The organism is Pectinatus sottacetonis, assembly GCF_015732155.1.
Classification (GTDB): domain Bacteria; phylum Bacillota; class Negativicutes; order Selenomonadales; family Selenomonadaceae; genus Pectinatus; species Pectinatus sottacetonis.
Genome location: NZ_WIQK01000001.1, coordinates 2,496,737 through 2,554,407, shown reverse-complemented (window position 1 = coordinate 2,554,407; position 57,671 = coordinate 2,496,737). Strand labels below are relative to the sequence as shown.

Sequence of the window (57,671 nt, the reverse complement as noted above, 5' to 3'; positions counted from 1 at the left end):
CACATATCTTAATAAAACCAAATTGACAGTAATTCGTCCCTTGATTTACTTTCGTGAAAAAGAAACCCGTGATGCGGTAAAGTATCATGGCGTAACACCCCTTGCTTCTCCCTGTCCTATAGACGGCAAAACAATGCGCCAGAACACAAAGGACCTTATCATCAACATGAATAAAAAATATCCTTTTTTTTATGAACATTTATCAGCTGCACTCAGAGAAAACGCCATTGGCAGTTTGTGGCCTGCTGTTTTAAATCGTAAAGAAATGAAGAAAAAATATGATAATTTTATCCAATGAAATGGTCATATTACAGTATATGACATTCTAAATACCTATGATATTTGAAATGAAAATTTTTCTTATAACACACTGATGCAATAAGCATGTGAAAAATCCTTATGTGCTTTATAAGTAATATACAATTTATTTTCGTTTTTTATTTTCGTTAAATTTTATTTCTCAAAAAAGAATTTATTTTCTCTTTGTCAGGTGTTACATATATTGTTTTATTATTAGTAAAAATAACAAATCCCGGTTTAGCTCCAGACGGTTTTTTTACAAATCGGCAGTATGTATAATCTACCGGCACCTTAGAAGAGATTCTTCCCTTAGAAAAATAAGCTGCCAACAGCGCTGCTTCTTTTATTGTTGCAATATCCGGGACGGTACCTTCGGTTTTTACGATAACATGCGAACCGGGTATATCTTTGGTGTGAAACCACATATCATCCGGTTGGGCTGTTTTTAAAGTTAGTTTATCGTTTTGAAAATTATTTTTGCCAATTAATATTGTTATACCGCTGTTTAATAAAAATTCAAAGGGCTTGGAAGGCTGCACTGACATTTTTTTACGTTTTTCTGCTCTCATATAGCCGCCCTTAATCAATTCATTTTTTATGTCAGTCAATTCTGCAATACCATCTGAAGAAACAAGCGCAGCTTCTATTGTAGCAAGATATTCCATATTCTTTTTACATTCGTCAAGCTGTTTAGCTAATATTTTTTGGGCCCGTCGTAATTTGTCATATTTATGATAGTACTTTTGCATATTTTGTAATACGGTCAATTTTCGATCCATTGGTATCTTTATCAGCCCACTGTCTGTATCATATATGTCAGGAACAATAATTTCATTATCAGCATGATCTTTAAACTCATACTGATAAGTCATAATATTGTCCGCTTTTATTTTTTCATCAGCTGCATTTTGCGAATGATGCCATTCCTTCAGCAGTTTTTTTTCTTTACCACTTTGCTTATTAAGCTCATTGGCTGCTATTTTTTTTAATTGCTCTTTCATTGGGGAAACATAATCATCAACTAATTTATGCGCATTTTCCAGCATTTGACTCATTGTTACAAATTTCTGGCTGATATATGGAGAAAAACCATCTAAAGGGAATGCTGCCATGGCAATGATTTTATTATTGTCATTTGTTATTAGTGTCGGGACAAAATCCTTGTCATAATAAATCTTAACAATTTCCTCTATAGCCTTGGATAATGATAAATAATCATTATCATCAAGTTTTTCTACTGTGATATCAAGGGGAAGTCCTGCCAAAAATAATAATTCTTTTACTGTCACTGGACCAAAACCGTCTCCTGCATTTAAAACAGCTTTATATAATTTTTCCGCAGTATTTTCTTTTATCAGGGTAATAAACTGATTTATATCAGTGAGGACATTAATGCTATTTTGCTTCGGCGGAGTAAAATATTCCTGCTGCGGTAAAACAGTACGGACACGGCTACTATTTGTTCCCACACGACGTAATGAATCTATTATAATATTATTTTGAGTAAGTATAATGTTACTATACTTTCCCATTAATTCCACATAAATTTTCTTTGTTACTAACAATCCGCCAGTTCCTAAACTGTCCACTTCTATAACTGCAATTCGATCCAATCCCACCTGATAAATTTTGGCAATCCGCCCACCTTCAAGCTGTTTTCGTAAAAGCATACAAAAAGCAGGTGGTTCAGGTGGATTTTCCGGTGATTTATTTACAATAGTCATAGAAGCAATACGTGGATCTATAGAAATATGTAAAATATGTGTTACACCCGGTAGTCGCACAGATATATATACATCTGATCTGCGTGGCTGACTAATTTTATCGATACGTCCTCCGCTCAATAAATTATTAAGTTCGTATATAACTGCATAAAGAGAAAAACCATCAATTCCCATAAAATTATGCCTCATTTCTTAAAAAATATAAAATAATATCAGTAAACTATAGATGAATAATAGTAGATTGAGTATAGCATTTTAGTAAAATATGGTCAAATAATGCTGATGTAGTCTTGCATTAATCTACAATAAACGATAAAATAGCAATAATAATTTCTTAATTTACCTAATTAAAATAAAAAAGGATGAGAAAAATTGAAAATTATAAAACAAGCTGAACAAAAAACATATGGACGCAGTGCAGAGTTAACCACCAGTGTTGCCAGCATAATAAAAAACGTACGACAAAATGGTGATTCTGTTTTAAAAGAATTAAGTAAAAAATTTGATAAAATAGACCTTCCGTCTTTAAAAATTACAAAAGAACAGATAAAAAGAGCCTATGACCAAGTAACACCTGAAACCATAAAACAATTAAAATTTGCTGCCGAGCAAATTTCATTTTATGCGCAAAAACAAATGGACTGTCTGCAAGAACTAAAAACTCCCAGCAAAATTGCTGGTGTTACTTTAGGGCACAAACTCATTCCAGTAAAATCATGTGGAGCCTACGTCCCTGGAGGCAGATATCCCCTTCCTAGTACAGCACTAATGTTATCAATTCCTGCTAAAATTGCCGGAGTAAAAAGAATAGTTGCTGTAAGTCCAGCAACAGGAAAATACGGAACAATTCATCCTGCTGTATTAGTGTCCATGGACATAGGCGGTGTGGATGAAATTTATTGTGTTGGCGGAGCGCAGGCTGTTGCCGCATTGACTTATGGCACAAAAACTATACGCCCGGTAGATATGATCGTAGGACCTGGCAATAAATTTGTAACCGAAGCCAAACGACAAGTATTGGGAGAAGTAGGTATAGATAGTCTTGCTGGTCCAAGTGAGGTGCTTATTATTGCCGATGGAACCACTAACCCTGAATACACAGCAATAGATTTACTGGCCCAAAGTGAACATGATCCCAGTGCCAGAGCTACATTAATAACCACGGATTCAAATTATGCTCAGAAAGTACAAGAAAAACTAGAAAGTTTTGTAAAAGACTTGTCTACAGGAAAAACTGCTTATAAATCATGGCAGGACAATGGCATAATAATTCTTGCTGATGATAAAAACGAAATGGTGAACATTGCCAATGAAATGGCTCCTGAACATTTGGAAGTACAGACAGCAGATAGTATTGAGCTAAGTAAAAAATTAGTTAACTATGGATCACTGTTTATCGGAGAATATACACCTGTAGCTTTTGGTGATTATTGCTCCGGGACAAATCATACATTGCCCACGATGCGTACTGCCAGATATTCTAATGGTGTATATGTAGGTACATTTATAAGAACATTATTTTATCAGCATATAACTAAAACAGGCTGTAGAAATCTTTCTAATGCCTGTATGCATTTAGCAGAAGTAGAAGGTCTTATGGCACATAAAAAATCTGTGTCAGTAAGACTTAATGATAAATAAGTTTTTTGTATTTCACAATATGTAATAATAAAATAACTTGTTAAAAACATATATGTTGCATTAAATTAAAATAGATATTACAATTATTGTGTATGACTATAAGGTCAGGAGGGTCTAATATGCAATTTAACTTTACTAAATGGCAGGGATGCGGTAATGATTTTGTTCTTGTTAATGGATTGACAAAAGATATAATATCTATTCAGCAACAAGTTTCAGCAATCTGTAACCGGAGTTTTGGTGTTGGTGCTGATGGTGTGATTTTTATTCTGCCATCGCAAAAATGTGATTTTCGTATGCAGATATTTAACTCTGATAGCTCTGAAGCTGAAATGTGTGGTAATGGAATACGCTGTTTTGCCCGTCATGTATATGAATGTGGGTTGACAGATAAATCATCAATAACAGTGGAAACTAAAGCCGGGATTATAAAACCCCAGTTAATTTCCTGTGATTCAAAAGAAAACTTAGTAAAAGTAAACATGGGTAAACCTATTTTAAAGGCCAATGAAATTCCTGTGTCAGGTTTTTCCGATAACCATATTATTTCTGAATCAATAACTGTTGATAATAAACAATTTAAAATCACATGTGTATCTATGGGAAATCCTCATTGTGTTGTTTTCGTTGATAATATCGCTGATGTAGATATAAAAAAATGGGGTCCTGTTATAGAAAAATATAAAATTTTCCCTAATAAGACTAATGTTGAATTTGTCGAAGTCATAAATCGTTCAACACTCCGTATGCGTGTATGGGAACGTGGTGCAGGTATCACCCTTGCATGCGGTACAGGTGCCTGTGCAACTTTGACTGCCGCTGTATTAAATAATCTCTGCGAAAAAACAGCAGCGGTTAATTTAGACGGGGGAACTTTATCTATCGAATGGAATGAAACTGATGGCAGCATTTATATGACAGGTCCAGCAAAAAAAGTATTTGAAGGTATATATTATAGTGAATAATTTAAAAACAGAAAACTTGGATATACGCAGTATGACGGGCTTTGGAACAGCTGTCTGCGAAAAAGAAAATTATAAAATAAGTATTGAGATAAAATCAGTCAACAACCGCTATAAGGATGTTTCTTCTCATTTACCACTGGGGCTTCGTTCTCTAGAAACTATAATCAATGATCATTTAAATAAATATTCTTTACGTGGTAAAATTGATATTTATATCAATTTTACTGATAATACCGGTGACAGTAATTCTTTATTGATTGATAAAGATCTTGCACTTGCTTATTATAATGCATTAAAGGAATTATCCACTGCAATAAATAAACCGGACAAAAATATCATTCCTGACAGCCTGTCTTTTTCCGAACTGATAAAGTTTTCGGCTTATCCTGGTATATTAGTAAAAGAAGATAAATTTCCTAACATAAAAGATCTTCAAAGTGACTTTACAAAAACATTTGATACTGCGCTAGAACTATTTATTAAAATGAAATTAAATGAAGGCAAAAACCTTTGTAAAGATATACTATACCGCGTTGAAATAATTTACAAAAAAACTGATCAGCTATGTGAATTAGCACCAGCAATAGTTGAAAAATACAGGCAGAATTTGGTAGCTGCACTAGGTGAATATCTTACTGCTAACTCCATAGATCAGACACGCATTATTCAAGAAACAGCTATTTATGCTGAAAAAACAAATTACACAGAAGAAACTACCCGATTAAAAAGCCATCTAACCCAGTTTAAAGAGACTATTCAAAATGGCGGCAATATTGGCCGAAAATTAGATTTTATTGTCCAGGAAATGAATCGGGAAATTAATACTATTGCCTCAAAAGCAAATTCTGCTAAGGCCGGACAGCTTGTTGTCGATGTAAAAGGTGAAATTGAAAAAATCCGTGAACAAATACAAAATATTGAATAATATATGATTATAAAACACCTGCAAATTCGTAAAAGACCGCTATAGAAGTGAACACTACGGATATTTTAGTGAATTCACCTGCAGGAAAATTAAATCATAGGAAAGGCTGGCTTTTATGAGTATTAAATTAATTAATATTGGCTTTGGCAATATCGTTTCTGCAAACAGAGTAATTGCTATTGTCAGTCCGGAATCTGCACCTATCAAACGGATTATTCAAGAGGCACGTGAAAAAGGGATGCTGATTGATGCTACCTATGGAAGACGTACACGCGCCGTAATAATTGTTGATAGTGATCATGTAATTTTATCTGCTATTCAACCTGAAACAGTAGCTAATCGTATAATTGATGATAATGTTGAAATAGTAAAGGATAAAGATAAATAATATGTCCAAAAAAGGAAATTTAATCATTATTTCAGGTCCTTCCGGTACGGGTAAAGGTACTGTCTGCAAAAAATTATTAATGAAAAATAAAAATGTTTTTTATTCAATTTCAGCTACTACGCGAAACCCCAGACCCAATGAAAAAAATGGCCGTGAATATTGGTTTACAAGCAAAAGTGATTTTGAGAAAATGATCAAAGAAAACAAGCTTTTAGAATGGGCTAATGTTTATGGAAACTATTATGGCACGCCACTTGATAAAATAAATGACCTGCGCATAAAAGGCATAGATGTCTTGCTGGAAATAGATACTCAAGGTGCATTGTCTGTCATGCGAAAAATATCACATGGCGTGTTTATATTTCTTCTGCCTCCTTCCTTAAAGGAATTGAAACGAAGAATTTGCGGACGAGGTACAGAAACAAAAGCAGTTATCGAAAGACGCTTTGGGGCAGCTGTTGGTGAAATAGAGTTGGGAAAACGTTATGATTATATTGTTATAAATAGAAATATTAATCATGCGGTAGAACAAATAAATGCTATAATAACTGCTGAACATTGTAAAACAAATAACAATTTAAAAATTCTTGACAGAGTAAAAAATGAGGAGATATGAATATGGATATAGTAAATCCGTCAATGGATGAATTGATGCCAAAAGTTGATAGTAAATATACTCTTGTTGTTCTAGCATCTAAACGTGCTCGTCAACTTTTGGATGGGGCAAAAGTAAAAGCGGAAAAAACATCAACTAAAAATGTCACAAATGCTTTAGAAGAAGTAGCTGAAAACAAAATAACATATCAACGCGTAAAAAATGGGATAAAATAATGTTAAAAGGGAAAAATATATTATTAGGAGTCTGCGGTGGTATTGCAGCTTATAAAGCAGTTGAAGTGGCAAGCAGTCTGAGAAAAAAAGGCGCACATGTCGATGTTATTATGACTGATGCAGCAACTAAATTTGTTACGCCCTTGACATTTCAGGAAATAACGGGAAATCCGGTCAGTTTTTCCATGTGGGAAAAAGTGCATACATGGAATGTTGAACATATTGCTTTAGCTAAAAAGGCAGATCTTATATTAATTGCTCCAGCTACAGCAAACATTGTTGGCAAAATTGCTTCAGGAATTGCTGATGATATGCTTTCTACTACACTCATGGCATCTACTGCTCCCATTTTTTTAGCTCCGGCAATGAACACGAATATGTATAATAATCCTATTTTCCAGCATAATCTGAAACTACTACAGGATATTGCCCATTATAATATTATCCCGGCAACCACTGGCCATTTAGCATGTGGCAACGCCGGCATAGGGCGTTTTCCCGACCCAGCTGATATAATAGAAATAATTGAAAAATTTTTAGGACAGAAAAAAGATTTAATTGGTAAAAATATTCTGATTACTGCTGGAGGAACACGTGAACCAATAGATCCAGTCAGATATATAGGTAATCGTTCTAGTGGAAAAATGGGCTATGCACTGGCCGAAGAAGCTGCTAGGCGGGGAGCAAAAGTTACTCTGATTTCTGGACAAACATCACTAACTGTTTCTTCTTCTATTGAACTTATAAAAATAGAAACAGCAAAACAAATGCAGCAATATGTTGAAGAAAAATTTACTGACAGTGATATTATTATTATGGCTGCTGCTGTCGCTGATTATTGTGTATCAAAGGTTGCTGAACAAAAAATAAAAAAAGCTGCTAATAATTTTACTATCAATCTTGTAAAAAATCCTGATATTTTATTAAATTTAGGAAACAAGAAAAATCCTGGACAAATTCTTGTAGGGTTTGCTGCCGAAACACAGAATCTTATAGAATACGCTCAAGAAAAATTAAAACGTAAAAACCTTGATATGATCATTGCCAATGATGTAAGTAAAAGTAATGCCGGATTCAACTCTGATACAAATATAGTAAAGATAATTACCAAAAATAAATCCGTAGAAGACATACCATTAATGAAAAAAACAACACTTGCTGGTATTATCCTTGATAAAATCCAAGTAATGGAAAACAGTTGACATTTATTATCAAAGAGAGTATTATATAGCAAGAAAAAAGAATAGAAACTCATCAAGAGCAGTGGAGGGACAGGCCCCATGAAACTGCGGCAACCATTGATTTTATCAAACGGTGCTAATTCCTTTAGGTTTTACCTATGAGATGAGAGTAGGCATTTAAAAGCTCTCTTTCATTGAGAGCTTTTATTTTTTTATTGTATCAAATTTTTTATTTTGGAGGAAGAAAATGGCTCAAAAACGTATACTATTCACATCAGAATCAGTTACAGAAGGTCATCCTGATAAAATTGCTGATCAGATTTCTGATAGTATTTTAGATGCAATTTTAGAACAGGATCCCCAGGGACGCGTTGCCTGTGAAACTCTTATTACCACAGGCCAAGTTCATGTAGCTGGAGAAATATCCACTAAATGTTATGTAGATATTCCTAAAATAGTTCGCAGCAAAATAAAAGAAATTGGTTATACACGAGCTAAATATGGCTTTGATGCATCAACCTGTGGTATATCAGTTTCTATTGATGAACAATCTCCCGATATCGCGATGGGCGTAAATGAAGCCCTTGAAGCAAAAGAAGGAAAAATGGAGGCTGAAGATGCTATCGGTGCTGGTGATCAGGGCATGATGTTTGGTTATGCAACTAATGAAACACCAGAATATATGCCATTTCCTATAGCTATGGCTCATCGTTTATCACGCCGTCTGGCAGAAGTTCGTAAAACCGGGGAATTAAAATATTTGCGTCCTGACGGTAAAACCCAGGTAACTGTTGCTTATGAAAACGGTCGTCCCGTGCATATAGAAGCCATTGTAGTTTCAACACAGCATGGTCCTGAGGTTTCTCTGGAAACCATAGAAAAAGACATAAAGGCAAAGGTAATTAATCCTATTGTACCTATTGATATGATAGATGAAACTACTAAATATTTTATAAATCCTACTGGTAAATTTGTCATTGGCGGACCGCAGGGTGACTGTGGACTTACCGGACGTAAAATAATTGTTGATACATACGGTGGCATGGCCCGTCACGGCGGCGGGGCTTTTTCGGGAAAAGATCCAACAAAAGTCGACCGTTCTGCTGCTTATGCTGCTCGTTATGTAGCTAAAAATGTTGTAGCTGCAGGCTTAGCAGATAAATGTGAAATACAGCTGGCTTATGCTATTGGCGTGGCCTATCCGGTATCTATTATGGTTGACACCTTTAATACAGCTAAAATTTCAGAAGAAAAAATTTCTCAAATTATAAATGATAATTTTGATCTGCGTCCAGCCGGAATAATAAAGATGCTCGATCTGCGTCGTCCTATATATGCCCAAACAGCCGCTTACGGTCATTTTGGCCGCACCGATATAGATCTTCCCTGGGAACATACTGACAAGGCAGCTATATTAAAAACTGCCGCCGGCCTGTAATCAGATAAATTTCCATAAAATACTCCTTGACAATAATTTTTTTGTTAAGGAGTATTTTTATTATCCTTAATAAATCTTGTTTCTGCAATAAGAATATGATTATGTTATAATTATAATGGTGATTTAAAATATGAAAAAAGCAGCCGATATTTTTATAAATATCCCGGTAAAAACTATTGCAAAAAGTTTTACGTATATAATTCCCACCCAATTTAAATTTGTCCAAAAAGGATGCCGGGTTGTTGTCCCATTTGGTCCGAGAAAGATAGAGGGATTTGTTGTTAATATTTATTCAATAGATCAAAAACCATCGAACCAGCCTTTGAAAGAAATTGCCGATGTAATTGACACAGAACCATATTTTACAAACAAGATCCTCCAAACTGCTCAATTTATAGCTGACTTTTATCTTTGTTCATTCGGTGAAGCGTTGCGCCTATTTATTCCTGGCAAAAATAGCATAAAACTACGCCGTATATATAAGACTGTTCCTGTCAAAAAACTGCTGTCCGGACAGGAAAAGCTAATATATGATTTTATAAGTTCTCATCCTGGCAGTGATCTCAAACAGATACAAACTTCTTTTTCCGACAGAGATATAGCTATTTCTATGAAATCCTTACTAGAAAATGGTTCAGTAATCTATGACTATTCTTATAAAAACAGAACTAAAAAAATATATGAAAATTATATACAGATAAATAAAAATATTGTCACTCCAGAACTTTTAAAAAAAATTTCCCGAAAAAGAAAGCAAAAGGAAGCTTTAGAGTTCTTATCAGATGGCAAACTGCATAATATCAATGAACTTTACAATAATAATTTTTCCCGTAACATTATAAAAGCACTACTAACTGATAATTATATACTTTTAATAAAAAAACAGATTTTTCGCAACAGTTATTGCCATATTATCGCGCGCGATGATAAAAAAATAAATCTAACTACAGAACAACAGGCTGTTATGAATACTATAAATCCATTCATCAGCCAAAGTACTGCTAAAACTTTTTTATTACATGGTGTTACTGGCAGCGGAAAAACTCAGATTTATATTGAAACGGCTCGTAGTGTCCTATCAAAAAATAGACAGGCCTTAATTCTCGTACCAGAAATAGTACTGACTGGACAACTGGTCTTTTCTTTGAAAAAATATTTTGCCGATGAAGTAGTCGTGATCCACAGCCGGCTTACAATCAGTGAACGCAATGATGCTTTCACCCGTATTCGGACAAACAATGCTCGAGTCATAATCGGCGCCCGTTCGGCTATTTTTGCTCCATTTGCTGATTTGGGACTTATCGTGATGGATGAAGAACATGATGCTTCATACAAACAAGATGAATCACCCCGATACCACACTCGTGATATTGCCGAAAAAATGTCGCAGCTTTATAATGCTGTTTTAATTTTAGGCAGTGCTACTCCATCTATAGAAAGTTATTTTAACGCTATAAAAGGGAAATACACCCTTTTGACTATGCCGCATAGAATAGATAACCGGCCGCTGCCTCAAATAAAATGTATTGATATGAGGGAAGAATTAAAACTGGGAAACCACCATATTTTATCCCGACCACTTGCCGCACTCATTGAAAATACATTAACGCAAAAGCAACAGATTATTATTATGCTAAACCGGAGAGGATATTCAACTTTTGTGATGTGCCGCTCCTGCGGCTTAGTGATAAAATGTCCCCAATGCGGTCTGCCACTGGTCTATCATCGGGGTAATTATCTACAATGCCACCATTGTGATATAAGAATGAACGTACCGGATGTCTGTCCTTCGTGCCAAAGCCATTATATAAAGTATTTTGGCTCTGGTACTGAAAAACTAGAACAAGAATTGAAAGAAACTTTTCCTGATGCCCGCGTGATTCGGCTTGACCGTGATACCACTGGCAAAAAAATGGCGCAGCAAAAAATACTTACTGCTTTTAAAACAGGTAATTACGATATTTTACTCGGTACCCAAATGGTAGCTAAAGGACATGATATTCCTAATGTTACAGCAGTCGGTATAATAAGTGCTGATGCCAGCCTTAATATGCCGGATTTTCGTGCACCAGAAAGGTGCTTCGGCCTCATTACTCAGACAGCCGGCAGGGCAGGACGGGGAAAATTCAAGGGTCATGTAATAGTTCAAAGTTATAATCCTGATCATTATGCAGTTTTAGCAGGAATCAAACAAAATTATGATGAGTTTTATAATCACGAATTGAAACTCCGCCGAGAATTATTTTATCCGCCTTTTGCAAAACTTATAAAATTAACTATTCAAAATGAGCAAGAAATAATGGCATTAAAAAAAGCCGATAAAATACGAAATCTGTTTAAAGAAAACTTTACCGATAGTAATAACTATCAAATAATCGGGCCAGCGCCGTCAGTAATAGCTAATTTTCGTGGAATATACCGATTTAATCTGCTGATAAAAACTACTGACCAGATCGAGGTATGTTTATTTCTACGCAAGCTCAACCTGGATACTGATAAAGAAGTTAAAATAGATATAAATCCGTTAAATACAATGTGATTTGTGTTTTTTCCCGTACAATGATAGAATTATTAGAGAAATATATGGAGATGATAATTAAATATGTCAGCACTAGAAATAAAAAAAATTGGCTCGCCCGTATTGAAACAAAAAGCTGAAACAGTGGAAAAAATTGACAGCACTATAAGAAGGCTGCTTGATAATATGGCTCAAACAATGTATGATGCTGATGGAGTAGGATTAGCCGCTCCACAAGTAGGAATTTCCCAAAAAGTTATCGTTATTGATATAGGTAATGGATTAATCGAATTGATCAATCCTGAAATTGTCCGTAAAAGCGGCAGTATGACAGGTATAGAAGGTTGTTTGAGTGTCCCCGGAATGAGCGGTCAGGTTGAGCGTTTTGCTGATGTATCAGTAAAATTTCTCAATCGTCGTGGCAAACAGCAGCGCATAACAGCTAAGGGAGATCTACTCTCTCGTTGCCTACAGCATGAAATTGACCATTTAGATGGCATATTATTTGTGGATAAGGCACTTTCCCTAGTTAAAGAGGGAGATAAAAATGCCTAAATTTAGAGCTATTTTTATGGGAACACCAGATTTTGCTGTTCCCTGTTTGGCAAAATTATGCGAAATATGCAATGTTGTCACAGTAATAACACAACCTGACAAAAAAAGAGGCCGTGGACAAAAACTAACCCCTTCTCCAGTAAAGACATTTGCCTTGGAACATAATATTCCTGTTTTACAACCAGTAAAAATAAAAGAATTTTCTTTTGTAAAAAAACTAGCGGATTTAAAACCAGATATAATTATTGTCGTAGCTTTTGGTCAGATTTTATCGCAAGCTATACTTGATATTCCACCTAAAGGATGTATCAATGTCCATGCTTCACTACTGCCTCGTTACAGAGGTGCCGCTCCTATTCACTGGGCAATTATCCGCGGTGAGAAAGAAACCGGCGTAACTACTATGTATATGGACGCCGGCCTTGATACCGGTGACATAATCTTAAATGATAGTATACAAATTACCGATGACATGACTACAGAAGTTTTGCATGATAAACTTATGATTATGGGAGCAGCTCTTCTGGATAGAACAATAAAACAGATTGAAACTGGTACAGTCCAAAGAAAAGCACAGGATGATGCATTATCTACTTATTCTCCACTACTGAATGATACAACCTGTCGTATTGAATGGAAAAAATCTGCTTTATCTATCCATAATCAGGTACGTGGTCTTAATTCGTGGCCAGTTGCTTATAGTATATTGGAAGGTAAAAAAATTAAAATATGGCAGACGGCCTTATCTGAAGAAAATTTTCTTCATCCGGGAGAAATAGTCAGAATAACTAAACACGGTTTTCTTGTTGCTGCTGAAACGGGTTCTATAGAAATTTTAGAATTACAGGCACCTAATAAAAAAAGGATGAGTGCCAGGGATTATATTAATGGACATAAACTCACTCTGCCTTTAACATTTGAATAAAAAATTGCCCATAATCGTAATTATGGGCAATTTTTTATTCAAATGTTAAAATATAGCATGTCCTTGAGCTGTATTCATATCTATTCCCATTATTTTAAGCATTGTAGGAGCTTCATCTACCTGAGCCACGCCTTCTATAATATTTCTAGGCAATGTACTGTTATGAATAATGAAACATGGCTTTTCGCCTCGTTCCGGCAAATGCCCATGTGTTGATAAAGATGATTTGTAATCATCACTGTTACATTCCAGCACCAGTTTATCAGTTCGATTACTAAAAGCATAAAAATCAGCTGCTTCAACAACGAATGCAAAATTTCCTGTCAAATGTTCTTTTTTATATTCATCTGGATTCATTATTTCATTTATATATCCAAGGTTTTTAACATATTTTAATATATTATAAATCTTGTCCTTGACAGTTTCATCCTTGATAAATATATGTGCACTAATACCGCAGGACTGAGCATAAGCTGACCATTTTTCTATACGACCATTATCATCAAGTTTAATGAGTCCGCTTTCTTTAAATAAATAATTAAGACAAATATCATGGTTGACCGGCATTTGTCCATGATCCCCAATTAATACAAACGTTGTTTCTTCATAGATACCTGCTTTTTTATAAGCTTCCAGAAGTATGCCCAGCCACTCATTATGAAATTTAAGGGCAAGATTAACCTCCTTTGCATGAGTGCCGTAAACATGACGATAATGATCCAATGTCGTTATATGCACTGCCAAAAAGTCAGGCGTATATTCAGTCACAATTTTTGCCGCAGCTGCTGTTGCAAAGAGATCCTGTTCGGGATATAGTTTCCAATTCCTGATATATTTAAATTCATTATATATCTCTTTTATATTTTTACTACAGTATTTTTCCATAGGATCTTTTTCATATCTATCTGGACTCCATATTTCAGGAATGCAGTAATCAGCTGGTGCTCCTGCACTAACCGGCCACATTATCAATGCTGTGGTCTTTTTTTTCTGCCGCAGATAATCAAGCATTGTGGGAACCTTTATATCTTTATAATACCAATTCCAAAACTTATTATCAGAAAATGGATCTAATTTTTCATTGTGGGTAATTCCCGTCTTTTCTGGATAACAGCCGCTTATTACTGATGCATGACAGGGATAAGTCAGTGTTGGATATACGCAACGGATATCGGGACAAATAACACTATCAGCGAATATCTCCTGAAAATTATTTAAGTTATTGCTATATTTCATATCAGATGTAAAAAATGAGTCAATGCAGATCAATGCTAATTTGTTTTTCATTTTATCCTCTTATTCTTATATACGAATCACTGGTTTAAAATAGCATTACACTTAGCCACTATAGAATCAATTGTTTCTTTAATATTTACATTGCTGGTGAATATTTTATCAAGGGTATTAGTGTAAATTTTTAACATTTCTGTATAATGAGGATTAAATGCTCTTCTATGTCCATATTTTAGCTGATCCACAGCCGTTTTATATTGGGGATGCTTTTTATATAATTCCACTATCTGTGGGTCATTTGCAATACTTTTACGTGTTGGCAGATAGCCTGTTTTTATATGGGATTTTACAGCTTCTTTCGGGCTGGTCATAAATTTTATAAATTCTGCTGCTGCTTCTTTTTGTTTCTCATCAAGCGTATTTGTCATCACCAAGTTACAACCACCAGTCGGTACAGAATTAACTGTATTTTTGGGAATAAAAGCTGTTCCAATTTCAAAACCATTTTGCTTAGAAATAGCTAAATCATTTGAAATATCAGAAGTAGAATCAATGTGCATAGCCAATTGTTGATTAAAAAATGCTGTATTTACATTGTCGGATGCGTTATCGCCATTATAATATTTAAAGTTATTATGCTGTTCACCATCACGATAAAAATTATATAATTTCATAGCTGCACTGCTGTTAAATGTAACAGATTTTTCATCTTTACTAAGTACAGTTGCTCCTGTACAACCCAGCATTGCTTCTATATGCCACGGATCAGTTTCAAAACCATAACCAATAACACCGATATCTGCCAATTTTTTGGCATCTTCAGCTAGTTCTTGCCATGTTGCTGGTCCGTGATCAGGATCTATACCTGCTTTTTTAAATAATGTCTTATTATAATATAAAATAGGAGTTGAACGCAGATAAGGAATACCATAACATTTTTCATCAATATATGAGTTTCCCATTAATCCGGGATAAAAATCGGCAAGATCTTCCTTGCTGAACCATTTATCAAGCGGTACAAGCATATTGGCTTTGGCAAATCTTCCCATACTAGAAATTTCAATAACCGCCACTGCCGGTGCATTTTTTGCCGCAAAAGCTGCTTGAAGTTTATTTTGCAAATCATCATATGTTCCTTGATATTCAGCTGTAACATGTATATGTTTTTCTTTTCCCACTGTATCATTGAATTCTTTGACACGTTCCTTGTTATTTTCGGCAATTTTATCCTGCCATGCATACCAATATTTTAACTGAACCTCACCATTCTTTCCACTGCCTACAGTTGTGCTAAAACCACAGCCGGTAAAAGCGGCAAGCGAAACCATTGCCATTGTTACGGCTGCTATCTTTTTTAAATTCATTTTAACCTCTCCCTTTATTTACTGCCAAAGTATGTAAATGCTCTGATTATTTGCTTCTGTGCTAAAATAAAAACAATTATTATTGGTAATATCAGCATAACATTACCTGCCATTAATATATTATAATGAATCCCCGATTCCACCTGCCGTAGAGCTGCTATTCCTACAGGAAGCGTCCTTACAGCATCGTTTGTTGTCATAACCAAAGGCCAGAAGTAGTCATTCCAAACATCAATGAATGTAAGCATTCCTATGGTTATCAAAGTTGGTCGGGCAAGCGGCAGAAAAATCTTTGTAAGTATCCTGTATTCACTGGCTCCATCCAATTTCGCTGCCTCTATCAATTCATGTGGTACCTGCTTAAAAGTTTGTCTCAGCATGAATATACCAAAGGCATTAGAAGCAAATGGCAGAATAAGTGACCAATAAGAATTTATCATCCCCCAATTACTAAACATGATAAAAACAGGCAAAAACGTCAGCTGCACAGGAATCATCATTGTAAGCATTGTCATTCCAAAGAAAAAACTACGACCTTTAAAATTATATCGGGCAAAACCATATGCAGCCGGTACAATAGTAAGCATCTGAAGAATAAGAATGGTCACTGTAACTACTAATGAATTTTCAATAAACTGTAGAAAAGGAATAGCCTTAAAAGCATCAACATAATTCTGGAAAAGGAATGTATCTGGAAATAATTTAGGCGGAAAAACCATCGTAGCACCCAGTGTTTTAAAAGAAGTTATAAAAAGCCAGTAAAACGGAAAAAAGAAAATCAAAAATAATATTATATTCACTATGCAACGTAATAAACGGACTGATATCAATTTTATCGTCATATAAATTCTCCTACTCAGCAATAATGTATTTTATTGGCAAGTGACTTGAAGTAGAGTATAGTAAACAACCCTATTATTACGAGTAGCACGACAGCAATAGTAGAAGCTTCACCTATTTTATAAAAGTGGAATCCCTGCTCATAAATATAATAAACAAGCGTATTTGTCGCATTCTGCGGACCGCCGCGCGTAATAATCTGGATCGTTTCAAACACCTTAAAAGATGCAATAATATCAACGATTACTAAAAAAAACAGTGTGGGTGATATCATAGGAAAAGTTATTTTAGTAAATGTTTTATAAACAGAAGCATTATCAAGCGCTGCTGCTTCGTACAAATATGGTGGGATAACCTGCATTGCTGCCAGGATTATCAACGTATTATATCCTACTGTTTTCCAGATTGATATTAATGACAGCGAAAACATGGCAATATGAGGATTCCCCAGCCAATCTATCTTATCAATTCCTACAAAGGAAAATATATAATTCAGCAATCCCAAATCACTATTCATCATCCACATCCATAAAAAAGCTACCGAGGCTAGTGAAACAACATATGGCAAAAAAATGATACTTTGTAAAAAAATGCTTACCTTACTTTTATTATTTAAATAAACAGCCAGCAGCATCGCGAAAAGTATGGAAAATCCTACAGTGCATACAGTATATATTCCGGTATTCTTCAACACCTTGTAAAATACCGGATCAGCAAACAAACTCAGATAGTTGCCTAATCCTGCAAAAATCACATTAGGTGATATAAGATTCCACCTATAAAATGATAAATTTATCATAGAAAATAAAGGATATATATTAAATATAATAAATACAAGTAGTGCTGGAGCAATAAATAAATATGGCTTTATTTTCATAAACGTGAACTCATCAGCCACAATTATTGATGCGGTTTTTTTCTCTGTCAAAAAAGTGGCAGTCTGATTCTTCGACATATATGCTAACCTCCTTATTCATCGGTATGATTTGCGTTAAAAACGTTTTAAAAGCTATAACTCCCTGATTTGTCTTTAATCTATAAACAATTTCACTGCCAAAATATTCATGTGTAACAATAGTGCCATGAAAACATAAATCGCCTTTTTGATTTTTTTCCAACTTTACCTTTGACGGTCTGAATCCCATATAACTCGCATCTTGAGGAAAAACTCTATCCCCAGAAAATGAGTCACAGTTTAATATATTCATTGCCGGTACACCAATAAATTGTGCCGTAAAAATATTTTTAGGCTGGCTATAAATATTCTCAGGTGAAGACTCCTGCTGGATAACACCATTATTAATAAGCACTATTTTTGAGGCCATGGACATCGCCTCAACCTGGTCATGCGTAACATAAATAAAGGTCGCATCTAGCTTATTATGCAGATCAATAAGTTCTGTGCGCATTTGGTTGCGTAATCGTGCATCCAAGTTGGATAATGGCTCATCCATCAAAAACACATCTGGTTTTTTTACCATAGCACGGGCTACAGCCACTCTCTGTCTTTGTCCTCCAGATAACTCGCTGGGATACCGCCGCAAAAAATCTCCCAAACCCACAGTTTCAGCCACTTCCTTTATCCGTATTGTTCTCTCTGCTTTTTCTACTTTACGGTTTATAAGACCAAATTCAATATTTTCCTTAACAGTCATCGTGGGATATAATGCATAATTTTGAAAAACCATAGCAATATTTCTTTTCTGTGGTGAAATATTATTCATTACTTTTTTGTCGAAGTAAAGTCTGCCCGCAGTAATTGGCTCCAAACCAGCTATCATTCGTAGTATTGTTGATTTTCCACAGCCTGACGGACCGACAAGAACAGTAAACCCTTTGTCAGGTATCGTAAGATTTAATTTTTCAACAACATTTGTTTTTGAATCATATGCTTTAGTAATATTTTCTAAAATAATTTCAGACAATTTACAAACTCCTTTAAAAAATCTACACACTTTTAAAATATGATATTCAACTGCTAAGTAACTAACTAAAACAATGATATATTATTATCTGTCCTAATGAATTAAGGTTTAGTAAATTTCCTGTAAATAAAAAAAACTGACAGGAAATATTTCCTGCCAGTTTTTTTATATTTTTCACTATTTTATTTGAAATAATTTTTATAAATTATTATGTTCTCGCAATTATTTATAATATTATATTACATTAGTTATCATTAAACATCGACAATATCATTGCTGTTAAGCGAAGTATTTCAACGTAAAGCCACACTAATGTCACCAACAAACCAAAGGCTGTGAAGTATTCCATATATTTAGGCAGTCCCTGCGCTACTGATCTTTCTATATTATCAAAATCAATAAGCAGATTTAATGAAGCAATTCCAGCAATTATAAATGATATACCGATTCCTAATATCCCTGTATTGGGTAATAAATTAACACCGAAAAAGGAAACTACAAGATTTATAATGTAAAATATAGCAACCGCTACTGTCATACTTATAATGGCAGAACGCAACCGATCTGTCACTTTTATAATGCCAGTACGCCAAAATACAAGCATTAATATCATTATGGTAAATGTAATACCAACCGCAATAGCGGATATACCAAAATACAGCTGCTCAAACTGATATGAAATAATACCAAGAGCCATACCTTCAAACACAGCATAACCAGGCGCTGTATATTCAGCTATAACCGGTTTAAAACATGTTACCATTGCCAAAATAAAACCACCAATAAACCCGATTCCCATTCCCATGACTGCTAAATCAGTATTGGCAAAAAAACGCGCTGCCATAACGGCTGCTGCTATTGTTAGTGCAATAAGACCAATGCTTTTTTTTATAGAACCGGATAAAGTTGCTGTTTCACCAAAAGTTATTGAGTCAGATTCCTTCTTTAATATACGCATAACAGGATTAGACATATTTTTATTGTCCTTTCTATATATTATTTCATATTTATTATATCATATAATTATAAAATACTAAAATATTTGCTAAAAATATATGTCATACTCAATGTTTTGTGATAGAATAAAGCGGTGTTTAATTTAATTTAAGGGAGCATTATCTTGAAATCAGAAAAAAAAGTAAAAATTGCCGGATATCTGTTATTACTTATTTTAATAGGTGGCATACAAATTGCTGATCCTACATTTTACAGCAATTTCTTTCATGTCCTTATCAGCGGTGACATGAAAGAAATAACCGCCTATATTAATTCATTTGGAACACTGGCTATTTTTTTTGGTTTTATGTTAGTTTTGCTTGTGAATATAGTTGGTCTTCCATCTATCTTTGCTATAACAGCCAATGGTTTATTATTTGGTCCTGTTATAGGGATTATAATTTCTTGGTTGGCCGAAACAATCGGTGTAATAATTGGGTTCTGGCTCATGCGTACTATTCTCCGTCCTTCGGCCGAAAAACTGATAAAGAAAAGTTCTAAGCTGACTAAGATAGATGATTTTAGCGGTAAAAATGGTTTTAAAGTCATGTTTATCTTCAGGTCTTTGCCATATTTTCCTTCTGGCTTATTAACTGCCCTAGGAGCAATAAGCAGAATCAGTTTAAAAGATTACTCTTTAGCAAGTTTCCTTGGCAAAATTCCTGCTACAATTCTAGAAGTAATGATAGGACATGATATTTTTACATATCAGCAAAACTTAAAACGTCTTACTATTATTATAGTCATTACAATTATTATCTATGGAGGTATTTGGCTTATAAATAAAAAAAACATTAGTAATAAAAATTAATACATTATACCAGCAGCTATTGATTTTATTTACATTTTTAGTATAATAAAGCAAAGCCTATATTTAACTAAAAAGATGATTCATTCCAGCTTTTTATAGCACTGGGATATTTCATTAAAATCCTGATAGAAAATATACTATAAACATAAGATGGCCGAAGAATATGAAGAAGATAAGTGATTTTCTATGCAGTAAAAACTCATTGCTATATTAACAGTATTGGTGATGAAAAAATAGAATATATTATTATGTAAACATGATAAATTTACATATATTGTTAAATATAGTCTTATCTATCAGCTAGTCATTACATTTATGATTTGCATAACAGTTGACAGATAAAATTTTGTAGGGAGGATATTATTTTGATCAAAGTCATAGTAAATGGCGCCTGCGGTAAAATGGGCCGTACGGTACTTAGCTCAGTTATCAACGATGTAGAATTAGAATTAGTCGGTGCCATAGATATAAAGGGTGGTATAGATATAGGCGATTTAACAGGAACTGCTAAAACAGGACTGTTAGTCAGCAACAATTTACAAAATACTATTGATTCAGTAAGGCCTGATGTCATGGTAGATTTCACCAGACCGGATACCGTATTTGCCAATGCCTGTACAGCCTTGAAAAATCACGTTCGGCCGGTAATAGGTACTACCGGATTATCTGATGCAGAAAAAGACAAATTAAACAAATTAGCCTTGGAAAACGATACACCAGCTTTTATAGCCGCCAATTTTGCTATTGGTGCCGTTTTGATGATGATGATGGCAAAAAAAGCCGCAAAGTATATGTCAAATGTTGAAATTATCGAACTTCACCATGATCATAAGCTTGATGCACCATCCGGAACAGCCATAACAACAGCTGAAATGATAAGTGAAGTGCGTAAGCCGATGAAGCAGGGAGCTCCCCAGGAAAAAGAAAAACTCCCAGGCGCTCGCGGGGCCCAGATAAATGGTATTCCAATCCATAGTGTACGCCTTCCCGGCTATGTTGCTCATCAAGAAGTTATTTTTGGTGGATTAGGACAGACTTTGACCATACGCCACGACTCCATAGACCGCAGTTCTTTTATGCCTGGGGTCATGCTAGCTTGTAAAAAAGTAATGCACTTAAAAGGTTTAGTAAGGAATCTAGATAAAATATTGTAATTATAAAGGAGTAACCCGATGAACAAATACAATGTAGCTATTTTAGGTGCCACTGGTGCTGTGGGACAGGAATTCCTTAATTTAATAGAAGAACGAAATTTTCCTTTTGCTAAACTAAAACTATTAGCTTCTAAGCGTTCTGCTGGCAAAGAAATTACTTTTATGAATAAAAAATATATTGTGGAAGAAACAACAAATGATTCTTTTAAAAATATACAGATTGCTTTATTTGCCGGTGGTTCAGCCAGTAAAACTTTTGCTCCGGCAGCCGTTAAGGCTGGAGCCGTTGTTATTGATAATTCTAGTGCTTTCCGTATGGACACTGAAGTCCCACTTATTATTCCCGAAGTAAATCCCGAATTTATCAAAACCCATAAAGGTATCATTGCTAATCCCAATTGTTCGACAATAATAATGGTAATGGCTTTAAAACCACTTTATGATAAAGTTAAAATTAAGCGCATAGTCGTATCAACTTACCAGGCTGTTTCCGGCGGTGGTAAAGAAGCCATGGCTGAACTCGAACAGCAGGTCAATGATATAGCCGCAGGGAAAACAATTATTCCCCAAATATTGCCGGGTGCCTCTATGCCTAAACATTATCAGATTGCTTTTAATTTAATACCTCAAATTGATATATTTAAAGATAATCTTTATACAAAAGAAGAAATGAAAATGATAAACGAAACCCATAAAATTCTAAATGATGATTCAATAGGTATAACAGCAACCACTGTACGTGTTCCTGTATATAGGAGCCACGCTGAGTCAGTAAATATCGAATTTACTGATGAGCTGAGCGTAGAAACTGCCAAAAATTTGTTGGCAAATTTTCCTGGCGTAACAGTTCAAGATAATCCTGCTGATATGAAATATCCTATGCCGCTTATGACATCTGGAAAAAATGATGTCTATGTTGGACGCATAAGAAAAGATTTTTCTATTGAGAATGGGCTCAATTTATGGGTAGTAGGTGATCAAATTAGAAAAGGTGCTGCTTTAAATGCATTGCAAATAGCTGAATATATGGTAAAAAACAATATGATAAAATAATTTAATCTTGACACAAAAAAGTTTGATGTTATAATTACTATAAAAGTGATGCAAAAGATATGACCGCAAGGAATTTTTTTCAGAGAGAAGTGTGTATGCTGTGAACACTTTAAAATAATTTCTACGGTTACCCCTTTTAAACTGTATATCAGAAATTTTAGTAAGATATGCCGATTCATTATCGTTAAAAAATGTTAAGTGGTCATTATATGATGGCAATCAAGGTGGAACCGCGAGTATATCAAGTCTCGTCCTTGTATGAATTATTTCATGCAAGACGGGGCTTTTATTTTTTCCAAAAAAACAGGAGGTATTTTAATGATAACTATAAAATTAAAGGATGGTAACATTCGTGAAATAAAGGAAGGAACAACAGCACTTGATTTTGCAAAAACACTAAGCAATAGTTTAGCCAAAAAAATTTTATCTGTAAAAATAAATGGTGTTAATTCCGATCTTATGACTCCTCTTAATACTAATTGTAGTGTTGACTTCATGACATTTGCTGATAAAGAAGGTCGCTGGACTTTTCATCACAGCGCTTCACATGTTCTTGCCCAAGCTATTAAAAGGATTTACGGTGAAAAAAATGTACAGCTGGCTATAGGACCTGCTATAGATAACGGATTTTACTATGACATAGATATGAAAAAACAATTAGGCCAGTCTGACCTTGATCAAATTCAAAATGAAATGGAAAAAATTGTCAAAGAAAATCTACCAATTGTAAGAAGTGAAGTAAGCAGAAGCAGTGCCATAAAAATGTTTACAGAAAAAGGTGAAACCTACAAGGTAGAACTTATCAATGATTTACCACAGGACTCACTTATTACTCTGTATACACAAGGGGAATTCACTGATTTATGTGCCGGACCACATCTCGTTTCCACTGGAAAAATAAAAGCTATAAAACTCCAGAATGTTACCGGTGCATATTGGCGCGGTGATGCAAAGAACAAAATGCTCCAGCGTATATACGGCACTGCATTTGAAAAGAAATCCGATTTAGATGCTTATCTTAAAATGCTCGAAGAAGCTGCCAGACGCGATCACCGCAAATTAGGTAGAGAACTTGACATTTTCAGCATGCATGAAGAAGGTCCTGGTTTTCCATTTTTCCATCCCAATGGTATGATAATTCGAAACGAACTTATAAATTATTGGCGTTCTGTACATCGTCGCTATGGCTACCAGGAAATAAAAACCCCTATGATTTTAAACCGTCATTTATGGGAACAATCTGGGCATTGGGATCATTACAAAGAAAATATGTACTTTACTAAAATTGATAATGAAGATTATGCTATAAAACCGATGAATTGTCCTGGTGGCATGCTGGTATATAAAACTTCACCACATAGCTACCGCGAATTGCCTTTAAGAACAGCAGAACTCGGGCTTGTTCACAGACATGAATTATCAGGTGCCTTGCATGGACTTATGCGCGTACGTAATTTCACCCAGGATGATGCTCACATTTTTATGCTTCCATCACAGGTCGAAGAAGAAATTCAGCATATAATCGATTTATTTGATGAGGTCTATAAGACTTTTGGACTCTCCTACCATGCTGAACTCAGTACCCGTCCTGATAACTCAATGGGAACTGATGAAGTATGGGAAAAGGCTACTAATGCCTTGCGTAATGCGTTGGAACACCGTGGACTAAAATATGTAGTAAATGAAGGTGATGGTGCTTTTTACGGACCTAAAATAGACTTTCATTTAACAGATTCCCTCGGTCGCACTTGGCAGTGTGGGACAATTCAGCTTGATATGCTTATGCCAGAAAAATTTGACCTTACCTATACAGGTGAAGATGGCAAAAAACACCGTCCTGTTATGGTTCACCGTGTTGTTTATGGCAGCATAGAACGGTTTATTGGTATCCTTATTGAACATTATGCCGGAGCTTTTCCGGTTTGGCTTGCTCCTATTCAGGTAAAAATACTTCCTGTCACCGATAGTAATGCTGATTATGCTTATGCACTAAAGAAAAAAATGTTTGATCTTGGCCTGCGTGTTGAAGTTGATGACCGTAATGAAAAAGTTGGCTACAAAATGCGTGAATGTCAAGTGAAAAAAATTCCTTATATCTTAGTTGTCGGTGATAAAGAAATGACAGAAAAAACTGTATCAGTTAGAAAACATGCAGAAAAAAAGATAAAAGTAATGGCTGTTGATGATTTCATCAGCATGCTGCAAAAACAAATACAAGAAAAAGCATAAATTTATATTAATAATGCAATATTTCCGCATTATATCAAAGATTGTATATTCATGCAATCTTTGATATAATAATAGAAAATACTGTAAAATTAAAGGAGATATATCATGGATACTACTGTAGATAAAAAAGATAAGTCCTCCGGACTTGGTTCTATTCGCATTGCTGATGAAGTTGTTAGTATTATTGCGGGTCTGGCTGCAACAGAAGTGGATGGTATTGCCGGTATGAGCGGCGGCTTAGTTGGTGGTATTGCTGAAATGCTGGGAAGAAAGAACTTTTCTAAAGGCGTTAAGGTCGAAGTAGGTGAACAGGAAGCAGCTATTGATTTATATCTTATTGTTAAATATGGTGTCCGTATCCCCGATATTGCATTGTTAGTACAGGAAAATGTAAAAAAGGAAATTGAAACTATGACCGGATTACGGGTAGTAGAAGTCAATATCCATGTTCAGGGAGTAGGATTTCCTCCAGAAGAATCAAGGGAAGAAGAAGTAGTTCGTGTCCGCTAAGAAAGAGGATTTCTAATGGGGATTATTAATAGATTTTTATTATTTTTCTATACATTATTCTTTGCATTATTATCTTTAGGTATTATAGTTCTTTGTTCGGGAATTATTTCTATAAATGATGTATGGAATAATTTGTTGTTTTTAACAAATCATGTTGAAACTGTTGTTGCAGCTATTTTTATCTTTTTGATAAGCATTGAGTTAATGGGAAATTGCTTTTCTACAAAAAAAGAAAAGGAACTGGGCAGCGAAGGAATTATTGTTCATGGTGAACAAGGCGATGTAAAAATTTCCCGTAATGCCATATTAGAACTTTCCAGCAAATTATGTTACAATATTTCTGGTGTCCGTGAGGCAAAAATAAAAACAAGATTTATAAAAAAAGTTGGCCACGATGAATTGATCACCTATTTGAAAATAAAATTAATTATTGGACAAGCGTGTGATGCTGTAAATATTGCCAATGAAATACAAAAAAATATTAAGCATGAATTGTCTATTTATATGGGACTAAGTGATGTTTCTATAGATATAACAGTCAACAGTATTTCTAATGCCAGTATTAAAAAAAAGCGTGTAGTTTAAGCTTACTGAATAAGATGATTTATTTTGCCACCATAGGTACTAAAATAAATCATCAATATTTTCTTAGCTGACATAGAATGTTTTTATATTGTCTATACTAGTAATAAGAAAATTTTATTCAAACATCAGCAGGCATAAAAGTAAAAAGACCTTATTTTATAGAATTTGTCATGGAGTAGATTATGGAAAATTTTTCCTGGAAAAAATATATAGAAATTTTATGGCATGACCATCGCGGCTGTATTACAGGATTTAGTGCAGGTTTTATTATCAGTCTGTCCATTCTTGTCTTTGGTTTTTTTAAAACAATATTTGTTTTGTTTTTTGCCGGTGTAGGTTTGTTCATTGGTAATAAAATAGATAATGATGACGATTTATCTGAAATTGCGGAAACAATTTTGGATTACATACAAAAATTAATTCCGCCAATATTTCGTCGATAAAAGGAGCGTTTTTCATTTATGAGTCGTAGAGGGGCTCGCTATGCAGCTCTACAAACTTTGTTTCAATTGGATTTAAATAACATTCTTGATAGGGAACGTGCTATTAATGCTGTTTTGGAAATTACCAAAAAATTAAAAGAAACTGATTCAGTATATATGCATAAAATAATCAATGGCGTCATTGATAACCATCTTTATATCGATAAAAGAATAAGCTCCGTTTCCGGGGACTGGCACATTGACAGAATGCCAGCAGTAGACAGAAATATTTTACGAATTGCTGTTTATGAACTGGAATTTGGCGAAAAAGATTTAACTCCCAAAATAATAATAAATGAAGCTGTTGAATTAGCAAAAGAATTCGGGACAGATGATTCAAGTCGTTTTATTAATGGTGTTTTAGGTTCAATTGTCAAAAAATAACCAAAGTCGGGCTTTAGCCCGGCTTTTTTCTTCAAGAGGATATAACTAATGCCTGTTTATAATGTCAGCGAAATAAATAAATATATAAATAATTTAATTTCTTCCGATCATAAATTGAGTAAAGTTATGATTCGCGGTGAAATTTCTAACTTCAAACTTCATTCTTCCGGGCACTGCTATTTAACATTAAAAGACAATACAACTTCCATAAAGTGTGTAGTTTTTCACCGTTTTGCGCAAAAACTTCGTTTCAAGCCCGAAAACGGGATGAAAATAATAGCGTGCGGCAGTATTAGTGTTTATGAAAAAGATGGTGTATACCAACTATATATATCGCAGATTATTCCCGATGGAATAGGTGAACTTAATCTCTACTATGAACAGCTCAAGCAAAAATTAACCCAGGAGGGCCTGTTTGATGATGAGAATAAAAAAACTTTACCACTTCATGTAAAATGTATCGGTATTATAACTTCTAAAACAGGGGCTGTATTACATGATATCTTTACTGTGGCTTCACATCGTGACCCTACGGTTAAGTTACTACTTTTTCCGGTATCAGTCCAGGGAACCGCATCAGCAGAACAAATTGTCAATGCATTAAATTTCTTTAATACTCACAGTGATTTATGTGACGTGATCATAATAGGGCGTGGTGGCGGTTCTATAGAAGATCTTTGGTCTTTCAATGATGAACGCGTCGTAAGAGCTATATTTTCTTCCGATATTCCTGTAGTTTCGGCTGTTGGTCATGAAACTGATTATACTTTAACTGATTTTGTTAGTGACCTGCGAGCTGCGACTCCTTCTCAAGCTGCAGAATTATGTGTTTCATCCCGTTCTGAACTATTGCAGAAAATTATGCTATTACACTCCAATCTATGCAGTATCACAAACAAATTATTATCTAGTCACCATGAATCGCTGAATAAATACGTTAACCATATTATTTTTAGAGATCCAAATAGTCTATTTGATGATAAACGGCAGCAACTTGATAAAAATATCATTCAATTTAATAACCTAATTTCTAAACACTTAACTGACAAAAAAAATATACTAGATATATTAAGAGAAAAAATTTTTTTATTAGATCCTATAGCTGCGTTAAAACGCGGCTACAGCATACTCTATAAAAATACTAATATTATAAAAAATGTAAAACAACTAGAAAAAAATGACAAAGTGAAAATTATCTTATCTGACGGTAAAATTTCGGCCATTGTCGATGATATAACGGAGGGTATGTAAGTATATATGCCAAGAAAAAAACAATCATTTGAATCTTCTATAAACAAATTAGAAAACATCGTAAAAGATCTGGAGCAAGGAGATATGCCTCTAGACACTATATTAAAAGAATACAAAGAAGGCATTAACCTCATTAATTTCTGCCGCAGTGAATTAGGCAGGGCAGATAAAACTGTTTGCGACTTGTCGGAAATAGATTCTACAGGAACACAGATTCCTCTATCTATTGAACTGAAAGGAAATACAAAAAATGAATAGCTATATCATGCATAAAATTAATTTAGTTAATGAGCTGCTGCCTGAATTATATCCAGAAAATAAAGCATTGAATCACCGGCTGGCTGAATCTATGAATTATAGTCTTTCTGCCGGAGGAAAAAGACTGCGCCCTGTAATGCTAATGGCTGCAGCAGATGCTATTGGTATCGATGGTGAAAAATTTATTCGCATAGCATGTTCTGTAGAATTCATTCATACCTATTCCCTCATACATGATGACCTGCCGGCAATGGATAATGACGATTATCGTCGCGGTAAGCTGACTAACCATAAAGTTTACGGTGAAGCAATGGCCATTCTTGCTGGTGATGCTCTTTTAACGGCATCTTTTAATATTATTGCGGCAACTCCTGATATAAAATCAACTCTTTTAGTTAGAGTTATTAAGGAACTCAGTTATGCAGCAGGTCCTGACGGTATGGTAGGCGGTCAAGTAATTGATCTTATGTCAGAAAATACTACAATTACCCTTAATGAATTGCGCCAGCTTCATTCTGCTAAAACAGGTGCTTTGTTTTGTGCCGCCATACGCATAGGTGCTATTTTAGCTGAAGCAACAGAAGAACAACTCGCATCTCTGACGAATTATGCCATGGAATTTGGCCTGGCTTTTCAAATAACTGATGATATTCTTGATGTTATAGGTGATAACACAAAAATTGGCAAACCAGTTGGCAGCGATGAAAAGAACCACAAATCAACCTATGTTTCTTTATTATCACTTCAAAAAGCCCAGAAAGCTGCTCAATCAGCAGTTGATAAAGCTGTGGAAGCACTAAAAAGTTTTGATAGTAAGGCCGATGTACTAAGGACATTAGCTAAACAACTCTTAACCAGACAAAATTAAAGGGAGGTGTGTACTTGTGGCTATTTTAGAAAATCTCGATTATCCTGCTGATTTAAAATTATTATTACCAAATCAGCTATTACAACTAGCTTCCGAGATTCGCAGTATCATAATAAAGACCGTTGCTAAAAACGGTGGACATCTAGCTTCTAGCTTAGGTGCTGTAGAGCTAACTATTGCCCTTTATCGTGTATTTAATTTTCCTGATGATAAGCTTATATGGGATGTAGGCCATCAAGCTTATGCTCATAAAATTTTATCAGGCCGAAAAGATAAATTTTCTACATTACGAAAAAAGGACGGTATAACGGGCTTTCCCAAGCGTGCTGAAAGTAAATATGATGCCTTTGGTGTCGGGCATGCCAGTACCTCTATCTCTGCCGCATTGGGCATGGCTGCTGCCAGAGATATAGACAATGCTTCTTATAATGTGATTTCTGTAATAGGTGATGGTGCTTTAACAGGTGGTGAATCATTTGAAGCCTTGAACAATACCGGTGCATTGAAAAAAAATATGCTTATTATATTAAATGATAATGAAATGTCTATATCTAAAAATGTAGGTGCCTTATCTTCATATCTTTCCCAGATTCGTACGGCACCAGAATATACCAGAGCAAAAAAAGACATAGGTCGTTTATTATCCCGTCTGCCCAAAGTAGGCCATACTGTATATAAAACAGCTGAATTATTAAAAGACAGTGTTAAGAAGGCTTTTATTGCTGGCAGTTTATTTGAAGAATTAGGATTATCTTATATAGGTCCCATAGATGGCAATAACCTTTCCAGTTTAATAAATGTACTACAAAGAATAAAAAATATGAACGGACCTGTGCTGCTGCATATAATTACTAAAAAAGGAAAAGGGTACCTGCCCGCTGAAAAAGAACCAGCAAAATTTCATGGAGTAGGTCCTTTTAATATAGAAACAGGGCAATTATTAAAAAAAGCATCTGTTATTCCAACTTATACACAGATATTTAGTGATACCTTATTGCATTTAGCAGCTAAAAATAAAGATATTGTTGCCATTACAGCTGCCATGCCCGGTGGTACAGGGCTGACTCCATTTGCCCAAAAATATCCTGATCGTTTTTTTGATGTTGGCATAGCAGAAGAACATGCTTTAACTATGGCGGCAGGATTAGCTGCCGCCGGCAAAAAACCTGTAGTAGCTCTCTATTCCACTTTTGCCCAGCGTGGTTATGACCAAATAGTGCATGATATCTGCCTGCAAAACCTTCCCGTTGTGATCTGTCTTGACCGCGCCGGAATCGTAGGAGAAGACGGTCCCACGCATCACGGTGTATTTGATTTTTCCTTTTTAAGACACATTCCTAATATTACAATAGCTGCGCCTAAAGATGAAAATGAACTGCGTAGTCTATTAGTTTTCGCCTGCGATTATAATAAACCTGTCGTTCTGCGCTATCCTCGTGGTCAAGCACAAGGCTGCCCATTAAATAACCCCATAGCCAGTCTTGCCATAGGTAAAGGTGAATTGATAAAAGCTGATGGAGAAAATTTGATAATTGCTGTAGGAAGCATGGTATATCCTGCAGTTGCAGCAGCCAGAATATTAGCGACCGATAAAATAAACTGCAGTGTGTTAAATGCACGTTTCATCAAACCACTCGACGAAAATTTAATAGAATCAGCGGTAAAAAATAAAAAACATATAATTACTATAGAAGAAAATGCATTGGCAGGTGGATTTGGTTCCGCTATATTGGAATTTTTAGCCATAAAAAGTATCCCCTTCAATAATGTAACCTGTATGGGAATTCCTGATAAATTCATTCCACAGGGCTCGCGCAGTGAATTATTATCCGATAATAATCTGACTGCAGCCGGAATAGCAAGCACTATTAAAAATCTTTATAAATAAATTTTACCGAGCTGACGCATATATTTAAAACAATAAAGAATAACACTGCTTATTGTTCTAATAGCAGACAATTTTGCGACAACTTTGTAAAATAAATATACTTAATTAAAATAACTGGAGTAAAAATGAAGAAACAACGATTGGATGTTGTATTAGTAGAAAAAGGCCTAGCTGTTAGCCGTGAACGTGCCAAAACAACAATTATGGCTGGACTTGTTTTGGTAAATGATCAAAAAATTGATAAAGCAGGTACACTTATAGATCCTGCTTTACCTATTCGCATTTTAGGTGATAGTATTGGCTATGTCAGCCGGGGTGGATTAAAATTAGCCAAGGCAGTTGAAAGCTTTGCACTTGTTTTACAGAATAAAGTATGTATAGATATAGGTGCTTCTACCGGTGGTTTTACAGACTGCGCCTTGAAAAATGGTGCCAAAAAAGTTTTTGCTATTGACGTTGGTTACGGACAACTGGCCTGGGCATTACGCACAGATAAAAGAGTCATCAATATGGAAAGAACAAATATTCGTTATGTCACTCCAGAAGATCTGGGGGAATATACTGACTTTATTTCCATTGACGTTGCCTTTATTTCTCTGGAAAAAGTACTTCCTGTTGCTAAAACATTATTAAACAGTGCTGGAGAAATAGTTGCTCTTATAAAACCTCAGTTTGAAGCTGGCAGGGAACATGTTGGGAAAAAAGGCGTTATAAAAGATCCTGCTATTCATAAGGCTGTAATACGGCGTATTGCCGATTTTGTGAATGAAATCAATTTTACTATTGCCGATTTAACTTTTTCCCCTGTGAAAGGTCCGGAAGGTAACATTGAATATTTGATTTACTTAAAAAATAGTCCCCCTGAAAAAAATTCATCCCTGCCCGATACAGTTATAAATTTGGTTGTTGAAGAAGCACATACTGCTTTGGATAAAAAGCAGCAATAATGTGTGGTCATTATACTATCCAAATATAGTTTTAAAAATGATATAACATTGAGGAACATATATGAAAATAGGAATATTTCCCAACTATAAAAAAAAAGACAGTAAAGTCATTTTAGATAAAGTTATGACATTTTTTTCACATAAAAAAGCTGCTAAAATTATTCTTCCTATGGATATGGCTAAAAAATTTCATTATGAAAATTTTGGCATGGAAAATATTTTAGAAGCTGATTTGGACCTGGGAATAAGTATTGGGGGAGACGGAACCTTACTGGGGATATGCCGATTACTCGCACCACATAATATTCCTGTCTGTGGCATCAACATAGGAAATCTAGGGTTTTTAGCTGATATAGAAACAAGCGAACTGGAAAACAAATTAACAAAAATATTATGTGGTAAATATAATATTGAACAACGCCTAATGCTTGCCGGATACATAAAAAAGAGAGGCAAGATTACTTTGGCTGGTTATGCTGTCAATGATGTAGTCTTAACTAGTGCTGGAGTTGCCCGCATGGTCGGACTTGAATTAGAGCTGGATGCTTATAAAGTAGCAGATTATCGAGCCGATGGCCTTATAGTTTCAACAGCCACCGGCTCAACCGCATACTCCTTATCTGCAGGCGGCCCCATAATAAATCCTAAAGTAAAAGTTCTTTTGGTCACACCAATATGTCCTCATACTTTTTATGTACGACCAATGATAATAAATGAAACTGAAAAAATAAATATAAAAATAAAAGATACCAGCCAAAAAGTAATTCTTACTTTTGATGGGCAGGATGTCTACCCTATTGATCAGGATGAACAAGTATTAATTTGCAAAGCTCCTTTTTTTGCTAAAATAATAAAATTTGATGATAAAAATTATTATAAAATTTTATTAAATAAATTAGTCTGGAGTAATTCAAATGCAGACAGTAAGTAATTCCATTCAAGTCAGCCATTTACTTTTACAAAAAACAGTGAAAAATGCCAGTGTAATAATCGATGCTACCTGCGGTAATGGTAATGACACATTATTTTTAGCTCAAAATGCTCCTTTTGCCCATATTTATGCCTTTGACATTCAGCATACAGCTATCGAAAACACCATAGCTAAAACAAAAGAATATGAGAATCGCATAAACTATATATGTGATTCTCATATAAATATAAAAAAATACATTAATAATACTTTTATCAATGCTGCGACATTCAACCTTGGCTATTTGCCCAGCGGTTCTCATTCTATAACTACGGATGCTACAACTACTATAAATACTGTTGACTGTATTAAAAATTTATTAGCCCCAAACGGCGTTATTTCCATCTTAATGTATCCAGGACATAACGCAGGTGCGAAAGAATACAAGCAGTTATTTGAACATACAAGGACTTTCGATAATCATATTTTTACAGTTGGCTGGTATTGTCTGCATAATCATACAAATGCTCCAGCATTATGCTGGATAGAAAAACAGGGGTGACGTAACATGAAATCATTACGACATGAAAAAATTAAAAGTATCATCGAAAATTCCATAATTGAAACACAGGAAGATTTAGCAGAAGCACTGCGCAATCATCATATCTTAGTAACGCAGGCGACTGTATCACGTGATATCAAAGAAATGATGTTGATAAAAATTCCTACTGATGACGGACGTTATAGATATGCATGTCCCTCTGATAAAAAATTCTTTTTTTCTAAAAACCGCATGGAACGTGTTTTCCATGATAGTGTCATAAATATAGCTTTTAGTGAAAACATTATTGTAGTAAAGACACTTCCCGGAACAGCAAATGCTGTGGCTTCAACACTCGATTATGCTAAATGGCCGGAAATAATTGGTACAGTTGCTGGCGATGATAATATATTGGTAGTAATAAAACCTATTTCTGCCGTAGAAAAAATTGTTAAAAAACTGGAAAAATTTATGCCGTAAATAACAATGTCTATTAAAGAGGGATCTTCTATATGCTAAAAACTTTAACTGTATGGAATCTTGCTCTTATTAAACATATTCAAATAAATTTTGATAATGGACTTAATATTATTACTGGAGAAACAGGCGCCGGTAAATCTCTTCTGCTGGGTGCTTTAAGTCTTTTAATGGGGCAGAGATCCAATACTGATTCTATACGAAACGGCGATAACTATTTACGTATTGAAGCTGTATTCAGTATAAAAAAAGATATTATACACCATTTTTTAGAAAAAAATGCCATTCTCGATGAATCCAATGAAATTATAATAGTCCGGCAAATTAATAAAAACGGAAAAAATATCATCCAAGTAAATGGTTGTCAAATTACTTTATCAATATTAAAAACCCTAAGCGAACTTTTAATTGATATTCATGGGCAGAATGAAAATCAGTCTCTGCTCAGACCAGAGGCTCAACTTGATATCGTAGATCATTCTATTCCTAATTTTAAACAGTATTTTCAAAAATATTGTTCTGCCTATCATGAATATAATAAAATAAAAAATATTCTAACCCAAAAACAAGCATCATCTAAAAGTTATAATGACCGGCTTGACATGCTGCAATGGCAGAATAATGAAATAGAATCGATTGCTATAAAACCAGATGAAGACATTGAACTTGAGAAAAAAATAAAAAAACTTTCCAACCACGAAAAAATAGCTGATCTAGTACAAGCCACTTATGACTTGTTATCAAACAATACAAATGAATCTACTATCATGAGCTCATTATCCATAGTACAAAAAAATCTTGCCGCATTAACAAAGTATGACAAGCATTTTGATAATACAAAAAAAGTCATTGATGATATTTGCATTCAATTACAGGAATCCTCATATGATATCCGTGATTATATTGAAAATATTGATTACAATCCTGCTGAACTCAATTCACTATTGCATCGTAGTGATGACATTGAACGTTTATGCCGTAAATACGGGCCCAACATTGAAGATGTTTTAAATTACCAACAAAAAGTCAAGCATGAACTTGATCAAATAGAAAATTATGATATTATAATAAACGATTTACAAAGAGAGTTAGCACAAAAAGAAGAATTACTGCAAACTGCTGCAGCCCGTCTGAAAAAAGCTCGCAAAACAACAGCTGAAAATCTTGCTGCTGCTATAAAAGAACAGCTTACTGCACTAGGAATGCCCGATGCACAATTCATCATAAAAATAAATGATATACACGAATATATGTCCTCAGGAACTGAAACGGCACAGATAATGTTCTGTGCTAACCTTGGTGAAACAGTAAAACCCTTACAGAAAGTTGTTTCAGGCGGTGAATTATCGCGTATAGCTCTTGCTATAAAAACTGTCACAGCGGTCAACGATGACATAGAAGTAATGGTATTTGATGAAATTGATACTGGAATCGGTGGTAAAACAGCACAGATGGTCGCTGAACGCATAGCACGTATAGCTTCCTTCAAACAAGTCTTATGCATCACCCATCTACCGCAGATAGCCTGTATGGCTGATGTGCATTTTTATATTAATAAATACACCGAAAAAACCCATACAATAACTAAAATCAAAAAACTTTCTTCCGGCGAACAGCTTAATGAAATTGCCCGCATGGCTTCAGGCAGCGACATTACATCTGCATCACTTGATAATGCTATGGAAATGCTCAATAATGCAAAAATAAAAAAGGGCAGGCTGAAGTCCTGACAAAAATTTATAATTGGAGTTGGTATATATGTATGAAGACCTAATAGAAAAGAAAATTTCTTCTACTGCTGTTTTTACCGGCAATCTGCTTCATGTAAAAAAAGACACCGTAGAACTTCCAAACGGCAGTACAGCTTACCGGGAATGGATAAAACACCCAGGAGCATCGGCTATTATTCCTTATACTGCATCCGGAGATATTATAATGGTACGGCAATATCGCTACCCTGTGCAGCAGGTAACTTTAGAAATTCCTGCTGGAAAACTGGACTTAAACGGTGAAAATCCATTGGATTGTGCTAAACGGGAATTAAGTGAAGAAACAGGTTATAAGGCAGAAAAATACACTAAATTACTTATTCTAGCTACTACCGTAGGTTTTTCCAATGAGTATATTCATATTTATCTGGCAGAAAAATTAACTGCAGGAAAAATGCATCCTGATGAAGACGAGTTTATTAATTTAGTAAAAATTCCTTTGTCAAAAGCAGTTAAAATGATATATAATGGTGAGATAATAGATGCTAAATCAATATCGGCTATTTTACTGGTCGACAAAATAAAACACGCTGAGTAATCAGCAGTAGGAGGTCCTTATGTTTGGTTTTGGCCCTGAAATGATTTTTGGGATTCCGGGTCTCATTATTGCACTTACTATTCATGAATATGCACATGCCAGAGTAGCAACATATTGCGGCGATTTTACCCCCCGCCTTCAAGGACGGCTAACGCTTAACCCGTTGAGCCACATTGATCCATGGGGGTTAATAGCTCTATTCTTCTTTCGCTTTGGTTGGGCAAAACCAGTAATGATAAATCCACGCAATTTTCGTGACATGCGGCGTGATGAAATTTTAGTTTCATTAGCAGGCCCTGCTTCTAATATTATTACTGCCGTCATTGCGGGTATTTTATGTGCCTTTTTTTACAAATTTAATTATATGCCCAACTGGCTATACCAAGTTTTATTTATGATAATAATTTATAATGTTAACTTTGCGGTATTCAATATGATTCCCATACCACCACTCGACGGCTCTAGAATATTGATGAATATACTACCTTATAATTTAGCTAGACAGTATATACAGATTGAACGCTATAGCCTGGCAGTATTCATTATTTTTATCCTGCTTGCCAATACATCCATTCTTGGAAATGTTTTAGGCTTTTTTACTATACCAATAATAAATGCTATAAGAATAATGATTATGCTGTTGATTAGTATATAACATAAGGAAAATCAATGTCTCAGGAATATAAAGTACATCTAAAAACCTTTGAAGGGCCCTTAGATTTACTATTGCATTTAATTGAAAAAAATAAAATTAATATTTATGATATTCCCATTGCCATTTTAACAGAACAATATCTTACTTATTTAAAACAGTTTCGCAGTTTTAATATTGAAATTGCCAGTGAATTTTTAATAATGGCCGCTACACTTTTACAAATAAAGTCACGTATTTTGCTGCCAGAAAAAAGTAATACTGTTGAAAATGACGAATTAAATGAAGATCCTCGTCAGGAACTAGTCGAACGTTTATTAGAATATCGGCAATTTAAAGAGATAAGCAGTGTTCTCGATGAAATGGCTACTACACAGGGACATATTTTTTACCGTGCGTCCATATTACCACCCATACAGCACCTTCCCCCGCAAGAATTAGATATACAGCTTTTGTGGACCGCTTTTCAAAATGTATTAGAAGGCCAGTTATCACAAAAAACCATACAAAAAGTATCCAGGGATAAGTTCAGTGTGCAAGATAAGATGTTGTTTATACTATCCTTATTACAAAAAAAAATTAGTAAAAGCATCTTATTTACTGATGCTTTTACGCAGCTTGATAGTAAATCTGAAATGGTTACAGCTTTTCTCGCACTTCTGGAATTAATAAAATTAAAAAGAATAACTATAAAACAAAACTATTCTTTCTCCCCTATATATATTTTTTTGAGGAATGATGAAGAAAATGTTTTATGACAAATTTAAGGCACCGCTTGAAGCTATGCTCTTTGTGAGTGGTGACCCATTGTCCAATGAACAAATAAGCGGTATTTTAAAAATTGACAAAGAAAGTATCGATTCGTTAATAGCCAGCTTACAGGAAGACATGAAACAGACCGGCAGCGGTCTTATGATAAAAAAAGTAAATAATTGCTATCAAATATGTACTATCCCCGAAGTTTCTCCATATTTGGAAAAGCTTACAGAAATAACTGATAAAAAATTGTCTGTTCCTGCACTGGAAACACTTTCCATTATTGCCTTTAAGCAACCTATAACTAAACAAGAAATCGAAAACATTCGCGGTGTTCGCGCCGATAGTATTATAAATAAATTATTGGAACGCGATCTTATTCAAGAAATAGGACGAAAAAAAGTGGTCGGCCGACCTATAATATATGGTACCACTAATAATTTTCTAAAATGTTTCGGTTTATCCAGTCTTGATGACTTGCCTACTTTACCAATTTAAATTTGAAACATACTAAAAAAACACTTTGCTAATTAAAATAAATAATTAGCAAAGTGTTTTTTTTAGGTAAAATATTATATAGGACTTGCAAAGATTTATATTATCTGTTATAGTACTAGTTGTAAACGATAATAGTTATCATTTACAATAAAATGTTATTTACTAAGGAGATTGTTATCATGTCACTAATAAACAAGGAAATAAATGATTTTTCCAGCGAAGCATATATTGATGATACATTTAAAACATTTACTAAAAAAGATATCTTAGGTAAATGGTCTGTCTTTTTTTTCTATCCAGCCGATTTTTCCTTTGTTTGTCCAACAGAATTGGAAGATTTAGCCAATTTATATGATGAATTCAAAAAAATCAACTGCGAAGTTTATTCCGTTTCCTGCGATACTCATTTTGTTCATAAAGCCTGGCACGATGCCTCTGACAGAATAAAAAAAGTAAAATTTCCCATGCTTGGTGATCCGACAGGTAAAATTGCCCGAGATTTCGATGTATTAATTAATGATTCAGGTGTCGCTGATCGGGGTTCATTTATAATTAACCCTGAAGGGAAAATAGTTAGCTACGAAGTTATTGCTGGCAGCGTCGGTAGAAATGCTGATGAACTCTTGCGTAAAGTGGAAGCCTGCCAATTTGTAGCTGAACATAATGGAGAAGTTTGCCCTGCAAAATGGCACCCCGGTTCTAAGACACTGAAACCTGGTATTAACCTAGTTGGTGCTTTATAATTATCAAACGAAATTTTTAACCTATAACCCTATAAAATGAAAAAACTAACCATCTAAACTGGGTGGTTAGTTTTTTTACTACTTATAAAAATAACACTAGCTAAATATATCCATTATCTTTATTTAATGAGGAATACTTATGGATATATATATTATTGTAGGAACATTATATACTAAGGCTAATAACCAATCATTTTTAGTTCATACTTATCCTATAAATTCTGAAGATTTGACAGACCTCCCCTGTCGCATTACCACTGAAATATAAAGCAATGGCATGTCTTTTAATTATCATAGTAATTTATTTTTCTGTAAGCATAGATGTACAGTGTGGGCAGCGTACTGCATTATCGGCAATCGGTTGTTTGCAATAGGGACATAACCGCGGTTTTGGCAATGATTCAGATTTTGGTTTTAATTTGTTAACCTGTTTAACCACAACAAATACGGCTAAAGATATTATAAAAAACTCTATAACAGTATCCAAAAAAGCACCATAGGCAATAACCGGTACATTAGCCGCCTGTGCTTCTTCAAGTGTCGTCACATGTTTATCGCCGAGATTAATAAAGAAACTGGAAAATTTTACTCCGCCCAGCAAAAGTCCTATTGGCGGCATAATTATGTTAGTTACCAGCGAACTCACTATTTTGCCAAATGCTGAACCAACAATAACCCCCACAGCTAAATCTATTACATTGCCCCGCATAGCAAAACTTTTAAATTCAGCAATAAATTTTTTCATAAAAATTCTCCTAAGTTACAGTATTTTAAAATTTAACCAAGATATTTTATAATATATCAATTTTTTTAATGTAAAGCAAATTCCATACAATTAACTATAAGTGAGTTTAGAGAATTTTCTTCTCTGATAAAACAGCCTCACCATTTTTGTCCAGCCGGCGAAAATTTTTTATTACGGTTTCTGGAGATGAATTGGCATAACAATACTTACACAAATGCATACAGGTATTATATTGTCCTATATCCTTGCTAGCAATACAGCCGCAGCTGCTGCGCTGTCCACTATCTTTTAATTGAATTTTATTATTATATACTGGTTCCGAAGAAAATAAATTCATCTGATAATTTGAATACCCCAAAAAGTCCATCAATATTTTATCATCAGCAAAAAGTTTAACCATTAATTTATCATCTATGCATTTATTTTTTTCAATACCATATTTTTTCAAATCTATTTCTTCGCCACATGTTGCCAGTGAAAGTTTCCATTTCTTATTTAGTAATTGCAATCCTTTAGCAAGTTTATTCATACTGGCACTATCAAATTCTTTATATCCAACACCATATTTTTGCAGATTTCTCTGAACTTTTTTATAATTATTTATATCAGCAAAACTGATTATAAGCTTAGTAGTATATTTATATATTTTATCACCCACATGTTTAATTTTCTGCAGTAATCTGCCTGCATCTATAGTCTGCGTTAATATTAATGGATCAAAACGCCAAATAACTTTTTCTTTACCAAGTAAAACTGACAACTTTAAAAATGTTTCTATTCTTTTTCCCAACGAAGGCAGATTGGGTTCCAAATCTTCTATTTCATAATCATTTAGAGTATATGTAAAATAATAATTTATTCCCATATTATCAATAATAGGTAAATACCTTATTATATTATTTGGATTTTTACTCCAAAATACAATTACTCTGGTTTTGGCAAAAGATACATACTGAATTTTCTGGTTAAACGGATTCAGCCATTTAACGTATCCCTTCTGCAATCGATTTATGAACCAATCATAATGAAATGCAGGTATATCAGTAGCTCTGCTGGCCGATATAATAATCGGCGCAGACGCTTTAACCTCTTTACCATCTTCAGTGTGTAAAAAAATTTTATCCCACCCATTAAATTTCACAAGATATCCACCTCTGAAAATAAATTTCCTATATAAATATATATTACACCATTTTTTATATAAAAAATATAAATCTTTTTATTATTGCCATACATGTATACATTTGGTATATATTATTTTTATTATTCAATAGACAAACGCTTTACTTATAAGTGCTATTGTATTATACTTTTAATAAAGAGGGCTTTTAAGATCTAAAATTTTAAGGAGGATTCTCAATATGAAAATTTCTGTAATTGGTGCTGGTAACGTAGGCGCTACCGCTGCAAATGTCCTAGCTTTAAAAAATTTCGCTGATGAAGTAGTATTGCTTGATATTAAAGATGGCGTTGCTGAAGGTAAAGCAATGGACATGATGCAGACTGTTAACATGATGCATATTGATACAAAAATTACTGGTATTACAAATGATTATTCTAAGACTGAAAATTCTGATATTGTAATTATAACTTCGGGTATGCCTCGTAAACCAGGTATGAGTCGTACTGATCTTATTGGTGTAAATTCCAAAATCGTAAAGTCTGTTATGGATGAAGCCTTAAAGCACTCACCTAATGCTACATTCCTCATTATTTCTAATCCTGTTGATACCCTTACATATCTTGCATTAAAAGATAGTGGATTACCACGTGAACGTGTAATAGGTATGAGCGGTCTTTTAGATGGAAGCCGTTTTGAATATTACTTAGCACAAGCAATTGGCTGCCCTGTGGGTGATATTGATGCTATGGTAATCGGTGCACATGGAGATTTAATGGTTCCTCTTACACGCATGGCTACTTACAAAGGTGTTCCTGTCAGTGAATATCTTTCCGCAGATAAATTAACTGAAATAGAACATGCTACTCAGGTAGGCGGTGGCACTTTGACTAAACTGCTCGGTACTTCTGCATGGTATGCTCCTGGTACTACAGCTGCTACTATGGCTGAAGCAATTGCTAAAAACACTGGTAAAACATTATCCTGCATTGCTTTATTAGATGGAGAATATGGCGAAAAAGATGTTTGTGCTGGTGTTCCTGTAGTTCTTGGTAAAAACGGTATTGAAAAAATCCTTGAACTTCCACTTGATGCTAAAGAAAAAGAAATGTTCCAGAAAAGTGTTGACAGTGCAAAAGATACAAATGCTAAGTTAAAAGAAGCTTTAAAATAATAATTTTTAAATAGTATAGCGTACTGATTTTAAAAATCAGTACGCTATACTATTTTGAAACCTTTAAATATTTACTATCCTTATCACTACATTATATTTTGCTAATGATACATAAAAAGCAGCTTGTAATAAAATACAAGCTGCTCTAATTATAATTCAATACTAATTCCCTCTTCATTTTTTTGTCTGTACATATTATTCGCGAGATAATACATACTTTATAAAACAACATAGTCGACTATAACATTAATGCGCTTTTCATTATCATTAATTATAAAGTGACATACTCACCCCACCACTTTAGAAGTGGAGAATTCTAGTTACAAAAGTTAAATATGAAACAACTTTTTGTTAAAATTGGATAAACCCTATAAGGTATATTCCATTCCACACTTATAAAGATAAAAAACTTCGTTATTCAACCTAAAATCATAATTTATAATGCGCATTATATAAAAGACTGTTATCTCATAAACAGAATCCACATTATAGTGTCTCTTTTATATAATAATCTTTGGTAATTCCAAAACCATTACACTTCAGTGAACTTGCCATGAGATAAATAAATATAATTTTTTTATATTCTCTCACTCCCTGTCATATAATATTTTATGATCCCAATGGTGACACATTTCCACTATTTAACCTATACAGTATTTTAAGTAGAAATATAACTGCTTAATAAGAAACTAAACCATCAGCAAGTTAAATTTGCATGCCCCGCGGTCCTGTCATCATTCGTCCACCACTATATGCCACCTAGAAGCGGAAGGATCACTACCATTTTATCAAATATGTTATAAATAATATTCCGTCCCTATTATAACACATTTACAATGGCTGAGAAAGTACAATTATAATTATCAATATCATCTGTACTTTCTAATATTATTATAGCAATAATTATCAATTTTTTCAATAGTAAATAATTAATTATTAACAATTTTCAGAAATAATATTTACTATATCTATAAATAGATATAGTAAATATTATCAGTATTTTAAGAAATTAAATAATTCACGTACCATTATCAATGAGGACATCCCACCAGGATCTTCATGTCCCACACTACGTTCACCAATATATGATGCACGTCCCTTTGTTGCTGGAATAGTTTTTGTATAGTCAATGCCTTTTTTAGCCGCTTTTACTGCAGCTTCTATACATTGATATAAGGTTTTATCTTTTGCCTGTTCTGGTGTAAAACATCTATATACAGGAACCAGCACATCAAGCATAGTTTTTTCACCCACATCAGAATGTCCGCGTTTCTTTATTCCTTCTATAGCTGCTCCTAAGAGTTTCTCAACATTTTCTATATTGAATGTGGTATCCTTATCACAAACAGATGCAGCACGTAAAAAAGCTGTTGCATATAAAGGGCCAGATGCTCCACCAATATTTTCCGAAAAAGCTGTTCCAATCGTATGAAGTACATTTTTTGTGCTATCGTCCTCTAAAGCATCCAAGGCCTCTATTGCAGCATTAAATCCCCGTGCCATATTCGTGCCATGATCACTATCGCCAATAGAATCCAATCTGTCCAATAAATCACGCTGTTTAATGACGGCCTTTGCAATATGATCAACAGCATCTTTTAATCTTGTCAATATAATTCCCCCAAAAAATAGAATCGTATTTATTGTATCATAAAATACACTACTTAATAAATATGATTTTTTAAATTTTTTCTTTTTTCTATACTATATACACTTTTCCTACAAAAATAACTACAGCAATGAAAAAGATTATATTATATATTAGCACAATTTTCAACATTTAATCATAATAATATATATTATATAGCATATTATTAAATGTTATATAATATATTATTTAATAATTTTAAACTTATCAAATTAAATTTGTGATTCATACTAAATAAAATAATTATAGCATCCAATAATAAAAAATTCAAATATTTTAGATTAAATCAATTTTTATATAAAATTTATATATTGTTTATATATTCTAGTATAATTTTTTTCTATATTTTATTTTAAATAAAACCTTAGCAAATTTGACTGATACTCAAAAGCATGTTATACTATTTTAGTTGTAGTAATACAGTAAGGGGGACGTAATGGTTTCGACGGGAACAGATGTTGTACGAGAAGCGAGCCGGGGGGTCATCAACCCGTTAGTAAGGTGAATCTACTTTTATTTAAATATAAAAGCTAACGATAATTACGCTTTAGCAGCTTAATGCTAACCTCTTTTGTTTCTTTTCCCACGTGAAGCAAAAAGAGGACAATAGTGGGATACCTTGTATTCAATTCTCGGAGAATATTGGGAAATTTTATCGAGATAGGATAATGAAGGTTTGTTTGTGTAGCTTTATTATCTGATAAATAAACACATAATGCGCTCGGAGAAACTTGTGCAGCAATGTTTTCGGACAGGAGTTCGATTCTCCTCGTCTCCACCAGTCAAGTCAATATACAAACTCATATAAAGCGCGTCAATATCGGCTTTAGTGATATCTTTGCTAGAATCAATGAGATTGTATATTACACATATAGAATTATCATACACGTAAACTTTATGAATAAACCCATCAATAATTTTATCGTAAAAATTAGTATCAGCGCGGTGCTTATAAAATAAGTTAGCATATATATGATATGTTCTTCGGATAATTCCGGCAGATTATTATTGATCTGCTGGTTTTCATTTCTTTTACAATATTTTGCTTATCATTTTCAAGCTGTGTCAATCGTGACTTTGTAGTATCGGTCATAATACCTGCTTCTATTGCTTTCATAACATTATCTATCTTATATTTAACGGCAGCAAACTGTTGCTCAAAACTATTTGTTTTATCTTCAACCTGTTGTTCTTCCTTGTAAATAGCTATACACCGCTTAGCTATTTCATTAAAATTATTAGGAATTAATATATACTGAGTAGTTGCATCGACTACTAACTTTTCAATATAATCTTTGCGCAGCATTCGTCGGCAATCTTTATTTCTGCAATGATAATGATAATATATCTTGCCGGTTTTACTAGTACCACTATGCCCATTCATATAACTATCACAAAGGCCACAAAAGATTTTACCAGACAACAAATAATTAACTTTTGCCTTACCTGTTCCAGGATGATGCTTATTTAACAGTTGCCGTTGCTGCACCTTATAAACAACTTTGCCTGAACAATTGGCGGAATCGCATCAAAAATGCTCAATCCTTGCGCATTATAGCATTATATATCCCTATATATTTTTTATTGGCAAACATATGATGCAGCGAACACTTATTCCATATGCTGCCTTTACCTGCATAATCAGGAGCAGTATTGAGATCAGCGATAATGTCAGTCAACCGCTTGCCGGCAGCATAATCTTGAAATATTTTAATAACACATGGGCGTTGTATCTCATTGATTGTGTATTTTTTATTAACTATTTTATAGCCATAAGGGCAAGTGCCACCGAAAGATAAACCTTTGCGGACATTTTCTTTTATGCCACGCTTCACTTTCTGTGATAATTCGGCAGAATAATACTCTGCAAAGCCTTCAAGCATAGATTCTAAAATAATCCCTTCTGGTCCGTCAGGTATATTTTCCTTAGCATAAAATATTTTTATACCATTTTTTCAAACGTGCCTTATAAACGGCACTGTCATAACGATTACGGGCAAAACGATCTGTCTTATAGACAATTACACAATCTAATTCCTGATGATCATAATATCGCGAGATTTAGCAAATTCCTGACACTCATGTAGCTGTCCCTCAATAGATTGCTCGTTTTGTCTTTCGCTGCTGTATCTGGCATAAATAACTGCTTTTTGCATAAAAAAATACAGTCCTTTCAATTTAAATTTTAAAAGGGCTGTGATGTAATAACATCGTACACATTATGTTTATCACGTCCCACGCCGTCCGGCGATGCAACACCGGGCGGATTTTTTATTCTATACTGGTTCCCATAATAGGCCCCCAGCTTGCAACTTCGTCACCAGACAATGTACTGACAACAGATAAATGAAATGTGGAGGAGTCAATATCTAATTTACGAGATTTAGCAGCAGTGAAGAAAGACACAAAAGCAGCTTTAACAAAACCTTTTTTAGCATTAGCAGGCAAATAATCCCAACGATTATTAACTTTTAATATTAAAGTGCCATTTTTAAAACTTATTCCGGCATAAACAGGAGAGTAATAATTTCCGTTAACAAATAAATTATTAACAGCATCAATAGAAGAAATAAGTTTATTTTTATAAATAGCAGCTTCAGCTTTAGCCTGTTCATTTTGCTGCTGTTTTATTTCTTGCTGCTTCTGAATATTTTCCTGCTGAGCAGCTGTAGGAATTGCAGATGGCTGAGGCGTACTTTTAAATATATACGGAATAAGCATAACAATAATAATTGCAGATGCTATTAAAATAGCGATTATAGGGCGATGTTTACTTAAACTAAATTTGTCGAGATGAGATTTATTTAAACTAGGTCTACTTATACTAGATTTGTTATCTCTTTCATACTGAATTTGTCTTTCTAGTTTAACGGCTTCATCATAACTTCTAATTCGTAAACCGCAATTCAAGCAATACATAGAACCTGTTACTTCTTTTCCACAACGCGGACATTTCATGTATTTGTTCCCTCCTAATCTTTAAATTCATCAATACAGGAAGATGCAGTATTAGCATTTGCTTTTGCTTGTTCAAAATAAAATATTGAATCGCCTTGATAGTCAATATTTTGTGTTTCAATAAACTTTACTCTATAATACACGTAGTTTTTTAAATTGCCTAATAAGTTTTTTTGCGCAAAAAGTAAACGACGATAGATATCTTTTCTTGCTAAACTAGTATTTGGTATCTGAATATTGCTGTTCATAAAATCATCTATCGCAACATTTATTGATTTTTGATAGTCAACAATATCTTTATTATAAAAACGCCTATCAATATTAGATAGACGTTGACGAATCATTATTCAATTTCTGTAAATAGCGTGTTGGCACTGATTTGATAAGCCATACATGATTTGCTGATTCAAAAAACACAAAACCATCCTGCAGCATACGTTTCGTGTCAATCATGTAGATGACAGGACTGCCGTGTCTTGCACCAACAACATTTGCCGTTTTTGTATCCAGTGATAGATGCACATATAGCCGACTCTTGGGCAGCAATCCCTGCTGGTCAATCGCTGCTGCATATTTTTCTCCGGTCCCATGATATAGTACAGAAGGTGGGACTCTAGGTTTCAGTTCTACATCTATAAGAATAGAATGGCCTTGATTTGCTCGAATCTTTCTTTTGTCGCTGCTGTAGCTATAGCGCTGCTTGCTGTCGGTCTGCACGATTTTTTGCAGGATATTTTCATCTAAATGGTATTTGCCGGTGTTATTTACACCATTGATCAATTCCGCTACATCGGCCCAACCGTGTTCGTCCACTGTAATTCCGGCAGCCTGCGGTTTATGCCGCAGAACTAGACTTAAAAAGACACTTATATCTTTTAAACTAATAATTACATTTCTCCTCATCATTATCATATACAATCTCTTCCTTTATTCCTCTAAGTCTCTCAGAAATATCATTATTAATTACCTTGCGACGATATTTTACAACCAAAACGAGATGGTAATACATCAGAAAAACTGAATGCTAATTATGCTGTAATTCTCTCATTATAAAAATTATCCAATCATTTCGACTGATAATATCATAGCATGAAAAAATTATACTTGCAATACTAAAACCCTGGCGATTCATCCCACTATTTTAGAAGTTGGGAAATTCTCGCCACAAAAAGTTAAAAGTTGGTACAATATAATAATATATTTTCATTTTCTTCCCCAATGATTAATGAATATAAATCCAATACTTCTGGCTTAGGATATAACCGCCACATTCTCTTATCGATATTATCCCGCTTCCTCTCGATCAGTCCCTTATCTTCCATCTTTTGAATTGCTTTTGCTGTTGTTGATTTATCTACCTTCAGCATAATTGATAAATCAATTGGATTTATCCCCTCATTTTCACAAATCCTTGACGATCACCGTATTAATTTTCCCCGCCTGTATGCCGTCGATCATTTGCTGGAAGCCCTTGCGCTGGAATGTTGTGCCGCTGACGCCATCGTCCGTGAACACCACGGTATCAAGAAAACCGTGGTCTTTGGCGTACTTTTGCAGGATCAGGCGCTGGTTCTGGATGCTGTCGCTTTCACCGTTGCAGTTATCGTCCACCGAAAGGCGGCAATACAGCGCGTTCTTGTTTTGAACTGCCTTTTGCATCGTTACCTCTTTTCCGTCAGTCTATCCATAAAGGAAGTTTGTGTGGCTTCATTATACTGCGGATGGGCGGCGCTGTGAACGGGTCGGGCGAAAAAATTGGGCCAAAAGAGGCCCAGGGCCGCCTGCAAAGCAAGGTCGATCACCCGCGCCATGGGTGGATACCACCGTTTCGGCGGTATCCTGCTTGAAATAAGCGTTGACGATGTATGTAGTCCCGCCAATCGTTCGGCGGGCAGTGCTGACTGCGGGGTTGCTGGTATGCTCCATGTTGCCTCCTGTTCGCATATGCCAAGCCGTCACGGTGAAATGGCGGCTCCTCCATCAGCCGATAGCGTTATTAAAATTATACTGACAGTTACAATAAAAAATGTCTATTTAAAAAATTCACAGCTAAGGTTGTCCAAACTGAAACATCTGTATTTATTTTTTCATGACTATTAGTTGTATTGTGATTTGCTAATGATAACCCATGATACCCACTTTCAAAGACATGCAATTCATATGGAATATTATTGCCGCTCAATTTTTCCGCAAATTTCAATATTTGACCTACGTAAACCATACCGTCATTAGCAGTACCCCATATAAAAACTGGCGGCATATTGGGGGTAATATGATTAATAGGACTGCCTTCTTTTAACTGTTTTTCTGTTGCCTGTACTCCAATAGCTGCGTCCATAGCCATGCTTAGAAAATCGCCTTTTTTCATTTTTGCAAATTCAAGAAAACTATTGCAATTTTCATCTTCTACAATCTTTTTCTTTTGATATTCGAAATCAAGTAATGGATATGCTAATATTGCCGCATTAGGCTTTAACATTTCCGAAGACACCTCCAACTTTTTATATAAAAATTTTTCGTTCCATTGAGTTGCCAAAGAAGCACAAATCGAACCTCCTGCCGAAAAGCCTGCAATAGCTATTTTGCTGATATCAATGTTCCATTCAACAGCATGTTCCCGAACAGTAACTATCATTTTTGCTAAATCATATTCCGGGTTAGGGTAAGTGCTGTCTCCAATTTTTTTTGTGGTGTAGTTTAAGACAAAAGCCTGAAATCCATGATTCAAAAAGAATAGTGCAACGGGTTCCTTTTCTTTGTCTGTTATTCGTACAAATCCTCCTCCACCACAAATGATGATTGCGGGATGCTTTCTTTCGTTTTCAATATCGGGGGAGTTGTCCATCAGATAAGCCACATAATTTATTTTGTCATTGTTTTCCCAAAGCAATCTTTTTTCAACAAGCATAAATGTACCTCCATTTTCAATTTACTATTGATTATATATAGTATATTGATTATACTATATATAAAATCAGAGTCAAGTACGTAAAATATTCTAACTATGTACGGAAATTCATACCGAAAGGAGTGCTTTTGAAATATGTCTGAATACCAAAATTTTATAAACAGCCTGAAACACTATCAAGGCGACCCCAAATGTCCTGTATTGCAGTCATTAGAAATTTTGCAAGGTAAATGGACTTCTCGTATTATTTTTTACCTGCTAAAAAATAACCACATGCGATTTGGTAAATTAAAAAAGTCGATTCCAACAATTACAAATACCATGTTAACTTCGACCCTAAGAGAATTGGAGCAAAAGGGAATTGTTTCACGTATACAATATAATGAAATTCCACCACATGTTGAATATTCTCTGACAGAAACCGGCAATGCCCTTTTGCCAGTTTTCTTTGAGTTGGGGAAATGGGGAAAACAATACGCGCTGTAATTTGTATGTGCTATAATAGCTTGCAGGTTGTCATTTCTACAGGAATATTTATTCCGTTATGCTCAGCAACTGAAATATGTTTTTTCCTAGAACTACATTTACAATTGAAGGTATTTTATCAAGTTGCAATATAGTATTTACGATCACAATACCGCATTCGCACAAAACGGACAAGCAATTCATTCAGGTACCCGAATGACTCTTATTGAGGGCACCTGCCCCCAATCCCCTGGGCAAAAACGGACCTCACGTCCATTTTGCGAACGTCCCTTTCCGGGGCGGCTGTGCATCCTCGCGGATGCCGTACGGCGCGGTTCCGTGCAAGATGAAAATTCCATTTACGGCCACGGGTCTCTCTATGGCAGGTTGCCATGCTTACCTTTCTCTGGGTGGCGGCGGTTTACGCCTCAGGGAAAGGAACGTCCGTCAAGGATGAGCCTTGCCGTGAGGCACGCAAGAGGTTTGGAGGGCGCAACGGCCTCGCATAGCGCACGGCACCCGTAAGGGTGTATAAGTGCGCTATCCAGATGCCCCATGTTGTTGCTTTGAATATAGAGCTGCCGAAAGAAGCGCACATACCTTTTAACGCGCTCACTTGGCATAAATATGAATTCAAAAAACACTTTCCAGAATGCCTCCGTGCTCAATAAGACGGTGTGCTCACATTCTGTGTTCCTCCATGCTTTTCGATTCAATAGAATTTTATTCGGATTTTCAAGCTGCTAGATTGCCTCTTGAATACGTTTATTTTTTCTTCCAGTGTTGGCACAACATTCTCTATTTCTTAGCAAGCACAAAAAGCCGTCCATTTGGACGGCTTTTTATTAGATGCGAAATGTTTGGTTATGAGACCGAGTTCTATTCATTTTCCGTGGAAGCATAAAAAATGTATTAGGACAGAAAAACAGAGCCCTCAATCTATATAGTCAAAATAAATCAGTAACTAAAGTTGTTCAAATTTTAGGGTACCCCTTAGGCGAGCCTTATATATGTGGATTGCAGCAAAAAGACTGCCACCTAAAACAGGCTCCAAGAAAAAATAGGACAATAAACCGACTCATCCGAGGCGTTCTCCACTTAAATTAAAATTATCAACACTTCACCGTTGCTTTAAACTCGGTGAAAATGTAAAATTGATATCAGAAGAAATTGATATCATTAATATAGTATAAATGCCGCTGTTCCTGTATAATATTACAAGATCAGCGGTATTATTAGTAGTAATTATTTTCTCATTTTATGACAGATAAACTCCCACCAGTTTCTATTCGTGGACAGTTAAACACGAAACATTGGTAAGCAGGATTTCGTCCACTTCACATATTTTGATCATTCTACACACCGACTTTAATTTTCCTAGTGAAACTAAAGCAGCTACTATATTCTATATAAAATATATCTTATCTCACACAGTATAAAAATTTACCAGTTTAGCATCAAAAATGCCATCTATTTTTAATACTTCATCAATAATATTCTGTGTAATGTCATTATCAATAGTAAGTACCATCATACTTGTACCTGCAATTGCCGTTTTTCCTACCTGCATTCCTGAAATATTTACATTATATTTCCCCAAGACTGAACCGACCTGACCAATCATTCCCGGACGATTGATATGAGGACAAATAAGAATACGGGCATGAGGATCAACATCAACACGATGCTGATTTATTGTAACAATGCGTCCATCTGTACCAAAAAGAGTTCCCTGTACAGATTGTTCTCCTTCTGGTGTTCTTACTGTAACAGTTATCAAATTGGCAAAATTTTTAACATCCTTATTTTTTATTTCTTCTATTTTAATATTACGCTGTTTAGCTATTGAAGGGGCATTTACATAATTAACAGCTGTCTGCAGTATAGGATTAAGCATACCCTTGATAACTGCTATGGAAATCATTTTTGTATCTATATCTGCAATATTACCATTATAGCGAATCGTCAAGCTTTGTATTGGCCCATCTGAAAGTGACTGTGCCGTACATCCTAATCTTTCTGCCAAAGTAAGATATGGACGAATTTTTCCCATTGTTTCAGCAGATACAGGCGCCATATTCACAGCAGTAGAAACAGGTTCCCCTTTTAATGCAGCAGCTACTCCGTGGGATGCATCAATGGCAACACCTATCTGTGCTTCCACTGTAGATGCTCCAAGATGCGGCGTCAAAACTATGTTAGGAATATTGCGTAGCGGGTTATCTGCTGCTAAAGGTTCACTTGTAAATACATCAATAGCTGCACCAGCAACCTGCCCTGCCTTTACGGCATCGGCAAGATCCTGTTCATTTATTATACCACCGCGAGCGCAGTTTATAAGTCTTACCCCTTTTTTCATTTTGCATATATTATCTTTATTCAGCATATTTTTAGTTTGGGGGGTAAGGGGCATATGTACTGTAATAAAATCTGCATTTTTTATTACATCATCAAGTGAACCGATCGTTACACCAAGTGCATGCGCCCGATCTTCATTCAAGTATGGATCATATGCTATTATTTTCATATCAAAAGACATTGCTCTTTTAGCAACGCCAGATCCGATACGGCCCAAACCTATAACACCCAGTGTTTTTCCCCGTAATTCCACACCAACATATTTTTTACGATTCCATTCACCCTTTTGCACTGTTTCATTAGCAATAGGTATCATTCGGCTCATAGAAAGCATCATTGCCATTGTATGTTCAGTAGCCGCAATTGTATTCCCTTCTGGAGCATTTAAAACAATAATTCCCCGATCAGTTGCCGCGGAAATATCTATATTATCAGTACCAACTCCTGCTCTGCCAATAACTTTAAGTTTTTCAGCCTTATCTATAACTTTCTTTGTTATTTTAGATGCACTGCGTACGATTATCCCATCAAATTCTGCTATTATACTGAGTAATTCTTCTGCTGGTAATTTTTCTTTGACAACCACGTCAAACTCTTTGTCTAAAATATCGACAGCTTTTTTTGATACGCCATCAGCAACTAAAACTTTCATTATAATTTCCAATCTCCCTTTTATATGTATAAATATATATCTATTTTAGTTTATCAATATTATATACGTCAAGTATAAAAAAAATATTAATGTCAAATATGAAAAGATTTTTGTGCAAACTTTCTTCAAATATTAAATAATAAAAATACTCAGCGTAAACCACAGCATATTATTTTTATTAAAAATAATATATAATAATATGTTGTAAGCAAAATTTACTATTATAAGCAAATAAAAGGTTTTATATTACTCAAGAAAGGCACGGTTATGAATAAAAAAATCTTAAAAGAACTATTCCCTCTCGCATTTATTTTATCATTATTTCCCACATCATCAGGTTTTTGCGCTCGTCTTTCGCTAGACGAATCTGTCCAAATGGCTCTGCAAAACAATCTGGAAATCCAAATTGCCGCAAAGAAAGAAGATACTGCCAAATATAATCTTGCCGGGGCAAAAGCCAAAAAAAGACTTACCATCTCATTAGGTAGCAATTTTTCTATATCTGACGGAATCACCGATGGCATAAAAAAGCAGTTTGAACGTGACAATACTAACAGCTTATCATTGAATTATCCACTTTATTCGGCCGGTAAAAACAATCTTAATGTCAACATACAAGAACAAACCTTATTACAAAGCAGCCTAAATACTCAGCGTACAGCAGAAAACATAGCATATAATACAATTAAAGCATATTATGATATTTTAGAAGCCGATCAAGATATAAATGTAGATAAAGAATCTGTAAATAACTATACACAACATTTAAAAAACGTACAGGAATTGTATAGTGCCGGCAGCATTCCAAAATCTGATTTATTACGTTCGCAAGTGGCTTTATCGAATGCAAAGCAGACTTTGATAAAGGCTAAAAATACTTATGATATAAATGTTATAACTTTCAAGAATATTATAAAACTCAATCGTGATGAACCACTTTATCTTACAGACACTTTCAAATACAGAGCTTTCATAAAACCACTTTCCTACTGCCTGCTTTATGCTGCCAAACATCGTAAGGATCTAGAACAGGCAAAAATAGACTGCAATATTGCACAGAAAAATATTGAATTAGCAAAAACTGATTACAAACCAACAGTAAATGCTTCTATAAGCACTGACTGGACTAATCAACCCACTCCGACAGAACGAGATCATGATTACACAGTCGGCATTGCTGCAAGTTGGGATGTTTTTGACAACGGTCTTACTAAATCAAGTATAAATTCAGCGCAGTCTGTTCTTGAACAAAAACAGCTCGCATTGCAGGAAAAAGCTGATGACATTGACTTAGAAGTTCGTCAGGCATATCTGAATATGAACGAAGCAAAGAAAAGATTCAATTCAACACAGACAGCTATAGATCAGGCAGAAGAAGACCTATTTATCGCACAGGAAAAATACCGTGTTGGCGCCGGAATAATATTGGATATCATTGATGCACAACTTGCCTTATCAACTGCCAGACTTAATCAAATAAGTGCACAATATGATTATGCTCGTGACAAAGCACAATTAAAAAACGCTATGGGTATAAGTGTGGAGGACAATGAATGAAAAAATATTTAACTAAAAAAACCGTTGCTGCATGTATTTTATTATTGATAATTTTATGTTTTGGCAGCTATAAATATTGGCAGATACACCATGCAGCGCAAAAACCGAAAACATCAGGTGAACTTTACACTGTAAAAAAGATGAATCTGCAATCCACAGTATCTGCTACAGGAACAATAAAACCTTTAGAATCGGTGGAAATAAGTTCTAAAATAACTGCACGAATTAAAAACGTTTTAGTAAAAGAAAATGATAATGTAAAAAAAGGACAGACTGTTGCTGTCTTAGATGGCAAAGATTTAGAAAACGAACTCATAAAAGCCCAGGAAACCGTAAATAATACTCTGTCCAAATATAATCGTACAAAATATTTATATTCAATTGGTGCCAAATCAAAAGAAGATTTAGAAGATGCCCAGTATAAATATGCTACGGCTAAAAGTGATATGGAAGTCACAAAATCCGATTTGGATGAAACTGTAATTACAACTCCCATAAACGGTGTAGTCGTTGGTGAACCTAAGACTCCTGGTACAATGGCTGTACAGGGTACAAGCAATCCAACAATTATAATGCGCATTGCCGATTTATCAAAAAAACAAATATTGGCTAAAGTTGATGAAACAGACATCGGAAAAATACAGTTAGGTCAATCAGCTGTATTTACCGTTGACGCTTATACAGATAAAAAATTTACTGGTAGAGTAGCTAAAATCTCTCAAACCGATACTAATAATACCTGGGATACTTCCTCCAGTTCATCCTCCTCATCATCTTCTTCAGTAATATATTACTATGTTACCTTGGCTGTTAATGATCCTCAGGGACTATTAAAGCCCTCCATGACTGCCCGGGTAGAAATAACTACAGCCAATAAAAATAACGTACTTGCCATACCTCTTTCTGCCTTGAAAACCGATAGCAAAGGTTCCTATGTTATTCTTGTAAATAAAAACGGTACTACACAAAATAAATATATACAGACTGGTATTTACAGTGATGATTATGTTGAGATTACCAGTGGACTTATTGCCGGTGATAAAATCTCATTACAATATACTGCTAAAAAGGCAGTAACCAACACATCTTCACACCATAATGGTCCCTTTTAAAATATACTAGTATAATGGCATGATTATTTTTAGTATTATGTTTTATTAACTTTATATACTGTATTAATTTTCTTATAGCCAAGGTTATTTTATTTTTTATGGAATTATTATAAAAAATTTTATAAAATGATATTTACCAATGTTCCACTACACTAGTTATAAATTTTTCATATATAAACTACCAGGAGGAAAAGATAACTATTGTTTAAAGAAAGTGTAATAATTGCTCTTAAAAGCCTGACAGTAAATAAACTGCGTTCTATCCTTACTATGCTCGGAATAATTATTGGCGTAAGTGCTGTTATAACAATGGTTTCCATCGGTATGGGCATAAAAAAACAAATACAGGACTCCATAGCTAGCCTTGGTAGTAATATGCTGATTGTTACGGCCGGTGCCCCCCGGGTTAATGGCGTTAGACAAGCTGCCGGAAGTGGTGAAAATTTAAAGCTTGATGATGCCAGTGCTATAAAAAAAAGAATCAAGAACATTGATTTCCTTACTCCTATGGTACAAAGATCTTATCAAATTATAAATGGCCGGCAAAATTGGAATACTGTCGTCTATGGTATTACTCCCGCATATATGTCAATACGTTCACTTACTGTGAAAAGCGGTTCTTTTATCACTAAAAATGATCTTAATACACGCTCACGTATCGCTGTAATAGGCACAACAGTAGCCACTAATTTGTTTGGCAGTGATAATCCTGTTGGTAAAAATATTCGTATCAATAACGATCCTTATAAAGTAATCGGAGTCCTGGAGAGTAAGGGACAATCCACTATAGGCCAAGATCAGGATGACTGCGTACTGATTCCAGTGACAACAGCCATGGAAAGATTAATGGCTGTAACCAGTATAAGAATAATCGACATACAAGTTTCTTCTGCAGACAAAATTGATATGGTACAGCAGCAAATAGAAACATTATTGCGGCAGCGTCATCATATAAAAAATCCCGTCAATGATGATTTTCAAGTAAGAAATCTTACAAGTATTATGGAAACAATGAATAATACTACAACTATGATAACACTGCTCCTGGGAAGTATTGCTGCTATTTCTCTATTGGTAGGCGGTATAGGAATCATGAATATAATGATAGTTTCCGTAACAGAACGCACGCGTGAAATAGGAATACGCAAGGCGTTAGGTGCAACATTCAACGATATAATGCTGCAGTTTTTAATCGAATCAATAATAGTGAGCGTAATAGGTGGACTAATCGGCATCGTGCTTGGCTGTGGTACTGCCGCTGCCATATCAAAATTTGGTGGATTTGCCACAGTCATAACGGTTGGGCCTATTTTATTATCATTTTTCTTCTCAGTCGGCATTGGTCTATTTTTCGGTATATATCCCGCCCGTAAAGCAGCTAAATTAAACCCTATAGATGCACTGCGATATGAATAATTTATATAAACTTGATAAAATCATATGTAATTTTAATTATAATATTGTATAATTGCTATATAATGTTATATTAAACTAACTTTTAATATAATTGACATTTAGTGTTATAATGTAAAGATAGTTTTTTATGAAATAATATTATCTTTCATTTACTTCTCAGCTGAAGGTATTTTTGAAAGATAAACAATCTTTTATAAGGATGGTATCTACTATTTTATGTTACTTAATAAAAAATCTATTGAACTTTTAGCTCCTGTTGGCAAATGGGATACATTACAAGCAGCAGTAAATGCTGGCGCAGATGCTGTTTATCTAGGCGGAAAAGCTTTTAATATGCGGATGTTCCGTAATGATTTTAATTTTGACAACAATACATTAAAAAAAGCTGTAAAGTATGTTCATTCCCATGATGTCAAAGTATACTTGACATTAAACAACCTCATAAGTGAAGAAGAAATTCCTGCCCTCACAGAGTATTTGAAATTGCTCAATGACGACATTCGTC

General features: G+C 34.6%; 62 protein-coding genes, 1 other RNA gene, 1 pseudogene, 1 riboswitch and 1 other annotated feature (2 of these 66 running past the window's edge). Of the genes and pseudogenes, 42 read left to right on the top strand and 22 right to left on the bottom strand.

What is annotated here, in order from left to right:
- A protein-coding gene (locus I6760_RS11995) for a tRNA 2-thiocytidine biosynthesis TtcA family protein (RefSeq protein ID WP_196594632.1) crosses the window boundary here: on the top strand, nucleotides 1-298 show its end. Its footprint begins 476 nt before the window's first position; 298 of the gene's 774 nt are visible here — the last part of the coding sequence; its start codon lies off the left edge, out of view; its stop codon occupies nucleotides 296-298.
- 148 nt (nucleotides 299-446) lie between these two features.
- Here I6760_RS11995 and I6760_RS11990 read toward each other — a convergent pair whose 3' ends face one another.
- Entirely contained in the window at nucleotides 447-2,198 is a 1,752-nt protein-coding gene (locus tag I6760_RS11990; RefSeq protein ID WP_196594631.1) for an Rqc2 family fibronectin-binding protein, read from the bottom strand.
- 198 nt (nucleotides 2,199-2,396) lie between these two features.
- On the opposite strand from I6760_RS11990, the gene hisD reads away from it, so the two are divergent.
- The 11 genes from hisD to fmt all read left to right on the top strand — a co-directional run bounded on the left by hisD (nucleotide 2,397) and on the right by fmt (nucleotide 13,391).
- Nucleotides 2,397-3,665, top strand: a complete 1,269-nt coding sequence (gene hisD, locus I6760_RS11985; RefSeq protein WP_196594630.1) for a histidinol dehydrogenase — start codon at nucleotides 2,397-2,399, stop codon at nucleotides 3,663-3,665.
- Nucleotides 3,666-3,784: 119 nt separating this feature from the next.
- On the top strand, nucleotides 3,785-4,630 hold the full coding sequence (gene dapF / locus I6760_RS11980) for a diaminopimelate epimerase (RefSeq protein ID WP_196594629.1): 846 nt from the start codon (nucleotides 3,785-3,787) through the stop codon (nucleotides 4,628-4,630).
- The gene (locus I6760_RS11975; protein ID WP_330997972.1) at nucleotides 4,623-5,555 is read left to right on the top strand and encodes a YicC/YloC family endoribonuclease; all 933 of its coding nucleotides are present in this window, start codon (nucleotides 4,623-4,625) and stop codon (nucleotides 5,553-5,555) included. The genes dapF and I6760_RS11975 overlap by 8 nt, the downstream gene beginning before the upstream one ends.
- A gap of 115 nt (nucleotides 5,556-5,670) precedes the next feature.
- The gene (gene remA, locus I6760_RS11970; RefSeq protein WP_196594628.1) at nucleotides 5,671-5,943 is read left to right on the top strand and encodes an extracellular matrix/biofilm regulator RemA; all 273 of its coding nucleotides are present in this window, start codon (nucleotides 5,671-5,673) and stop codon (nucleotides 5,941-5,943) included.
- 1 nt (nucleotide 5,944) lies between these two features.
- Entirely contained in the window at nucleotides 5,945-6,559 is a 615-nt protein-coding gene (gmk, locus tag I6760_RS11965) for a guanylate kinase (RefSeq protein ID WP_196594627.1), read from the top strand.
- A 2-nt stretch (nucleotides 6,560-6,561) separates the two neighbouring features.
- Nucleotides 6,562-6,774, top strand: coding sequence for a DNA-directed RNA polymerase subunit omega (gene rpoZ / locus I6760_RS11960; protein WP_196594626.1), 213 nt, complete (start codon nucleotides 6,562-6,564; stop codon nucleotides 6,772-6,774).
- A complete protein-coding gene (coaBC, locus tag I6760_RS11955) occupies nucleotides 6,774-7,976 on the top strand; it encodes a bifunctional phosphopantothenoylcysteine decarboxylase/phosphopantothenate--cysteine ligase CoaBC (protein ID WP_196594625.1) in 1,203 nt (400 codons plus the stop codon). The genes rpoZ and coaBC overlap by 1 nt, the downstream gene beginning before the upstream one ends.
- Nucleotides 7,977-8,022: 46 nt before the next feature.
- A riboswitch (SAM riboswitch) is annotated at nucleotides 8,023-8,125 on the top strand.
- Nucleotides 8,126-8,202: 77 nt separating this feature from the next.
- Nucleotides 8,203-9,393 carry a methionine adenosyltransferase gene (gene metK, locus I6760_RS11950; protein WP_196594624.1) on the top strand — a complete coding sequence of 397 codons (1,191 nt, stop codon included), beginning with the start codon at nucleotides 8,203-8,205 and terminating at the stop codon, nucleotides 9,391-9,393.
- Between the two features lie 130 nt (nucleotides 9,394-9,523).
- The gene (priA, locus tag I6760_RS11945) at nucleotides 9,524-11,932 is read left to right on the top strand and encodes a primosomal protein N' (protein ID WP_196594623.1); all 2,409 of its coding nucleotides are present in this window, start codon (nucleotides 9,524-9,526) and stop codon (nucleotides 11,930-11,932) included.
- 63 nt (nucleotides 11,933-11,995) lie between these two features.
- Nucleotides 11,996-12,466, top strand: coding sequence for a peptide deformylase (def, locus tag I6760_RS11940; protein ID WP_196594622.1), 471 nt, complete (start codon nucleotides 11,996-11,998; stop codon nucleotides 12,464-12,466).
- Entirely contained in the window at nucleotides 12,459-13,391 is a 933-nt protein-coding gene (gene fmt / locus I6760_RS11935) for a methionyl-tRNA formyltransferase (RefSeq protein ID WP_196594621.1), read from the top strand. Before def ends, fmt begins: the two co-directional genes overlap by 8 nt.
- 45 nt (nucleotides 13,392-13,436) lie before the next feature.
- On the opposite strand, the gene I6760_RS11930 is transcribed toward fmt, so the two are convergent.
- The 6 genes from I6760_RS11930 to I6760_RS11905 form a co-directional block, all read right to left on the bottom strand.
- On the bottom strand, nucleotides 13,437-14,678 hold the full coding sequence (locus I6760_RS11930) for an alkaline phosphatase family protein (protein WP_196594620.1): 1,242 nt from the start codon (nucleotides 14,676-14,678) through the stop codon (nucleotides 13,437-13,439).
- Nucleotides 14,679-14,704: 26 nt separating this feature from the next.
- Complete coding sequence (locus I6760_RS11925; RefSeq protein ID WP_196594619.1) at nucleotides 14,705-15,988, bottom strand: ABC transporter substrate-binding protein; 1,284 nt, start codon at nucleotides 15,986-15,988, stop codon at nucleotides 14,705-14,707.
- A gap of 14 nt (nucleotides 15,989-16,002) precedes the next feature.
- A complete protein-coding gene (locus tag I6760_RS11920) occupies nucleotides 16,003-16,830 on the bottom strand; it encodes a carbohydrate ABC transporter permease (protein WP_196594618.1) in 828 nt (275 codons plus the stop codon).
- A gap of 14 nt (nucleotides 16,831-16,844) precedes the next feature.
- The gene (locus I6760_RS11915) at nucleotides 16,845-17,783 is read right to left on the bottom strand and encodes a carbohydrate ABC transporter permease (RefSeq protein WP_196594617.1); all 939 of its coding nucleotides are present in this window, start codon (nucleotides 17,781-17,783) and stop codon (nucleotides 16,845-16,847) included.
- The gene (locus I6760_RS11910) at nucleotides 17,719-18,753 is read right to left on the bottom strand and encodes an ABC transporter ATP-binding protein (RefSeq protein WP_196594616.1); all 1,035 of its coding nucleotides are present in this window, start codon (nucleotides 18,751-18,753) and stop codon (nucleotides 17,719-17,721) included. The genes I6760_RS11915 and I6760_RS11910 overlap by 65 nt, the downstream gene beginning before the upstream one ends.
- A 244-nt stretch (nucleotides 18,754-18,997) precedes the next feature.
- On the bottom strand, nucleotides 18,998-19,726 hold the full coding sequence (locus I6760_RS11905; RefSeq protein WP_196594615.1) for a Bax inhibitor-1/YccA family protein: 729 nt from the start codon (nucleotides 19,724-19,726) through the stop codon (nucleotides 18,998-19,000).
- Nucleotides 19,727-19,873: 147 nt separating this feature from the next.
- Here I6760_RS11905 and I6760_RS11900 point away from each other — a divergent pair, with 147 nt between their 5' ends.
- The 23 genes from I6760_RS11900 to I6760_RS12885 all read left to right on the top strand — a co-directional run bounded on the left by I6760_RS11900 (nucleotide 19,874) and on the right by I6760_RS12885 (nucleotide 39,321).
- Nucleotides 19,874-20,560 (top strand): TVP38/TMEM64 family protein, encoded by a 687-nt coding sequence (locus I6760_RS11900; protein ID WP_196594614.1) that lies wholly within the window; start codon nucleotides 19,874-19,876, stop codon nucleotides 20,558-20,560.
- Nucleotides 20,561-20,925: 365 nt separating this feature from the next.
- Complete coding sequence (gene dapB, locus I6760_RS11895; protein WP_196594613.1) at nucleotides 20,926-21,714, top strand: 4-hydroxy-tetrahydrodipicolinate reductase; 789 nt, start codon at nucleotides 20,926-20,928, stop codon at nucleotides 21,712-21,714.
- Between the two features lie 18 nt (nucleotides 21,715-21,732).
- The gene (locus tag I6760_RS11890) at nucleotides 21,733-22,767 is read left to right on the top strand and encodes an aspartate-semialdehyde dehydrogenase (RefSeq protein ID WP_196594612.1); all 1,035 of its coding nucleotides are present in this window, start codon (nucleotides 21,733-21,735) and stop codon (nucleotides 22,765-22,767) included.
- Between the two features lie 39 nt (nucleotides 22,768-22,806).
- Nucleotides 22,807-23,026 (top strand) — a binding site (T-box leader).
- Nucleotides 23,027-23,085: 59 nt separating this feature from the next.
- Nucleotides 23,086-24,996, top strand: coding sequence for a threonine--tRNA ligase (thrS, locus tag I6760_RS11885; RefSeq protein ID WP_196594611.1), 1,911 nt, complete (start codon nucleotides 23,086-23,088; stop codon nucleotides 24,994-24,996).
- Nucleotides 24,997-25,101: 105 nt separating this feature from the next.
- Complete coding sequence (locus I6760_RS11880; RefSeq protein ID WP_196594610.1) at nucleotides 25,102-25,506, top strand: Asp23/Gls24 family envelope stress response protein; 405 nt, start codon at nucleotides 25,102-25,104, stop codon at nucleotides 25,504-25,506.
- Between the two features lie 15 nt (nucleotides 25,507-25,521).
- A complete protein-coding gene (amaP, locus tag I6760_RS11875) occupies nucleotides 25,522-26,091 on the top strand; it encodes an alkaline shock response membrane anchor protein AmaP (RefSeq protein ID WP_196594609.1) in 570 nt (189 codons plus the stop codon).
- A 182-nt stretch (nucleotides 26,092-26,273) separates the two neighbouring features.
- Nucleotides 26,274-26,534 (top strand): DUF2273 domain-containing protein, encoded by a 261-nt coding sequence (locus I6760_RS11870; RefSeq protein WP_196594608.1) that lies wholly within the window; start codon nucleotides 26,274-26,276, stop codon nucleotides 26,532-26,534.
- Between the two features lie 18 nt (nucleotides 26,535-26,552).
- Nucleotides 26,553-26,957: a transcription antitermination factor NusB gene (nusB, locus tag I6760_RS11865; RefSeq protein ID WP_196594607.1), complete on the top strand. Its 405-nt coding sequence runs from the start codon at nucleotides 26,553-26,555 to the stop codon at nucleotides 26,955-26,957.
- A gap of 48 nt (nucleotides 26,958-27,005) precedes the next feature.
- A complete protein-coding gene (gene xseA / locus I6760_RS11860) occupies nucleotides 27,006-28,208 on the top strand; it encodes an exodeoxyribonuclease VII large subunit (protein WP_196594606.1) in 1,203 nt (400 codons plus the stop codon).
- Nucleotides 28,209-28,214: 6 nt separating this feature from the next.
- Nucleotides 28,215-28,466: an exodeoxyribonuclease VII small subunit gene (xseB, locus tag I6760_RS11855; protein WP_196594605.1), complete on the top strand. Its 252-nt coding sequence runs from the start codon at nucleotides 28,215-28,217 to the stop codon at nucleotides 28,464-28,466.
- A 7-nt stretch (nucleotides 28,467-28,473) separates the two neighbouring features.
- Nucleotides 28,474-29,334, top strand: a complete 861-nt coding sequence (locus I6760_RS11850) for a polyprenyl synthetase family protein (RefSeq protein WP_231036267.1) — start codon at nucleotides 28,474-28,476, stop codon at nucleotides 29,332-29,334.
- 16 nt (nucleotides 29,335-29,350) lie between these two features.
- Nucleotides 29,351-31,222, top strand: a complete 1,872-nt coding sequence (gene dxs / locus I6760_RS11845) for a 1-deoxy-D-xylulose-5-phosphate synthase (RefSeq protein ID WP_196594603.1) — start codon at nucleotides 29,351-29,353, stop codon at nucleotides 31,220-31,222.
- Nucleotides 31,223-31,347: 125 nt separating this feature from the next.
- Nucleotides 31,348-32,169 (top strand): TlyA family RNA methyltransferase, encoded by an 822-nt coding sequence (locus tag I6760_RS11840; RefSeq protein ID WP_196594602.1) that lies wholly within the window; start codon nucleotides 31,348-31,350, stop codon nucleotides 32,167-32,169.
- A gap of 61 nt (nucleotides 32,170-32,230) precedes the next feature.
- A complete protein-coding gene (locus tag I6760_RS11835) occupies nucleotides 32,231-33,100 on the top strand; it encodes an NAD(+)/NADH kinase (protein WP_196594601.1) in 870 nt (289 codons plus the stop codon).
- Nucleotides 33,084-33,641: a class I SAM-dependent methyltransferase gene (locus I6760_RS11830; protein ID WP_196594600.1), complete on the top strand. Its 558-nt coding sequence runs from the start codon at nucleotides 33,084-33,086 to the stop codon at nucleotides 33,639-33,641. Before I6760_RS11835 ends, I6760_RS11830 begins: the two co-directional genes overlap by 17 nt.
- A gap of 6 nt (nucleotides 33,642-33,647) precedes the next feature.
- The gene (gene argR / locus I6760_RS11825; protein ID WP_196594599.1) at nucleotides 33,648-34,100 is read left to right on the top strand and encodes an arginine repressor; all 453 of its coding nucleotides are present in this window, start codon (nucleotides 33,648-33,650) and stop codon (nucleotides 34,098-34,100) included.
- Between the two features lie 32 nt (nucleotides 34,101-34,132).
- Complete coding sequence (recN, locus tag I6760_RS11820; protein ID WP_196594598.1) at nucleotides 34,133-35,827, top strand: DNA repair protein RecN; 1,695 nt, start codon at nucleotides 34,133-34,135, stop codon at nucleotides 35,825-35,827.
- Nucleotides 35,828-35,855: 28 nt separating this feature from the next.
- Nucleotides 35,856-36,404 carry an NUDIX domain-containing protein gene (locus I6760_RS11815; RefSeq protein WP_196594597.1) on the top strand — a complete coding sequence of 183 codons (549 nt, stop codon included), beginning with the start codon at nucleotides 35,856-35,858 and terminating at the stop codon, nucleotides 36,402-36,404.
- Between the two features lie 19 nt (nucleotides 36,405-36,423).
- On the top strand, nucleotides 36,424-37,059 hold the full coding sequence (locus I6760_RS11810; RefSeq protein ID WP_196594596.1) for a site-2 protease family protein: 636 nt from the start codon (nucleotides 36,424-36,426) through the stop codon (nucleotides 37,057-37,059).
- A 14-nt stretch (nucleotides 37,060-37,073) separates the two neighbouring features.
- Nucleotides 37,074-37,814 carry a segregation and condensation protein A gene (locus I6760_RS11805; RefSeq protein WP_196594595.1) on the top strand — a complete coding sequence of 247 codons (741 nt, stop codon included), beginning with the start codon at nucleotides 37,074-37,076 and terminating at the stop codon, nucleotides 37,812-37,814.
- Entirely contained in the window at nucleotides 37,792-38,310 is a 519-nt protein-coding gene (gene scpB / locus I6760_RS11800; RefSeq protein WP_231036266.1) for an SMC-Scp complex subunit ScpB, read from the top strand. The genes I6760_RS11805 and scpB overlap by 23 nt, the downstream gene beginning before the upstream one ends.
- A 179-nt stretch (nucleotides 38,311-38,489) precedes the next feature.
- Entirely contained in the window at nucleotides 38,490-39,053 is a 564-nt protein-coding gene (gene ahpC / locus I6760_RS11795) for an alkyl hydroperoxide reductase subunit C (protein ID WP_196594593.1), read from the top strand.
- A 139-nt stretch (nucleotides 39,054-39,192) separates the two neighbouring features.
- The gene (locus tag I6760_RS12885) at nucleotides 39,193-39,321 is read left to right on the top strand and encodes a hypothetical protein (RefSeq protein WP_269140281.1); all 129 of its coding nucleotides are present in this window, start codon (nucleotides 39,193-39,195) and stop codon (nucleotides 39,319-39,321) included.
- A 33-nt stretch (nucleotides 39,322-39,354) separates the two neighbouring features.
- On the opposite strand, the gene mscL is transcribed toward I6760_RS12885, so the two are convergent.
- On the bottom strand, nucleotides 39,355-39,798 hold the full coding sequence (gene mscL, locus I6760_RS11790; protein ID WP_196594592.1) for a large-conductance mechanosensitive channel protein MscL: 444 nt from the start codon (nucleotides 39,796-39,798) through the stop codon (nucleotides 39,355-39,357).
- Between the two features lie 106 nt (nucleotides 39,799-39,904).
- Complete coding sequence (locus I6760_RS11785) at nucleotides 39,905-40,939, bottom strand: DUF1848 domain-containing protein (protein ID WP_196594591.1); 1,035 nt, start codon at nucleotides 40,937-40,939, stop codon at nucleotides 39,905-39,907.
- Between the two features lie 220 nt (nucleotides 40,940-41,159).
- Here I6760_RS11785 and mdh point away from each other — a divergent pair, with 220 nt between their 5' ends.
- On the top strand, nucleotides 41,160-42,092 hold the full coding sequence (gene mdh, locus I6760_RS11780) for a malate dehydrogenase (protein WP_196594590.1): 933 nt from the start codon (nucleotides 41,160-41,162) through the stop codon (nucleotides 42,090-42,092).
- Nucleotides 42,093-43,085: 993 nt separating this feature from the next.
- Here the strand turns inward: mdh and dhaL are convergent.
- A complete protein-coding gene (dhaL, locus tag I6760_RS11775; protein ID WP_196594589.1) occupies nucleotides 43,086-43,703 on the bottom strand; it encodes a dihydroxyacetone kinase subunit DhaL in 618 nt (205 codons plus the stop codon).
- A gap of 464 nt (nucleotides 43,704-44,167) precedes the next feature.
- On the opposite strand from dhaL, the gene ssrA reads away from it, so the two are divergent.
- Nucleotides 44,168-44,521, top strand: a transfer-messenger RNA (tmRNA) gene (ssrA, locus tag I6760_RS11770).
- A 180-nt stretch (nucleotides 44,522-44,701) separates the two neighbouring features.
- Here ssrA and I6760_RS11765 read toward each other — a convergent pair.
- The 11 genes and pseudogenes from I6760_RS11765 to I6760_RS11715 form a co-directional block, all read right to left on the bottom strand.
- A complete protein-coding gene (locus tag I6760_RS11765; RefSeq protein WP_196594588.1) occupies nucleotides 44,702-45,229 on the bottom strand; it encodes a zinc ribbon domain-containing protein in 528 nt (175 codons plus the stop codon).
- A 49-nt stretch (nucleotides 45,230-45,278) separates the two neighbouring features.
- A complete protein-coding gene (locus I6760_RS11760) occupies nucleotides 45,279-45,623 on the bottom strand; it encodes a recombinase family protein (protein WP_196594587.1) in 345 nt (114 codons plus the stop codon).
- 147 nt (nucleotides 45,624-45,770) lie between these two features.
- Nucleotides 45,771-45,896, bottom strand: coding sequence for a recombinase family protein (locus I6760_RS11755; protein WP_196594586.1), 126 nt, complete (start codon nucleotides 45,894-45,896; stop codon nucleotides 45,771-45,773).
- A gap of 115 nt (nucleotides 45,897-46,011) precedes the next feature.
- Nucleotides 46,012-46,698 (bottom strand): zinc ribbon domain-containing protein, encoded by a 687-nt coding sequence (locus tag I6760_RS11750; RefSeq protein WP_196594585.1) that lies wholly within the window; start codon nucleotides 46,696-46,698, stop codon nucleotides 46,012-46,014.
- A 14-nt stretch (nucleotides 46,699-46,712) separates the two neighbouring features.
- On the bottom strand, nucleotides 46,713-47,042 hold the full coding sequence (locus I6760_RS11745) for a hypothetical protein (protein WP_196594584.1): 330 nt from the start codon (nucleotides 47,040-47,042) through the stop codon (nucleotides 46,713-46,715).
- On the bottom strand, nucleotides 47,020-47,610 hold the full coding sequence (locus tag I6760_RS11740) for an RNA 2'-phosphotransferase (RefSeq protein WP_196594583.1): 591 nt from the start codon (nucleotides 47,608-47,610) through the stop codon (nucleotides 47,020-47,022). The genes I6760_RS11745 and I6760_RS11740 overlap by 23 nt, the downstream gene beginning before the upstream one ends.
- Before the next feature lie 4 nt (nucleotides 47,611-47,614).
- Nucleotides 47,615-47,707, bottom strand: a pseudogene (locus tag I6760_RS12790) (transposase); the annotation flags it as partial.
- Nucleotides 47,708-47,870: 163 nt separating this feature from the next.
- Nucleotides 47,871-48,065 (bottom strand): MarR family transcriptional regulator, encoded by a 195-nt coding sequence (locus I6760_RS11730; protein ID WP_196594581.1) that lies wholly within the window; start codon nucleotides 48,063-48,065, stop codon nucleotides 47,871-47,873.
- Nucleotides 48,066-48,099: 34 nt separating this feature from the next.
- Nucleotides 48,100-48,357 carry a recombinase family protein gene (locus I6760_RS11725; RefSeq protein ID WP_196594580.1) on the bottom strand — a complete coding sequence of 86 codons (258 nt, stop codon included), beginning with the start codon at nucleotides 48,355-48,357 and terminating at the stop codon, nucleotides 48,100-48,102.
- A 51-nt stretch (nucleotides 48,358-48,408) separates the two neighbouring features.
- Entirely contained in the window at nucleotides 48,409-48,624 is a 216-nt protein-coding gene (locus tag I6760_RS13110; RefSeq protein ID WP_196594579.1) for a transposon-encoded TnpW family protein, read from the bottom strand.
- A gap of 88 nt (nucleotides 48,625-48,712) precedes the next feature.
- Nucleotides 48,713-49,606 (bottom strand): alpha/beta hydrolase, encoded by an 894-nt coding sequence (locus tag I6760_RS11715; protein ID WP_196594578.1) that lies wholly within the window; start codon nucleotides 49,604-49,606, stop codon nucleotides 48,713-48,715.
- Between the two features lie 135 nt (nucleotides 49,607-49,741).
- On the opposite strand from I6760_RS11715, the gene I6760_RS11710 reads away from it, so the two are divergent.
- Nucleotides 49,742-50,092 (top strand): winged helix-turn-helix transcriptional regulator, encoded by a 351-nt coding sequence (locus tag I6760_RS11710; protein ID WP_196594577.1) that lies wholly within the window; start codon nucleotides 49,742-49,744, stop codon nucleotides 50,090-50,092.
- Between the two features lie 1,405 nt (nucleotides 50,093-51,497).
- Here the strand turns inward: I6760_RS11710 and serA are convergent.
- Entirely contained in the window at nucleotides 51,498-53,081 is a 1,584-nt protein-coding gene (gene serA / locus I6760_RS11705) for a phosphoglycerate dehydrogenase (protein ID WP_196594576.1), read from the bottom strand.
- 267 nt (nucleotides 53,082-53,348) lie between these two features.
- Here serA and I6760_RS11700 point away from each other — a divergent pair, with 267 nt between their 5' ends.
- From I6760_RS11700 to I6760_RS11685, 4 genes are all read left to right on the top strand, one after another.
- Nucleotides 53,349-54,638, top strand: a complete 1,290-nt coding sequence (locus tag I6760_RS11700) for a TolC family protein (RefSeq protein WP_196594575.1) — start codon at nucleotides 53,349-53,351, stop codon at nucleotides 54,636-54,638.
- Nucleotides 54,635-55,750: an efflux RND transporter periplasmic adaptor subunit gene (locus I6760_RS11695; RefSeq protein WP_196594574.1), complete on the top strand. Its 1,116-nt coding sequence runs from the start codon at nucleotides 54,635-54,637 to the stop codon at nucleotides 55,748-55,750. Before I6760_RS11700 ends, I6760_RS11695 begins: the two co-directional genes overlap by 4 nt.
- 201 nt (nucleotides 55,751-55,951) lie before the next feature.
- A complete protein-coding gene (locus tag I6760_RS11690; protein ID WP_231036265.1) occupies nucleotides 55,952-57,166 on the top strand; it encodes an ABC transporter permease in 1,215 nt (404 codons plus the stop codon).
- Between the two features lie 216 nt (nucleotides 57,167-57,382).
- On the top strand, nucleotides 57,383-57,671 hold the beginning of the coding sequence (locus I6760_RS11685; protein ID WP_196594573.1) for a peptidase U32 family protein. The gene runs 1,634 nt beyond the window's last position; only the first 289 of its 1,923 coding nucleotides appear in the window; it begins with the start codon at nucleotides 57,383-57,385; its stop codon lies beyond the right edge, outside the window.

Excerpts from the sequence above, each read along its gene's own strand:
- I6760_RS11745 (WP_196594584.1), bottom strand. The coding sequence starts at position 47,042 with ATGATTCGTCAACGTCTATCTAATATTGATAGGCGTTTTTATAATAAA.
- def (WP_196594622.1), top strand. The coding sequence starts at position 11,996 with ATGTCAGCACTAGAAATAAAAAAAATTGGCTCGCCCGTATTGAAACAA.
- I6760_RS11905 (WP_196594615.1), bottom strand. The coding sequence starts at position 19,726 with ATGTCTAATCCTGTTATGCGTATATTAAAGAAGGAATCTGACTCAATA.
- I6760_RS11830 (WP_196594600.1), top strand. The coding sequence starts at position 33,084 with ATGCAGACAGTAAGTAATTCCATTCAAGTCAGCCATTTACTTTTACAA.
- priA (WP_196594623.1), top strand. The coding sequence starts at position 9,524 with ATGAAAAAAGCAGCCGATATTTTTATAAATATCCCGGTAAAAACTATT.
- I6760_RS11930 (WP_196594620.1), bottom strand. The coding sequence starts at position 14,678 with ATGAAAAACAAATTAGCATTGATCTGCATTGACTCATTTTTTACATCT.
- I6760_RS11870 (WP_196594608.1), top strand. The coding sequence starts at position 26,274 with ATGGAAAATTTTTCCTGGAAAAAATATATAGAAATTTTATGGCATGAC.
- I6760_RS12885 (WP_269140281.1), top strand. The coding sequence starts at position 39,193 with ATGGATATATATATTATTGTAGGAACATTATATACTAAGGCTAATAAC.
- I6760_RS11700 (WP_196594575.1), top strand. The coding sequence starts at position 53,349 with ATGAATAAAAAAATCTTAAAAGAACTATTCCCTCTCGCATTTATTTTA.
- I6760_RS11915 (WP_196594617.1), bottom strand. The coding sequence starts at position 17,783 with ATGTCGAAGAATCAGACTGCCACTTTTTTGACAGAGAAAAAAACCGCA.
- nusB (WP_196594607.1), top strand. The coding sequence starts at position 26,553 with ATGAGTCGTAGAGGGGCTCGCTATGCAGCTCTACAAACTTTGTTTCAA.
- fmt (WP_196594621.1), top strand. The coding sequence starts at position 12,459 with ATGCCTAAATTTAGAGCTATTTTTATGGGAACACCAGATTTTGCTGTT.
- dapF (WP_196594629.1), top strand. The coding sequence starts at position 3,785 with ATGCAATTTAACTTTACTAAATGGCAGGGATGCGGTAATGATTTTGTT.
- coaBC (WP_196594625.1), top strand. The coding sequence starts at position 6,774 with ATGTTAAAAGGGAAAAATATATTATTAGGAGTCTGCGGTGGTATTGCA.
- I6760_RS11835 (WP_196594601.1), top strand. The coding sequence starts at position 32,231 with ATGAAAATAGGAATATTTCCCAACTATAAAAAAAAAGACAGTAAAGTC.
- I6760_RS11755 (WP_196594586.1), bottom strand. The coding sequence starts at position 45,896 with ATGCAAAAAGCAGTTATTTATGCCAGATACAGCAGCGAAAGACAAAAC.
- I6760_RS11715 (WP_196594578.1), bottom strand. The coding sequence starts at position 49,606 with ATGCTTGTTGAAAAAAGATTGCTTTGGGAAAACAATGACAAAATAAAT.
- I6760_RS11880 (WP_196594610.1), top strand. The coding sequence starts at position 25,102 with ATGGATACTACTGTAGATAAAAAAGATAAGTCCTCCGGACTTGGTTCT.
- I6760_RS11890 (WP_196594612.1), top strand. The coding sequence starts at position 21,733 with ATGAACAAATACAATGTAGCTATTTTAGGTGCCACTGGTGCTGTGGGA.
- amaP (WP_196594609.1), top strand. The coding sequence starts at position 25,522 with ATGGGGATTATTAATAGATTTTTATTATTTTTCTATACATTATTCTTT.
- I6760_RS11750 (WP_196594585.1), bottom strand. The coding sequence starts at position 46,698 with ATGAAATGTCCGCGTTGTGGAAAAGAAGTAACAGGTTCTATGTATTGC.
- I6760_RS11730 (WP_196594581.1), bottom strand. The coding sequence starts at position 48,065 with ATGCTGAAGGTAGATAAATCAACAACAGCAAAAGCAATTCAAAAGATG.
- scpB (WP_231036266.1), top strand. The coding sequence starts at position 37,792 with ATGATGAAGAAAATGTTTTATGACAAATTTAAGGCACCGCTTGAAGCT.
- I6760_RS11815 (WP_196594597.1), top strand. The coding sequence starts at position 35,856 with ATGTATGAAGACCTAATAGAAAAGAAAATTTCTTCTACTGCTGTTTTT.
- I6760_RS11805 (WP_196594595.1), top strand. The coding sequence starts at position 37,074 with ATGTCTCAGGAATATAAAGTACATCTAAAAACCTTTGAAGGGCCCTTA.
- remA (WP_196594628.1), top strand. The coding sequence starts at position 5,671 with ATGAGTATTAAATTAATTAATATTGGCTTTGGCAATATCGTTTCTGCA.
- ahpC (WP_196594593.1), top strand. The coding sequence starts at position 38,490 with ATGTCACTAATAAACAAGGAAATAAATGATTTTTCCAGCGAAGCATAT.
- I6760_RS11760 (WP_196594587.1), bottom strand. The coding sequence starts at position 45,623 with ATGCTTGAAGGCTTTGCAGAGTATTATTCTGCCGAATTATCACAGAAA.
- xseA (WP_196594606.1), top strand. The coding sequence starts at position 27,006 with ATGCCTGTTTATAATGTCAGCGAAATAAATAAATATATAAATAATTTA.
- rpoZ (WP_196594626.1), top strand. The coding sequence starts at position 6,562 with ATGGATATAGTAAATCCGTCAATGGATGAATTGATGCCAAAAGTTGAT.
- recN (WP_196594598.1), top strand. The coding sequence starts at position 34,133 with ATGCTAAAAACTTTAACTGTATGGAATCTTGCTCTTATTAAACATATT.
- I6760_RS11850 (WP_231036267.1), top strand. The coding sequence starts at position 28,474 with ATGCATAAAATTAATTTAGTTAATGAGCTGCTGCCTGAATTATATCCA.
- I6760_RS11710 (WP_196594577.1), top strand. The coding sequence starts at position 49,742 with ATGTCTGAATACCAAAATTTTATAAACAGCCTGAAACACTATCAAGGC.
- I6760_RS11840 (WP_196594602.1), top strand. The coding sequence starts at position 31,348 with ATGAAGAAACAACGATTGGATGTTGTATTAGTAGAAAAAGGCCTAGCT.
- I6760_RS11990 (WP_196594631.1), bottom strand. The coding sequence starts at position 2,198 with ATGGGAATTGATGGTTTTTCTCTTTATGCAGTTATATACGAACTTAAT.
- I6760_RS11810 (WP_196594596.1), top strand. The coding sequence starts at position 36,424 with ATGTTTGGTTTTGGCCCTGAAATGATTTTTGGGATTCCGGGTCTCATT.
- argR (WP_196594599.1), top strand. The coding sequence starts at position 33,648 with ATGAAATCATTACGACATGAAAAAATTAAAAGTATCATCGAAAATTCC.
- metK (WP_196594624.1), top strand. The coding sequence starts at position 8,203 with ATGGCTCAAAAACGTATACTATTCACATCAGAATCAGTTACAGAAGGT.
- I6760_RS11920 (WP_196594618.1), bottom strand. The coding sequence starts at position 16,830 with ATGACGATAAAATTGATATCAGTCCGTTTATTACGTTGCATAGTGAAT.
- I6760_RS13110 (WP_196594579.1), bottom strand. The coding sequence starts at position 48,624 with ATGGAGCATACCAGCAACCCCGCAGTCAGCACTGCCCGCCGAACGATT.
- serA (WP_196594576.1), bottom strand. The coding sequence starts at position 53,081 with ATGAAAGTTTTAGTTGCTGATGGCGTATCAAAAAAAGCTGTCGATATT.
- I6760_RS11725 (WP_196594580.1), bottom strand. The coding sequence starts at position 48,357 with ATGCAAAAGGCAGTTCAAAACAAGAACGCGCTGTATTGCCGCCTTTCG.
- I6760_RS11740 (WP_196594583.1), bottom strand. The coding sequence starts at position 47,610 with ATGATAATGATGAGGAGAAATGTAATTATTAGTTTAAAAGATATAAGT.
- mdh (WP_196594590.1), top strand. The coding sequence starts at position 41,160 with ATGAAAATTTCTGTAATTGGTGCTGGTAACGTAGGCGCTACCGCTGCA.
- thrS (WP_196594611.1), top strand. The coding sequence starts at position 23,086 with ATGATAACTATAAAATTAAAGGATGGTAACATTCGTGAAATAAAGGAA.
- gmk (WP_196594627.1), top strand. The coding sequence starts at position 5,945 with ATGTCCAAAAAAGGAAATTTAATCATTATTTCAGGTCCTTCCGGTACG.
- xseB (WP_196594605.1), top strand. The coding sequence starts at position 28,215 with ATGCCAAGAAAAAAACAATCATTTGAATCTTCTATAAACAAATTAGAA.
- mscL (WP_196594592.1), bottom strand. The coding sequence starts at position 39,798 with ATGAAAAAATTTATTGCTGAATTTAAAAGTTTTGCTATGCGGGGCAAT.
- I6760_RS11925 (WP_196594619.1), bottom strand. The coding sequence starts at position 15,988 with ATGAATTTAAAAAAGATAGCAGCCGTAACAATGGCAATGGTTTCGCTT.
- I6760_RS11695 (WP_196594574.1), top strand. The coding sequence starts at position 54,635 with ATGAAAAAATATTTAACTAAAAAAACCGTTGCTGCATGTATTTTATTA.